Raw genomic sequence first — 57,671 nt, 5'->3', positions numbered from 1 at the left:
CCGCGACGGTCTGCTCCATCGCGACGCCGGTGTCGGCGGCGAAGTTGCGCAGCGCCACGGCTTTCGCGGCGCGGTCGACGATATCGCCGACGACCCGGCCGGTGAGTTTGCCGTCGATCACCTCGAGGGTGTTGGCCTGCACGAAGTCCAGTTCGAGTTCGCGCGCGAGCGGTTCGATGACCTGGCGGAAACCGCCGGAGACCACACCGCAGCGGAAACCGATGCGGCGCAGCGTGCGAATGGTGGTGCGCGCGCCGGGAGTCAGCTCGATGGTGGCGGCGACCTCGTCGATCACCGAGGCGTCCAGCCCTTCGAGGGTGGCGACGCGCTGACGCAGCGATTCGGCGAAGTCGAGCTCACCGCGCATGGCCGCCTCGGTGACCGCGCGGACCTCGTCCTCGACGCCGGCGTGCGCGGCCAGCATCTCGATGACTTCACCCTGGATCAGCGTCGAGTCGACGTCGAACACGATGAGCCGCTTGGAGCGTCGCGCCAGACCCGCGCGCTCCACGGCGACGTCCACGCTCTCCTTGGCGGCAACCTCGGAAAGGCCGGTGCGCAACCGGGTTTCGCTCACGGCGTCGCTGTTGGGCGCGGTGACCAGCAGTTCCAGTCCGGTGACGGGGTAGTCGGCGATGCCGCGGATCGAATCGATGTTGACGCCCTGCTCGGCGAGCTTGCGCGAGATGGCGCTGAAGGCGCGCGCGGTGACCGGTGCGCCGATCACGACGACGGCGTGCGTGGAAAGCGGTGCGCCCGCGACACTGTCGGGTCCGATCTCCACATCCACGTTCATGCCGACCGTCGCCATGGCGTCTTCCAGCTGATCCTGCAGCGCCTCGGGATCGGTGGGACACGACACCAGCACCCCGAGGGTGAGGCGGCCGCGAATCACGACCTGCTCGACGTCCAGCAGGCTGACGGCGTTGTTGGACAGTGCCGCGAGCAGTACCGACGTCACGCCCGGCTTGTCGGGTCCGGTGACCGTGACCAGAACCGTCGTGTCAGACGTGTTCAATCGATGACTCCGTTTCTCGCGGCTTGCCCCCTGACCGGCGGCTCGCTCATTCTGTCAGGTCTGCCCCGGACCACCCGCGCCGCCCGCCGACTCGGTGACGGGCATCACGGCGCCACCGGGAGCGTCACCGTGACGAACGAACGCGGCGCCTGTCCGAAGACAGGCGCCGCGTTGGTCTGATCCGAGCTGTCGGGTTACTTCGCGGACTTCTCGAGCTCGTGCACGTCGTGGGACTTGGTGCCCCAGCCGACATGGGCCTCGGCACGCATGCGCTCGACCATGTGCGGGTAGTGCAGCTCGAACGCCGGACGCTCCGAACGGATGCGCGGCAGCTCGTAGAAGTTGTGCCGCGGCGGCGGGCAGGAGGTCGCCCACTCCAGGGAGTTGCCGTAGCCCCACGGATCGTCCACGGTCACGACCTCGCCGTAGCGGAAGGACTTGAAGACGTTCCAGACGAACGGCAGCATCGACGCGCCCAGGATGAACGCTCCGATGGTGGAGATGGTGTTCAGGGCGGTGAACCCGTCCGAGGGCAGGTAGTCCGCGTAGCGACGCGGCATGCCCTCGTTGCCCAGCCAGTGCTGCACCAGGAACGTGGTGTGGAAGCCGATGAAGGTCGCCCAGAAGTGCCACTTGCCCAGGCGCTCGTCCATCATGCGGCCGGTGATCTTCGGGAACCAGAAGTAGATGCCCGCGAACGTCGCGAACACGATGGTGCCGAACAGCACGTAGTGGAAGTGCGCGACGACGAAGTACGTGTCGGACACGTGGAAGTCGATCGGCGGGGCGGCCAGGATGACGCCCGAGAGACCACCGAAGAGGAAGGTCACCAGGAAGCCGATGGACCACAGCATCGGTGTCTCGAAGGTCAGCTGACCTCGCCACATGGTGCCGATCCAGTTGAAGAACTTCACACCGGTCGGAACAGCGATGAGGAACGTCATGAACGAGAAGTACGGCAGCAGAACAGCACCGGTGGCGTACATGTGGTGCGCCCACACCGCGATGGACAGCGCCGCGATACCCAGCGTCGCGTAGACCAGCGTGGTGTAACCGAAGATCGGCTTACGCGAGAAGACCGGGAAGATCTCCGAGACGATGCCGAAGAACGGCAGCGCGATGATGTACACCTCGGGGTGACCGAAGAACCAGAACAGGTGCTGATAGAGCAGCACACCGCCATTGGCCGGGTCGTAGATGTGACCACCGAGGTGCCGGTCGTACGCCAGGCCGAACAGCGCCGCGGTCAGCAGCGGGAAGGCCAGCAGCACGAGCACCGAGGTGACCGCGATGTTCCAGGTGAAGATCGGCATCCGGAACATGGTCATACCGGGGCAGCGCAGGCAGACCACGGTGGTGAGCATGTTGACGCCACCGAGAATGGTGCCCAGACCCGAGACGGCCAGACCCAGGATCCACAGATCCGCTCCGACGCCCGGGGAGTGCACGATGTCCGAGAGCGGGGTGTACGCGGTCCAGCCGAAGTCGGCCGCGCCGCCGGGGGTGATGAAGCCCGCGGTCGCCATGGTGCCGCCGAACAGGTACAGCCAGTAGCTGAACGCGTTCAGACGGGGGAAGGCGACGTCGGGGGCGCCGATCTGCAGCGGCAGCACGATGTTGGCGAAGCCGAACACGATCGCGGTCGCGTAGAACAGCAGCATGATCGTGCCGTGCATGGTGAACAGCTGGTTGAACTGCTCGGGCGAAAGGAACTGCATGCCCGGCCGCGCCAGCTCGGCGCGCATCAGCAGCGCCATCAAACCACCGACGAGGAAGAAGGAGATGGCGGTCACGAGGTACATGACGCCCAGGACCTTCGGGTCCGTCGTGGTGACCATCTTGTAGATAAACGAACCCTTGGGACCCACACGAGGTGGGTAGGGCCGAGCCGCCTCCACTTGACGGACTGGCTGTGGCTCTACGGCAGTCACAAATCCTCCTGAACAGGTGCCTTCTTGTCGTTCGCACGCGGTGCTTCCGTTGTCCGGTTCGGCGCACGACGAACGACGGGGGGCCTAGCGCTTCAAGGATCGTAAACCGTGCTCCCACAGCGGTCGCGGGCAGCTCCTACTCTGTGTCGTAATTGGGCGTCGGGGTCACCGGCGGTACGCTGCCTGCCATGCCGGTGCGCGAGTCCGCTTCTACCCGAATCACGTTCGCCTCCACCCCCACCCCCGTGCGACGTTTGCGCACCTGGGGCGCGGTTCTCGCCGCTGCCGCGGTCCTACCGGCAGGGTTGCTGACAGGATGCGCCAAGTCCTCCGACGACGCGATGAGCTCGATCGTGCGCACCACGACGAACATCGCCGGGGCGGGCGTGGTGGGGCTGGAACGCGATACCCGTCAAGCCTGCGGCCTGCCGACGTCGGCCGATCCCGCGCCGGGTGCGACACGGTCGGTCGTGTCCGCCGCCGGCACGTCGGAGGTTCCGGCGGATCCCCAGCGGATCGTCGTGGCGTCCACCGCGGCACTGGACGCGGCCTGCGCGCTGGGGCTGTGGGAGCGAGTGGTCGGCGCCGCAACGATTTCCGGGCCGGACGGCAAGGGCCAGACGCAGCCCTCCTACCTGGGAACGGGTATCACCACGATTCCCGCGATCGGTGCGGTGGGCGCGCTGGATCCCGCGAAAATCGCCGCCCTGAAACCGGATGTGATCATCGGCGCGGCCACGGACAAGGCGTCCGCCGACGCGCTGCGCGCGATCGCCCCGACCGTGCTGGTGGGTGACGAGAACGGCTGGCAGGCGCAATTCTCCTCGATCGCCGAGGCGCTGGGCCGCCGCACCGCCGCGGTCTCGGTGCTGCAGGACTACCGCACCGACGCGCGCGAGGCGGGCGCCTCGGTGGCCTCCAATATCTCCCAGGCCTCGGTACTTCGCTTCGACGCCAACGACATTCAGATCCAGGGCGGAAACTCCTTCGCCGGGCTGGTACTCGGGGACGCGGGCGTGCAGCGCCCGCAGCCGCAGCGCGGGGACTCCTTCACGGTGACCTCGAGCCTCGGCACCGAGGCCGAGCGCGACAAGCTCGAGGGCGATCTGGTCTACCTCATGTTCAACGGCGCGGACGGCCGGAAGTTCGGCGAATCGGTGATGCGCGGCAACGACTGGAAGACGATCGGCGCGGTCAGCGACAAGCGCGTGTTCGCGGTCGAGGACACCATCTGGCACGGCTCCGGCGTCACCGCCGCCCGCGCCCTGCTGGACGATATGCGCAAGTCCCTCAACGGATATGTGACGGACTGAGCGCCCGGCCCAGCCCGGGCCGAGACGCACGAAGCCCGGTAACCGAGAATCGGTTGCCGGGCTTCGTTTTTCGGAGTTCTTCGGCTCGGAGTTCTTCGGCGCGGGTGAGTCGAATCTCTCAGCGCGAGACTAGAACTCCCAGTCCTCGTCTTCGGTGTTGACGGCCTTGCCGATGACGTAGCTCGAACCGGAGCCGGAGAAGAAGTCGTGGTTCTCGTCGGCGTTCGGGGACAGCGCCGAGAGGATGGCGGGGTTGACCTCGCACTCGTCCTTCGGGAACAGGCCCTCGTAGCCGAGGTTCATCAGCGCCTTGTTGGCGTTGTAGCGCAGGAACTTCTTGACGTCCTCGGTGAGACCGACCTCGTCGTACAGATCCTGGGTGTACTCGACCTCGTTCTCGTACAGCTCGAACAGCAGCTCGAAGGTGTACGACTTGAGCTCTTCGCGCTCGGCCTCGGAGACGAGCTCGAGACCCTTCTGGTACTTGTACCCGATGTAGTACCCGTGCACGGCCTCGTCGCGAATGATCAGGCGGATCATGTCGGCGGTGTTGGTGAGCTTGGCCCGTGAGGACCAGTGCATCGGCAGGTAGAAGCCGGAGTAGAACAGGAAGCTCTCCAGCAGCGTGGAGGCGACCTTGCGCTTGAGCGGGCTCTCGCCGTTGTAGTACTCGAGCACGATCTCGGCCTTGCGCTGCAGGTTCCGATTCTCCTCGGACCAGCGGAAGGCCTCGTCGATCTCGCGCGAGGAGCACAGCGTGGAGAAGATCTGGCTGTAGCTCTTGGCGTGCACCGACTCCATGAACGCGATGTTGGTGTACACCGCCTCCTCGTGCGGAGTCAGCGAGTCCGGGATGAGACTGACCGCGCCGACGGTGCCCTGGATGGTGTCCAGCAGCGTCAGGCCGGTGAAGACCCGCATGGTCAGCTGCTTCTCACTGGGGGTCAGCGTGGCCCAGGACGGAATGTCGTTGGAGACCGGAACCTTTTCCGGCAACCAGAAGTTGCCGGTGAGCCGATCCCAGACCTCGGCGTCCTTCTCGTCCTGCACGCGGTTCCAGTTGATCGCGGATACGCGGTCGATCACCTTGGTCACCCGTTTGCTGGTATGTGTCTCAGAAGGCATGGCCCAGCCGTTCCATGTTGATGGCCGGTACTCGATCGATCAATTTCACGTCCGCTCACTCACCCTTCAGCTCACCGAGAACCTGCGGAATTCTTCTGCCCTGGACACTACTACTGGGGGGCAGTATCGGGCTGCAGCACAACACCTTGTGTCAATCGTTGGATCGAGCAGCGCTGTGCTGCGGTTATGCCGAAACCGGTCCGGCACACCGTGACCACCACCGGAAAATTACCTCGGTGCAATCTGTCACAGCAGGTCGGGGCCGCTATGGCCGGGTGCACCGAACAAGGTTGCCGATCAGATGCCGAGCACCACTTTCGCGGTCATGAAGTAGATGACCAGCCCGGTGGCGTCCACCAGGGTGGTCACCATCGGCGCGGAGATCACCGCCGGATCGATGCGCAGCTTCTTGGCCAGCAGCGGCATGGTGCCGCCGATGGTGGCCGCCCAGCCGCAGATGATCACCAGCGTGATCCCCACCACCAGAGCGATTTTCGTGCCGACGAAGATCGCGCCGATCACCATGCCGACCACGGCCAGCATTGCCCCGAGCAGCAGGCCGACCCGGCATTCACGCCAGATCACCTTGAACAGATCCGAGACGCGCACCTCACCGACCGCGAGCGCGCGCACGCACGAGGTCGCGGCCTGCGCCCCGGCATTGCCGCCCGCGCCGATCAGCAGCGGAATGAACAGCGCCAGATGCGCGGCCTGCGCCAGCGTGCCCTCGAAGGCGTCGGTGACGGTGACCGTCAGGGTCGCCGCGACCAGCAGCAGCATCAGCCACAGGGCGCGATAGCGCGCGAGTTGGAAGACCCCGGCCGCCATGTAGTGCCCGGCCCACGGGGTGGCGCCGGCCTGGCGAGCCACGTCCTCGGAGTCGGCCGCCTCGATCACCTCGACGGCGTCGTCGATGGTGAGCAGGCCGACCAGGCGGTCCTCACTGTCCACCACCGGCAGGTTGATCAGGTTCGCGCCCTGCATGAGCCGGGCGGCCTTCTCCGCGGAATCGGTCGCGCGCACGAACATCGGCTCGGACTCGACCAGATCGGAGATCATGTTGTCGGGTGAACTGAGCACCAGCTCCCGCAGTTCCACCACGCCGATGAGACGGCGGCCCGCGTCCACCACCGGCAGGGTGTAGACGGTCTCGGCATTGGCGCCCTCGGTGCGCACCACCTGCAACGCCTGCCCGACGGGCAGATTACGCGGCAGCGCAACGACTTCCGGCGTCATGTACAGGCCGACCGAGCCCTCGGGGTAGCCCAGCAGCGCGGCGGTCATGCGGCGTTCGCGCGGGCTCAACCCGGCCAGCACCTTCTTCGCGACCTTGGCGGGGGCCTCGCGCAGCATGCGGGCGCGATCGTCGGGGTCCATCTCCTCGACCAGATCGCGGAAGCTCTGATCGCGCAGTCCGGTCAGGATCTGCTGCTGATCGACGGGTTCGAGCTCCTCGAACACGTCCAGCGCGCGATCCTTGTCCAGCAGCCGGAACGCCATGCCGGCCGAGACCGCGTCCATGCGGCCGAGCTGGTCCGCGATGACGTGCGGCGGATGGTTCTCCAGCCACTCCAGGGTGGCGGCGACGTGATGGCAATCGACGATGTCGCGCAACGAATCCCGGTTGCCCGACAGCACGGCGGGCGCCGGATCGGGCAGTGCGGGAAGCGCGGTGGACCGTACGGATGTGGACGTGCCGGACCGCGTGGTGGCGGATGCGGGCAGCGTCGGAACGACGGGCAGATCGGTCTGCGTCATGACAGGAACCTCAGCCGGGTGGCGAGTCGAGGGTGAACGTGTGGAAACACCGAGTCACACCGCGAGGCACCGCCCCGTTCGCCGCAGACTGAACTACAGGCAGATCGAGGGGACGGCGCCGCGCGGCCTTCGACTAGGGGGCTCGCTACGCATGCGACCCACCTCCTCGAAGCCGTCGTGCACCGAATACATCCACTCGCCGGCGGCGAGCGGGAACGCAGAAATCATCCTTGTGCAGGATACCCTCGTCCGCAAATCGCGGGCGCGTGATGACCGGCGCACCGGCGGGTTGCGCGCGACACACCAGGGCCGGGCCGCGCCCGACCTCGCGAGAGGGCATGGGGAACAACACCTTTCCCGCGTCGGGGTCGATCACCCTGGCCGCAGAAGAACGGATCGGACGTGTTAGCCCACCTCGGTCCCGCGTCGCCCGTGCGGGACGTGCCCGAGCGGGCAGTGCGGAACGCGCCCGAACGGGCACGGCGGGACAGAGCGCCCGGCGCCGATCCGAGCGCGCCCGGCGACGCTGTTCGATCTCCGGTCACCCCGCGACAGCACCCCTCACCAGGCCCGATACACCCGATATGTCCTGTGCGGGCCGCGTTTGTGATCTCTCACAAACGTCCGCCGTCGCCATTGCGCCGCACCCCATCCGGGCCCGAATCGTCCGCTCCAGGATTTCCCATGCGTTAGCGTTGCGTTTCCGGAGAGGCGTATGCCGGGGGTGGAAGGAGTCGCCGATGTCGCTCGACATTCCGTCCCGTCCTGGGCTCACCGTGTCGGGAAGCCCGATGTCCTCGCCGCTGAAGGACGTGCGCACGCTCGCGCAGACCATGGTCGGGCATTTCGTGGAGACCGTCGCGCCCTGCGGCACCCTGCCCAACGACGCCATTCACGGCGACATCACCACCATCACCCGCACCTGCCTGGAACTGGCGGTCGGCATGCTGGACGGGCGCGACATCCCGGAGAAGACCAAGCGGCTCGAGAACGCGGCGGCCCAGTGGGCGCGCGAGGGCATCCCGATCGACACCATCCAGCATTCCATCCACGAGGGCTTCAAGATCGGCTCGGATCTGGTCATGGCCAATGCCATGACGCGCCATCTGCGCGAGCCCGGTCCCGACGGCGAGCCGGCGCTGGTGATCGCGGCCGCCGATTTCGACAGCATCCTGGGCGGGGCCAAACTGGTGGTCGAACTGCTCGACCGGATGACCACCGCCGTCGCCCTGGCCTACGTGCGCGAACTGCGCGCGGTGGTCAGCGAGCACCACACGGCGGTGCACACGCTCACCTCCGCACTCCTGGGCGGGCACAGCACCTCCACCATGGCCCGCGAATGCGGGATCGAGATCGCCGAGTCGTATCACGTTCTGGCGCTGTCGATTCCGTCGCACCCCGAGGAGAACGACCCGACCCTGGACGGAGCCGTGGTGGCGCGCCGCAAGCTGCGGCGGGTGCAGGCCGAACTGGCGATGCGGCACACCGGCAAGGTGCTGTCGCTGCTGAGCGTCGACGGCGGCACCGTGCTCGTTCCCGCCTCGGAGATCGCCGACGAGCAGCTCGACGAGCTGATCGAGCAGCTCTCCTACGCGGCCCGGGTGCCGATCGCGGCGACACTGGTCTCGGCCTCGCCGCGGCAGATCCCCGACGCCGCCGATCAGGCCCACGAACTGCTGGACATCGTGCAGCGACTTCGCCTGGTACGCGGGCTCTTCCGTTTCGACGAACTGGCCCTGGAGTACCAGCTGACCCGCCCCGGCCCCGGCCGCGATCACCTGGGTTCGCTGCTCGATCCCCTCGACGAGCACGCCGAGTTGCAGGAGACCCTGCAGACGCACATCAGCAACAACCTGAACCGGCAGCGCACCGCGCGGTTGCTGCACGTGCACACCAATACCGTGGACTACCGCCTCAAGCGGATCGGGCAGCTCACCGGTTTCGACCCGACCGAGGCCTCGGGCCTGTGGTACCTGCGCTCGGCGCTGGTCGCCCGCACATACCAAGAAGGCTGAGCCGCACCTTCGGACAAGGGGAGTCGAAGGGAGCTCAGCCTCCTGGGGCTCGTGCCCCGGCGGTTCGCACTCAGCAGTTGCTCGGTGCGCTCTCGCCGCGGAGTCGGGCATCGAGCCAGGTCAGCGCCTCCGGAAGGCCGAGGACCGCGGCGGTGAGGTGATCCGGAACCGGTTCCTCGGCGGTCTTCAACTTCACCCCGGCCGCGCAGTACCGCTGATCCACGGCCTTGATCGCGTCGACGGGGACCAGGCCGTCGATCGGCGAATGCCATTCGAACACCGGCATGTTCGGGATGCCGTCGAACAGCTGCAGGCTGTTCTCCTCCACCACCCCGCGAGCCACCGGATCGGTCGACATGATCGTCGTCTTGGCCACGTCCACCGCACCCTGTCCCGCGCCGGCGGCGAGAATGTCGTTGGTGCAGCTGTTGGCCAGCTTGTCGCGGATGGCGAGGCCACGCGCGTTGAGCTGCTCGCTGAGCGGGAAGCGGTCCGGGTACTCGCGTTCGAGCCCGATGCCCGCCGCCATCGCCAGGCCGAAGGCCGGATGCGCGCCGTAGCCCATGGTCTCGAGCATGCTCACCAGGTTCATCGGCACGCCGCCCATGGCCGCACCGGCGATGCGCAGCTCGGGCGCGTAGGTGGCGGCGAGCGCGGCGGCCCATGCGGTCGCCATACCGCCGCCGGAGTAGCCGGTCATGGCGATCGGGCTGTTCGCGACGCGCAGATCAGGCACGTGCTGTGCCGCGCGAATACCGTCGAGGGTGATCTGGCCGCCGAGTTTGGCTGCGCCGTAAGCGGATCGGGGTCCGAGGTGATCCGGCAGCGCCACGCTCCAGCCGCGCTGCAACAGCACGTTCCAGCCGACCATCTCGCGCATCATCAGGTTCGGGTCGGAGGTGTAGAGCACCCGCGAAACCGCGCACTGCGCGCCGAGACCGTTGATGATCTGCTGCAACGAGAGCAACGGCGCGTCGGCCTTGCGATTCTTCGGCGACAGCACGGTGGTGGTCGCCGCGATCGGATGGCCCTCGGAATCGGTGGACCGGAACTTGATCATGGTGATGTCGGTGTCCGGGAATTCGGTCTTCGCCGGCATCGGGCGGGTGGCGAGCACATCGCCGGGCTTGTGATCGGCGATATCGGCCGGTGCGGCGTAGAACGCGTCCGGATCGGGGGTCGGATAGACCGGTTGCGCGAGAGCCGAACCCGGTGCGCCTGCCAGCAGGATCATGCCGACGATCGCCGTCGCCCCGAGGCGCGGGGCGCGTAGTCGTGACAGCGTCGATCCGGTACTCCAGCGAATTCGCGCCGGCTTCCTCATCTGGTCGTGCCCCTTCCACATCTGCCCGCGCACAATTGCGCTGTCGCACAGGCCCTTCGGGCGACAGTAGATGCGGACCGGACATAACACCAGGTCACCGAGCAAGCCTTCCGAAAGGTCACAATCAGGTCGGAACACCCCTGTGGCCCCTGCCCTGGCCATTGCGGTGCGTAACAACGAGAGGCGCGCCGCGGTTGTGAGATCTCCAGGCCCGGACTGGAACGTGTTGCGGTACCGAAAGTTGCACCTACTTTGAGTTACAGGGAAATCTCGGCGCCGTCGGCGACCGTACCCCTCCTCCGCAGCAGGGCATCCAAGGAGTATCACCAATGGCCGGAATCACCGAGGGCACAAGAAGATACAGCGGCGTGGGCGATGCGCTCACCCATCGCGTCACCGTCCACTTCGGCGGCGCCGACGAGGGCGCGGAACTCACCATGGAGTACGCCGCCACCTGGGCCGAGGCGTCCCGGTTCACCATGGAGGCCGTGCACGAGGGCCTGACCGTGACGGTGGACGGACGCATTCGACCCGGAATGCGCCGCCTGCCGCGACTCGGGCTGCGGCCCTAGTCGACTCAGGCTGCGGCCGTGGGTCGACGCAGCCCGCGGCTCTGGGTCGACTCGGCCTGCGCGGCCCTGGATCGACTCGGCCTGCGGCCCTGGGGTTGTGCCGTCCTGAGACTTCCGGACCGCGAAACCCTCAGTGCCACAGGGGTTCCGAACCCCACGAGACTTTCCGCGCCTATCTGGGCGCTGGGCGGCGCCTACCTTCGCTGCCCGAACGCGGCGGAGATCGTCTGCCACGCGGGCCCCAGTTCGGCCGAGAAATCCTCCCAGGCGTGCATTCCGGCGGGCTGGTAGCTCACCGTGTAGGGAATCTTCAGCTCGTCGAGCCGCCGCCCGAAATTCTCGGTGCACAGTCGCGCGCCGGCCTCCAGCGCCACTCCCCCGCCCGCCGTCTCCAGCGCGGCGGCGAGATCCGGTGACTGCGCCAGCGTGACCAGATCCACCGTGTTGGGAATACCCGTCGCGGCCGCGAGGTGAATCACCGTGCCGCGCAGGGCTTCCGCACCCACCAGACTGTCGTGCGCCTGCCACTCGCTCGTGCCCGGCGGGCCCCACAGATTCGCGACATTGCCGCCCCGCGACCCCACGGTGAGGGCGATGGTGGCATTGCCGGTGCTGTCCACGGTCGAATAGCACCCGCTCAGCCCCGCGACCGCGGTGTAGAACCCCGGGTGCCGATGCGCGAGCATCATCGCGCCCTGCGCTCCCATCGACACGCCCGCGATGGCGCGACGGCCGTCACTTTGTAAATACGGCTCGACGACACCGGGCAATTCGCCGGTCAGGAAGGTCTCCCACCGATTCCAGCCGAGATTCGCGTCCGGCCGCTCCCAATCGCTGTACATGCTCCCGGTCCCGCCCGAGGGAAGCACCACGTCGACCGGCTTGTCCGCGAAGAACTGCGCCGCCCCGCCCTTGGTCAGCCAGTCCGAAACCCGTTCGGCGTCAACGCCGTCCAGGAGATACAGCACCGGCCGCGGCCCCTGCCCCGAACCGTGCAGCACATCCACCGCCACCGTCCTGTTCATCGACGCGGACCGTACCGTCACCCGTTCCCACTGCGGTCCGATTCGTTCGGTGCCGACCACCCCCGGCTGCACCGCCATCCGATTCAGCGGCTCCGGCTGATCCGCCGCCGCGCCCACTGGAACGCTTCCCACCAGCGTCAACGCCATAACCGCCCCGACCGCGGCCCGACGTCTCACTGCACGTCACCCGATAGTCGATCCCCGGCAATCTCGATTTGTGCGTTCGGCACGAATACTCCTCACATCGATCCCGGTTCGGGGACCGAACCTAGATGCGAACCCGCCTGTCGCACCCCGTTTCCAGAAATCTCTAAGGCAATTCACCGCATCGCCTCCCTTCCAGCTGTTCCCGATCACAACCTTCTGAAACACCGTGTGTCCGAATGGCCACCGTGTCCGACCACAATGTCCACCGTGCCCGACGACAATGGCCACCGTGCCCGACGACAATGACCGCCGTGCCCGACGACTCCGATGTCCGCACATGCGACTGCCCACCGGGCGGACGCGAGGTCTTCCACCCGGTGGGCAGTCTTGCGGTTGTGAATACGCGACTCTCGTCGCGCGGCAGGTTTCGAATCAAGCCCCACCCGCCACCAATGGGGGAGCGGAGAGCGGGGGAGATCACCTCCAATTTCCTTGTCTCACTACAGTTTCTACGTCGACCGCGCAAATATTTCCGACGTCGAAACCACCCCGAGCCTATCGAGCCGATCCCCGAAACCCCACCCCCACAGCACCTTCTGGACACTTCACAACCCCTGCCCCGCACCCGCCGGTATTCAGCACAGCGCTCCCAATCGGGCTGCGGGCGGATCAATCATCCTGCGGGTGGCGGATATACGAAAAGGGCGCTCCCGGATTTCCGGGAGCGCCCTTTCAGGTCAGCGAATCAGAGCATGCAGCTGACGCAGCCCTCGACTTCGGTTCCCTCCAAAGCCATTTGGCGGATGCGAATGTAGTAGAGGGTCTTGATGCCCTTGCGCCACGCGTAGATCTGCGCCTTGTTGACGTCACGGGTGGAGGCGCTGTCCTTGAAGAACAGGGTCAGCGACAGGCCCTGGTCGACGTGCTGCGTGGCCGCGGCGTAGGTGTCGATGACCTTCTCGTAGCCGATCTCGTAGGCGTCCTGGAAGTACTCGAGGTTCTCGTTCGTCAGGTAGGGGGCCGGGTAGTAGACGCGGCCGATCTTGCCTTCCTTGCGGATCTCGATCTTCGAGGCGACCGGGTGGATCGAACTGGTCGAGTGGTTGATGTAGGAGATGGAACCGGTCGGCGGGACCGCCTGCAGGTTCTGGTTGTAGATGCCGTGCTCCATGACCGACGCCTTGAGCTCACGCCAGTCGTCCTGGGTGGGGATGTGGACGTTCGCGTCGGCGAACAGCTCGCGGATGCGCTCGGTGGCCGGGACCCACTCCTGCTCGGTGTACTTGTCGAAGAACTCGCCGCTGGCGTACTTCGAGTCGGGGAAGCCACCGAAGTAGCTGCCGCGCTCGATGGCGATCCGGTTCGAGGCCCGGATCGCGTGGAACGCCACGGTGTAGAAGTAGATGTTGGTGAAGTCGATGCCCTCGTCGGAGCCGTAGTAGATGTGCTCGCGGGCGAGGTAGCCGTGCAGGTTCATCTGACCCAGGCCGATGGCGTGAGACTCGTTGTTGCCCTGCTCGATCGACGGCACCGAGTAGATGTGGGTCTGGTTCGACACCGCGGTCAGCGCGCGGATCGAGACCTCGATCGTCTTGGCGAAGTCCGGCGAATCCATGGCCTTGGCGATGTTCAGCGAGCCCAGGTTGCAGGAGATGTCCTTGCCGACCTTGGAGTAGGACAGATCGTCGTTGAACTCCGAGGGGGTCGAGACCTGCAGGATCTCCGAGCACAGGTTCGAGTGGGTGATCTTGCCCTTGATCGGGTTCGACCGGTTCACGGTGTCCTCGTACATGATGTACGGGTAGCCGGATTCGAACTGCAGCTCGGCGATGGTCTGGAAGAACTCGCGCGCCTTGATCTTCGACTTGCGGATCCGCTTGTCGTCGACCATCTCGTGGTACTTCTCGGTGATGTTGATGTCCGCGAACGGCACGCCGTAGATGCGCTCCACGTCGTACGGCGAGAACAGGTACATGTCCTCGTTCTTGCGCGCCAGCTCGAAGGTGATGTCCGGGATGACCACGCCCAGCGACAGCGTCTTGATGCGGATCTTCTCGTCCGCGTTCTCCCGCTTGGTGTCCAGGAAGCGGTAGATGTCGGGGTGGTGGGCCTGCAGGTAGACCGCGCCCGCACCCTGACGCGCACCCAGCTGGTTCGCGTAGGAGAAGGAGTCCTCGAGCAGCTTCATGATCGGGATGACACCCGAGGACTGGTTCTCGATCTGCTTGATCGGGGCGCCGGTCTCGCGAATGTTGCTCAGCAGCAGGGCGACACCGCCACCGCGCTTGGACAGCTGCAGCGCGGAGTTGATGGAGCGCCCGATGGACTCCATATTGTCCTCGATGCGCAGCAGGAAGCAGGACACCGGCTCGCCGCGCTGCTTCTTGCCCGAGTTCAGGAAGGTCGGGGTGGCCGGCTGGAAGCGGCCGTCCATGACCTCGTCGACCAGCTCGGACGCCAGGGTCTCGTCACCGGCGGCCAGGGTCAGCGCGACCATGCAGACGCGATCCTCGAAGCGCTCCAGGTAGCGCTTGCCGTCGAACGTCTTGAGCGTGTACGAGGTGTAGTACTTGAACGCGCCCAGGAAGGTGGGGAAGCGGAACTTCTTCGCGTACGCCTGCTTGAACAGCTTCTTGGTGAAGTCGAAGCTGTACTGGTCGAGAACCTCTGTCTCGTAATAGTTTTCCTTGACGAGGTAGTCGAGCTTCTCGCGCAGGTTGTGGAAGAACACGGTGTTCTGGTTGACGTGCTGCAGGAAGTACTGATGCGCGGCCTCGCGGTCCCGGTCGAACTGGATCTCGCCGTTGGGACCGTACAGGTTCAGCATCGCGTTGAGCGCGTGGTAGTCGAGCCCCGTGGTGGCCTCACCACTGACGGGGCGCTCTACACGGGCAGTCTTTCCGACCGGTGCGGTTGTCGTTGCCAAAACAATCCCAATCCCTCTCGGACGCGCTCGACGTCCTCAGCAGTTCCCATGAGTTCGAAGCGATACAGGTACTCGACTCCGCATTTGCGCGAGATGACTTCTCCCGCAAAGCAGTACGTATCGCCGAAGTTGGTGTTGCCGGCCGCGATCACGCCGCGCAGCAGGGCGCGGTTATGCGGATCGTTGAGGAACTTGGCCACCTGACGGGGGACGAATTCCTTGTCGGATCGACTCCCGCCCAGCACGTGCCGACCGCCCCCGTAGGTGGGGACGATCAGCACGTAGGGCTCGTCGACGCGAAGCGAGTCGGCAGTATGAAGCGGAATACGGACGGCGGGGATACCCAGCCGCTCCACGAAGCGATGCGTGTTCTCCGAAGCGCTGGAGAAGTAGACCAAATTCGGTGTCCGCGTGGACAACTCGGTCATTTCCCACTCCTTTCGCCCGGATGGGGGCCGCCGGCGAACCGGCGACTCCGGGCCGTCAGGCGACGGCGACCGCGGTGGCGAGGGCCTTGATCCGGTCCGGGCGGAAGCCGGACCAGTGATCGTCACCGGCGACGACCACGGGGGCCTGCAGGTAACCCAGGGCCATCACGTAGTCGCGGGCCTCGGGGCTCTCGGAGATGTCGATAACGTCGTACTCCACTCCGGCCTTGTCGAGCGCGCGGTAGGTGGCATTGCACTGGACACAAGCGGGCTTGGTGTACACGGTGACGGTCATTGGTTTCCCCTTCTCCTTAGCCTTCGATCCGTATGCAGCGCACGACTGAAACAAGATCCATGTAGCTGGTTCGCTAACCCCTGGAAGCGAGACCTGAGCCCCTGGTCGCGCGGCCCCTGCTCGGGTTCCCGCTGTATGCCCTTCCAGCTTCCAAGACACTACACCTAGTGGCCGACAGAATCATCCAACACGACATGTTGCGACTCACAAACGTGGGATTCACTCGCCACAAGTACCAGGACGCTCGATTCGCAACTCGACACGACTGAGGTGTAGATCACAATTTCGACATACAGCACATTTTCAGCAAACCCACTGTTCTCGCTGATCAACACCCATCACACGAGTCACAGCGGTCTCGCCCGAACAGCCCTTCCGAAGCAGCGAAACGGGCTGCCCCGAATTTCCGGGGCAGCCCATCGGTTCGGCGTGTCGCGTACCCACCCCGGTTCGAGCGTTCAGCCTATGACGAAGCTCGAACCATCGACCGGACCGGGGGCGAGAACCCGGTTCGTCGCGGCGATGCCGTACATCTGCGCGTCGTAGGCCGCGAGCGGTCTGCCGTCGATCTCTATCTCGGTGAAGGCGACCGGCGCGAAGCCGGGCAGGGCCGCGTCCAGATGACCCTCGAGCACGATCTCCGCCGTGCGCGCGGGCGCGGTCGAGGGGACCACCGTGGTGCGAGTCCAGCCTCGCGAACGATTCTGCAGCGTCATCGTGTAGCTCTGACCGTCCCAGCTGACCACCGAATGCATGGTGTCCCCGGCACTCAACGCCACATCGTCATAGCTGTAGGGCGGTTCCGGGTAGCCCTCCCACCACCCGTCGATGTACTGCTCGGTCTGACACATGGCCCCCAGCGCGCCGACCGCGCACAGACCGTCGGTGGCCGCGCCGAGTCCGTTCGCGACCATCCCGCCGCCGTGCATGACCGCACCGGCCAATCGCGGATCGGCGTAGGCGAGATCCGCCGCGACATTCTCGATCTGCAACCCCGGCAGTGCCGCGTAGACCGCCGCGTCACTGGCACAAATGGATTCGACTCCGGTCTGCATGAGCGGCAGCGCCACATTGCCGTCGAAAGTGGTCGCGCCGTTCAGGCCGACCCACGGCACGATGCGCTGCAGCACGCCCGGGTTGAGACACTGGATTTCCGGCTGCACCCAGGTGGCGCTGACCTCACGAAAATCTCCTTTGACCACATATCCGGCCCAATTGCCGAGAAAGAGGCGGGCATTCGATTCCGCGACGGCCTCGGCCGCACTCGCCACCATCGCGACAGTGGACACGGCCATCGTTATGGCCATACAGCATCGAGCCCAGACAGAATTGCCCGTCGATAGCTTCATGAGAAAAAGTTAACTCAAATTGGGCAGATAAAGCGGTAGGCCACGGCCGAAAAGCCGTGACCTTGCGCTTGATTCATTATCGGTTCGACGTTCGAATGTTAGGTAGCAAAATGTTTACTCCAACAATTCGAGCGTCCACACCGTTCCGTCAGGCGTTAGCGGCGGCCTTTGCCGCTTCGTTCAACTGATGCACGGTCGCGGCGAGTTGGGTGAGCGCCTCGGCATCGTCGGCCGGATGCGTCTCACCGAAACGCTGCCCGATTCCGCCGAAGTTCAGCGAGGCGTCGTCGACCACGAGCGCACCCGCGACACCGAACGCCTTCACCGCGTCGCCGTGCGACCACTTGGCGGCATTGGAGCTGATCGACGCACTGACCACGGCCACCGGGCGGGCCTTGAGCGCACCGGCGCCGTAGGGCCGCGAGGCCCAGTCGATGGCGTTCTTCAGCACGGCGGGCAGGGTGCCGTTGTACTCGGGGGTGAAGATCAGCAGACCGTCCGAGGCGCCGACCGCGTCGCGCAGCGCCTGCGCGGCGGCGGGCACAGCGCCCTCGACATCGAGGTCCTCGTTGTAGAAAGGAATATCGCTCAGGCCCTCGTAGATGGCGATGTCCACGCCTTCGGGCGCGGTCCTCACCGCGGCCTCGGCGAGGCGCCGGTTGATCGAGGCGGCGCGAAGGCTTCCAACCAGTGCGAGAAGGCGGGTCTGCGACATGGTCATCACTCCTGGGTACTGATCTGCGGGCGGAACTATCAGTACACTGTAACCGGACCATGGTCCGCTTCCATTCCCGTTTAGGAGTATCCCGCCGTGAACTGCGACACCCCCGCCGACGAGCCCTGTACGGAGCCGCCGGACTCCGAGCCGGGCGGGCCCGACGCCGCGTCGGCGACCGAACCGGTGCCGTGTGGACTCGCGCCTCGACCCGGCGGTCCGGCGGGGATCGCACGCGACGAGGTGAGCGGCGGCCTGCCCATCGGCCCGGCGGCAGTGCAGCACAGCGCGCCCGGAGCCATGCCGGTCGGGACGGGAACGGCGCTGTCCATCGAACCGGTGATCGGGCAGGGGCCCCCGCCGCACTCGCTGTCGCTGCTGCCGACCGGCACCGGCGAGCGCAGCGATGCCGCGCGCAATCGGCAGCTGCTGCTGGACGCGGCCGAGGCACTCGTGCAGGAACAGGGCGCCGACGGCGTCACCATGGACGCGGTCGCCAAGCGTGCGGGGGTCGGCAAGGGAACGGTGTTCCGGCGCTTCGGCAATCGCGCCGGGCTGATGCTGGCCCTGCTCGATCAATCCGATCAGAAGATGCAGGCCGCCTACATGTTCGGGCCGCCGCCGCTGGGTCCGGGCGCGCCCCCGGTCGAGCGGCTGATCGCCTTCGGGCGCGCCCGCTTGGCCGGGGTCGAGCTCGAGGGCGATGTGCGCAAGGCCGCCGACGCGGGCGAGCAGCACTATTCGGGCGCACCGTACAACGTCGCGAAAACCCATGTGTCGCTGCTGCTCCGGCAGTCCGGCACACCGTGTTCGGTGCCGCTGCTGGCGGACACGCTGCTCGCGGCGCTCGATGCCGGGCTGATCCTGCATCAGATGCGCGTGCTGGGCAACAGCCTGGAACAACTCGGCGATCACTGGGAGACCCTCGTACGGCAGGTCACCGATTCGGACGCCGGTTAAAGTGGCCCCATGGGCAACCTGCGCGAAGAGATCATCGCCGAACTGGGCGTGCTGCCGGTCATCGAACCGAAGAACGAAGTGCGGCGGCGCATCGAATTCCTCAAGGACTATCTGCGCGCCACGCCCGCACAGGGTTTCGTGCTCGGCATCAGCGGCGGCCAGGATTCCAGCCTGACCGGGCGGCTGTGCCAGCTCGCGGCCGAGGAACTGCGCGCCGAGGGGCGCGCGGCCAGGTTCGTCGCGGTGCGGCTGCCCTACGGCGTGCAGGCCGATGAACAGGACGCGCAGATCGCGCTGCGCTTCATCGCGCCCGACGAGTCCGTGACGCTGAACGTGAAGCCGAGCGCCGACGCCGCCTCCGAGCAGGCCGCGCTCGCCTTGTCCGGCCTGAGCGACGGCGAACAGGGCGCGCTGCGAGACTTCGTGCGCGGCAACATCAAAGCGCGTGAGCGCATGGTGCTGCAGTACGCCGTCGCGGGCCAGCTCAACATGCTCGTGGTCGGCACCGATCACGCGGCCGAAGCGGTCACCGGCTTCTTCACCAAGTACGGCGACGGCGGTGTGGACATCACCCCGCTCACCGGCCTCACCAAACGCCAGGGCGCGGCCCTGCTGCAGGAACTCGGCGCACCGCCCAGCGTCTGGCAGAAGGTCCCCACCGCCGATCTCGAGGACGACCGCCCGGCGCTCCCCGACGAGGAGGCGTTGGGCCTGAAGTACTCCCAGATAGACGACTACCTCGAGGGCAAGCCCATCTCCCCCGAGGTCGCCGAGAAACTCGAAACCATCCACCGCAACACCCGCCACAAGCGCACGGTCCCGGTGACACCGCTCGACACCTGGTGGCGCTGAGCTGATTCGGACCGGAGTCGCCGCTTCGGACCGGAGTCCTATCCCCCGGCGAACGGGGGCAGCACGTCGATGCGGCCGGGCAGCGGGGTCGAGCCGTCGCGGGTCAATTCGTCACCGACGAGGTAGGCGCAGACCTTCAGCATCGGGTCCAGGTCCGGGCCGTAGGTGGCGGTGAGGGTGGTGCGCAGGTCGGCGATGGTCGAGCCGGAGGGAAAGTCCAGGAGCTCGGAGGACTTGCCCACGGCGTCGGCTATCGCCGCGAAATAGCGGACCTCAACCACCGATTGCTCCCATCGATCGTTCCGGGGGGACGAAATCGGCGGCGTCGATACCGTGTCCTGCCCATTTGTTCCACATTGCGCCACGCCACAGGGTAGCGATATCGGCATCGCTCGCGTCGGATCGCAGGACCGCGCGCACGTCGTATTCCTGATCGCTGAACAGGCAGGATCGAATCCGGCCGTCGGCGGTGAGGCGGGTGCGGTCGCAGTCGCCACAGAATTTGCGCGTCACCGAGGCGATGATGCCGACGGTGGCCGGACCGCCGTCGACCTGCCAGAGCTCGGCGGGCGCGGACGGATCCTCACGTCCGACGGGGGTGAGCGCGAAACGGGTGCCGAGCGCCTCGAGCAATTCGGCGGCGGTGATCATGTTCGTGCGCGCCCACTCGTGATCGGCGTCGAGCGGCATCTCCTCGATGAAGCGCAGCTCGCAGCCCTCCTCGATACACCACCGCAGCAGATCGGCTGCGCCGCCGAGGGTTTCGCGCATCAGCACGGCATTGACCTTGATCGGGGTGAGACCCGCCTGCGAGGCCGCGCGGATTCCGGCGAACACCGAGTCGAGCCGGTCCCGGCGGGTGAGGCGGGCGAAGCCCTCGCGATCGACGGTGTCGAGCGAGACGTTGATGCGGTCGAGTCCCGCCGCGGCGAGTGCGCGGGCGCGATGCGCGAGCCCGACGCCATTGGTGGTCATGGCCAGGGGCGTGTCCGGCAGCTCGGCGCGGCAGCCCGCGACGATCTGCTCGAGATCGCGGCGCATGAGCGGCTCGCCGCCGGTGAAGCGGACCTCGTGCACGCCCAGTTCCCGCACCGCGAGCACCACCAGCCGCACGATCTCGGCCGTGGAGAGCAGCTCGTCGGCCGGAATGGCGGGCAACCCCTCCTCCGGCATGCAGTAGGTGCAGCGCAGCGAACACTTCTCGGTGATCGATACGCGCAGGTCACGGGCGACCCGACCGAATCGGTCCACGAGCTGCGGAGTATCGGGCCGCCCGTCCATCGAGGGCAGCCCGGTGCGCACGGCTGGCATACCCATGGCGACGACGGTCATCCGACCATTATTGCCGCCCTAGTCAAGACCCGCTCCGCACAACGACCCGCGATAGCCGGTGAGCCTGCGCGTATAGGCTCACCGCCATGAGTTCCCGGCACGCTGTGGCTCCCGCCCGCTCCGTCGACGACCACCGGCACGGCATCGAGGATCTGCTGCGGCCCCTGGCCGCCCGCGAGATCGACTCGGTACCCGTGCCGCGGGCTCTCGGCCGACGTCTGGCCCAAGATGTGTTCTCCCCCCTGGATCTGCCGGTCTTCCGCAATTCGGCGATGGACGGGTATGCGGTGCGGGCGGATTCGCTCCGCACCGTCCCGGTGACGCTGCCGCTGGCGGGCGTGATCGCGGCCGGGAACACCGGCGAACTGGTGCTCGCCGAGGGCTCGGCCCTGAAGATCATGACCGGCGCTCCCCTTCCGGCGGGCGCGGACTGCGTGGTCCCGGTGGAGCACACCCGCACCGACGGAGACACCGTCACCATCGAAACCGCCCGTGCCGCCGGCGATTTCGTGCGCGAGCCGGGCAAGGACGTACGCACCGGGCAGCTGCTGGCGGCGGCCGGCACGCTGCTGCTGCCACGCCATATCGCGGCGCTGGCGGCGGTCGGGCTCGCGGAGCTCCCGGTGACCCGGCGGGTTCGCGCCGCGGTGCTGACCACCGGTGACGAGCTGGTGCCCGCGGGAGTTCCGCTGCTGCCGGGCCAGATCTACAACTCCAACGGCATCGCGCTGGCCGCAGCGCTCACCGACAACGGCGTGGACGTGGTGTCCGTCGCCCATTCGACCGACGACCCGGCGGAATTCCGGCAGCGCCTGGCCGAGGCGACCGCCGCCGCGGACGTCGTGTTCACCTCCGGCGGCGTCTCGATGGGTGACTTCGAGGTGGTCAAGGACGTGCTGGCCGAGCTCGGCGGGCGATTCGGCCCGGTCGCGATCCAGCCCGGCGGACCGCAGGGCCTCACCGTCGTCGACGGCGTCCCCGTACTGAGCTTCCCGGGGAACCCGGTCAGCACCCTGGTCTCCTTCGAGGTCTTCGCCCGCCCGATCCTGCGCGACCTCGCCGCCCTGCCCCCGATCCCGACTTCCGAAGTCCCCCTGCTGGATCCGATCCGCTCCCCCGCCGGCCGGCGCCAATTCCTGCGCGGCACCCTCACCCCCGACGGCGTCACCCTCCCCACCGGCTCCGGCTCCCACCTGATCGTCGCCATGGCCCACGCCGACGTCCTGATCGACATCGACCCCGATGTCACGGAGCTTCCCGCCGGAGCGCTGGTCCGCGTACAGCCGCTGTAGCCGAGCCCGGCGACTTCACGGACCCGCTCGGTTTGTGGGAGTGCACGAACTCTGCGGTGGATGGGGGCGGGGTGATGGTGGCATCCGCCGAACGCCGGGTGCGAGGGCGGAATGATCGGCGGAGGGATCGCCTGCTCACAGCCGACGAAGGCGAGATCGTGAGGTCGTCCTACCGCGTGCCCGGGGAGGCCGTGATCCCGGGGGCGTGGCAGGCTTGGGGGTATGAGTGAGTTGTCGCATGTCGACGGGGAAGGCCGCGCCCGGATGGTCGACGTGAGCGCCAAGGCGGATACCGCCCGGGTCGCCGTCGCCACCGGAGAGTTGCGGACGACCCCGGAGGTGGTGCGGCTGGTGCGCGCCGACAACATGCCCAAGGCCGATGTGCTGACCACCGCGCGACTGGCCGGGATCAACGGGGCCAAGAAAACATCGGAGTTGATTCCGCTGTGCCATCAGCTGGCGCTGTCGTCGGTGAAGGTGGAATTCGCCTTCACGCAGGACTCGATCACCATCGAGGCGACGGCGAAGACCAAGGGCCCCACCGGGGTCGAGATGGAGGCGCTCACCGCCGTCGCGGTCGCGGGGCTCACGCTGCACGACATGATCAAGGCGGTGGATCCGGCCGCCACGCTCGACGGGGTGCGGCTGCTCACCAAAGATGGTGGCAAGCACGGGCACTGGGTGCGCGAGACGGTGCTCGCCGAGCGACACGCGGAGAGCGCGACCGCTGAATCGGCGTCCGGTCAGCACGCCCATCACGGCGAGTCGGATCGACACGGGCACACCGATACACCTGGGCACCAGGAACACTCGAAGCCCGGCGCGGACGCACCGATCGGCGACGGACAGGCGGCGGTCGTGCTCGTCGCGTCCACCGGCGCCGCGGCCGGAACCCGAGTCGACACCACCGGCCCTGTCCTCGCGAAATGGCTGGGCACGCAGGGTTTCTCGGTGCGCGGACCGCTGGTCTACGCGGACGCGGAGATCTCGGCGGGCTTCGCCGACGCCCTGACCGGCGCCCCGGCCCTGATCATCAGCACCGGCGGGACCGGAGCCTCGCCCACCGACGCGACCCCGGAGGCGACCCTCGCGGTGCTGGATCGCGAACTCCCCGGCGTCGCCGAGGCCATCCGTCAGCGCGGTACCGCGACGTTCCCGCTCGCCGCGCTGAGCCGAGGCGTCGCGGGCCTGGCCGGGCGCACGGTGATCGTGAACCTGCCCGGCTCCCCCGGCGGAGTAAAAGACGGAATCTCGGTGTTGAATCCACTGCTCGGACATTTGCTGGCCCAGGTGGCCGGAGGAGGCAGCCATGAGTGACGCCGCCCTGCTGGCTCGGATCAGCGATCTACCCCTGGACCCCGACGAGGTCGAGAAGGCGGTCACCGGGCCCGAACACGGCGCGGTCGTGGTGTTCACCGGCAAGGTCCGCGATCACGATGGCGGGCAAGCGGTCTCGGCTCTGGAGTACTCCGCCCACCCCGAGGCGGAGAAATTCCTCCGCAAGATCTGCGCCGAGGTGGCCGCGTCCTCCGGGCTCCCGGTGGCCGCGATCCATCGCATCGGCCCGCTCACCATCGGCGATCTGGCCATCACCGTGGCGGTGGCCGCCCCGCATCGCGCGGACGCTTTCAGCACCTGCGCACTCCTGGTGGACCGCATCAAACATGAGGTCCCGATCTGGAAGCGCCAGCAATTCACCGACGGTCTCTCGGAATGGGTCAACGCCTGCTGAGTTCGTGTGCCGACGCAATGTCGGCGCCGCCGCGTGGGCGCTGTGATCCCTCCGGCGCAGTGCAGTGTCGAGTACCGACTCGTTCTGGGCTTCGCGGCGCGCGAATGACCACGCATTGTGCGAGCCAGGAGTTTCGGGAGTTTCTGCGGTGAATTTCGCGCGAGTTCACCCGGTTCGGTGTGGTCGAAGAGAAGGTCCGGGAGAAAAGCCGTAGCGGTCGCCGAGTTTCCGCCGTGGAAAAGAATCCGCGCCGACGGCGGAAATTTGTCGAGCATGCCTTTCCTCGGCACTCACCCCATTTCACCCACGGGGTTTGTCCGAACGACCAATCGGAGCGGTCGTTTCGCCCGGCGTTTTGTCACCGGAACCAGCGGCCCCGGTGACGCGGGTAGGACACAGTGGGGCGAGAGGTATTTCGACCACGAGAGGCGGCCATGACCGAATCGACCGGCAAGATCGTGCTCGGCCCGCATCAGTACGGCAAGGCCGAGAACCGGGTGGTGCGCATCTACCGTGACACCGACCGGCACGAGATCCGCGACTTGAACGTATCGTCGTGCCTGCGTGGCGCTTTCGACGACGCCTACACCCTCGGCGATCAAGGTGCGGTGCTGCCCACCGATTCGCAGAAGCAGACCATGTTCGTGTACGCCAAGACGCACGGCGACGGCAGCATCGAACAGTACGGGCAGGCCCTGGCCCGGCACTTCGTGGACGAGGTGCGGCCGGTGGACTCGGCGCGCATCGAGATCCAGGAGTACGCGTGGCAGCGGGTGCCGGTGCACGGACAGGAGCACGACCACTCCTGGACCCGGGTCGGCCCGGAGGTGCGGATCGCGGCGATCACGGTGAGCGGCAAGGGTTCCTCGCAACGCGAATGGGTGATCGGCGGCGTGCGGGATCTGGTGATCCTCAAATCCACCGGGTCGGAGTTCGCGGGATTCCTGACCGACGAGTTCACGGTGCTGGAACCGGATTACGACCGCATTCTCGCGACCAGTCTCACCGCCCGCTGGCGTTTCGCGACGGCGCCGCAGGACTGGGACGCCGCGTACGAGGGCATCCGGGGCGTCATGATCGCGACCTTCGCCACGCTGCACTCGAAGGCGTTGCAGCAGACGCTGTTCGAGATGGGCAAGGCGGCGCTGGAGGCGTATCCCTGCCTGGCGGAGGTTCGCCTGTCCGCACCCAACAAACACCATTTCTCCTATGACATCGCCCGATTCGGCGTGGAGAACAACGGTGAGGTGTTCTACGCGGCCGATCGCCCCTACGGCCTCATCCAGGCCGGCGTCCTGCGCGAGGGCGCCCCGGAGGCCGGAACCGCCTGGGATGCGTACACCGGCGTGATGTAGCCGGGCCACCGCTGGGCCGGAGCTACACCACCGCAGGCAGACTCGCGATCGTGCGCACCGCCAGGTACAGATCCAAGCGGTCGTCCAGACGCCCGAGGTCGCGGCCCGTGAGCTCCTCGATCCGCCCGATTCGATAGCGAACGGTATTGAGGTGCACCCGCATTCGATCCGCGGCCTGCCGCCAGGAACCCTCGCAGGCGAGGAAGACTTCGAGGGTTTCCAGTAGCCCGGCCCCGGTCTTGCGGTCGTAGTCCAGGACCGGGCCGAGTACCCGCTCGGCGAACCGGCGCTGCAGACCGCCGGGCACCGCGGTGAAAAGCCCTACCGCCGAGTCGATGTCGGCGATGCGAACGCTCACGGCCGCCGCGTCGTCCCGGGCCGCCGTGGCGGCGGCGGTCGCCGCGGCCACCGCGCCCGAGAGCGGTTCGTCCCGCTGTTGCGCGCCGACTCCGAAGGCCAGCCGGACGCCGTCGAGTGCGGGCGCGAGCCGGCCGATGCGCCGGCGCACGACAGCGGCGATCTCGTCCTGGGTTCCGGTCACGACGCCGATCAGCCGACCCTCGCGATCCATCGCGGTGCTGACGCCGGGGATGGCGTCGTGCACCGCCGCGCGCACCGCCGCCAGGCCCGCCGACATCCGCGACGTGGAGGTCGAGGTGTCCTCGAGCAGCGCGACAGCGGAAGCGTCGCAGTCTCGTTCGAGCGCCATGTGCGCCGGTTGCGGCGGCGCGAGCGGCACGGTTCCGGTGGCGTGGATCTCGCAGACGAGCGCGGCCATCGGCACGCCCGGACGCTCGGGGAAGGGCGCCGCGATCCGATCGGCGAGCTCCCAGTCCAGGCGCAGGCGGTCGATACGGCGCTGCCGGTACAGCTCTGCGACGGCGGCCAGATCGGGACCGAAGGGCTCCGGATCCGGGTCCGCCGGGCGAAACACCAGATACCAGGCGGTGATTCGATCACCCGCGCCGACCTGCAGCACCCGCATCGCACCGGTGGTGACGGCGGGCAGCCGGGGCGCACCGAGCGCGGTGGCCACGATCCGGTCCAGCTCCTGCGACGACAACTCCTCGGTGCCGGTGATGACGGTGCCGGTCGAGGTCACCAACCAGGCCGAGATGTCCTGCTCCGCGGCGATATCGGTGAGCAGTTCGTCCATGGTGCTGCCCGCGGCGACCGAGTCAAGTAGCCGGCGCTGCCGATCGGCCCGCGATCGCACACGCCGCCAGCGCGTGTCGGCGGCCTGCTCGGCGAGATACTCGATGATCCGGCTGAACGGGACGCTCGGCGGCGCGGACAGCAGTGGCAGACCGTGTCTTTCGCACGCTGCCACCACATCCTCGGGCACATGCCCGTGCAGGGCCCGACCGGCGACCACGCCCACCGCGCCCGCGTCGGCGAGCATGCGCACATAGCGTTCGGAGTCCCCGGCCTCGGTGCGCCAGATCAGCCCGGTGCACACCAGCGCGCCCGGCGTCACGAACGGCCGGGGGTCGGGCATATCGGTGGCGCACACCCGTGCCACCGGCCGCTGCAGCTCCGCGTCGTCCCCGTGGAGCAGCCGCATCCGCAGTCGCGGCGCATCCAGAATGTCCCGCACCCGCACGGCGCACCTCCCGTGATCGGCCCGTTGCGCTCACGGTAGGACCGCGGTATTGCCGCGACGTTTCACCCATGCTGCCGAGGGCTCACAGACCGTGCGCGATCCTCTCGGCGCGCGAGTGGCCGGCGGATCCGGGGGACGGGTGGCGCACGTCCCCGCCGGATGCGGCGGCCGGATCGGTAGGGTGTCGCGGGTGAGTCGGCGCATACCTGTTCTGATCGTGGCCGGATTTCTCGGCGCCGGGAAGACGACGCTGCTCAATCGCCTGCTACGGAGCCGGAATGTGCGGATCGGGGTCGTGGTCAACGACTTCGGGGCCGTGAACATCGACGCCATGCTGGTGGCCGGGCAGGTCGACGCCATGGTGTCACTGGGCAACGGCTGCGTGTGCTGCGCGGTGGACATCGACGAACTCGACGGCCTGTTCGACCGTCTCGCGCAGCCCAAGCAGCGCATCGACGTCATCGTGGTGGAGGCCAGCGGACTCGCCGAGCCCCGCAACCTGATTCGCATGGTCGCGGGCAGCGACAATCCGCGCATCCGCTACGGCGGGCTGGTCGAGGTCGTCGATGCCGAGCACTTCGCGCGGAGCCGGGCTCGGCATCCCGAGCTCGCCACGCACCTGCGCATGGCCGATCTGGTCGTGGTGAACAAGGCCGACCGCGTCACCCCCGAGGCTCTCGAAACCCTGCGCACCGAGGTCTCCGAGCTGGCGGGGCAGGTCCCGGTGTATTCGACCAGCCACGGCCGCGTCGATCCCGGTCTGCTGTTCGACATCCCCGCGCTCGAGACCCGCGCACCGCGGGTGGGGGAACAACTCAGCTTCGACGAACTGCTCCTGGCCGAGGGCCACTCCCGGGACGCGGCTCATGATCACGACGACTGCGATCACGACAACGGCGACGGCGACGGCCAGCACTCCTGCGCACCGCATCGCCACCTGCACGACGGCTACGACACCGTCTCGTTCACCAGCACCACCGACCTCAACCCGCGCGAGCTCATCGAATTCCTCGAAGACCCGCCACAGGGACTGTTCCGAACCAAGGGCGTCCTGGCCTTCGCCGTCCCCGAGGACACCCGAAAGTTCGTCCTGCACATGGTCGGCCGCCACATCACCCTCGAGCCCACAGCCTGGGGCCGCCACGAACCCCGCACCAGCTCCCTGGTCATGATCGGCTCCGGCCTCGACACCGACGCCGCGCTGAAACGCCTCGAGGCCACCGCCCACACCGACCCCGTTCCCCTGGACGATCAAGCCCTGCTCCCGATCTGGCGCTACGTCCCCCTCGAAGACCCCGACCCGAGCACCGAGGACTGACGCCGCGCACGGCATCGGGCTCCACGACCGACGGATTCGCTCTGATCGATCGGGCGTGTTGCGGCTGATCCTCGCCTCCGGCCGCGACGAGCCAGGTACCGGATGTCGACTGTTCGCCCGGCGGCCGGACACGGGCGCTGCGGCCGCGGGGCCTTCGCTCCGCGGGGGTCGCAGGATGTCGCTACATCTCGGCGGTCGTCACAACACCAGCGCCGTCTTCGTGACACGCAGGGTCCGGACGGCCCTCGCGACGGCGAGGTGATGACGCACACAGGGCGGTGCCATAGCCTGGCGGCGTGCGCGTGGTCATAGCAAATCGGGGAGAAATCGCGGTTCGGGTTGTTCGGACCGCGCGGGAACGTGGGTACCGGACAGCGGTGCTGCACACGGCCGAGGAGGCGGCGGGGCTGCCGGTCCGGCTGGCGGATGCGGGCGTGCCGCTGCCGGGCGCCGGGGCCGGGGCCTACCTGGATGTGGGGGCCGTGGTCACCGCGGCCCTGACCGCGGGGCCCGGTGCGCTGGTCCATCCGGGATACGGGTTCCTCAGTGAGAGTGGTGAATTCGCGGCGGCCTGCGCGGCGGCGGGACTGGTGTTCGTTGGCCCCTCGCCGGAGGTGCTGCGGGTGTTCGGGGACAAGGTGGCGGCGCGAGCGGCCGCCGAGAAGGCCGGGGTCGCGGTGCTCGCGGCCACCCGGGCCGGAGCCGGGGTGGCCGAGATCGAGGAGTTGCTGGCCGCGCATCCGGGCGGGGTGATGGTGAAGGCCGCGGCGGGCGGCGGCGGACGCGGGATGCGACCGGTGCGCGATCCCGCACTGGTGGCGGAGGTACACGAACGCTGCCGCGCCGAGGCGGCGGCGGGATTCGGGGACGACACCGTGTACGCCGAGGCGCTGGTCACCGAGGCGAGGCACATCGAGGTGCAGGTGATCGCGGACGGGACGAGCGCGGTCACGCTCGGGGATCGCGACTGCAGCGTGCAGCGCCGGAACCAGAAGCTGGTCGAGGTCGCACCCGCCCCGGATCTGGCGTCGGCACTGCGCGATCGGTTGCATCGCGACGCGGTGCGGATCGCCGAATCGGTGGGCTGCCGCGGGGTGATCACGGTGGAGTTCCTGGTCGCCGGCGACGAGGCGTGGTTCCTGGAGGTGAATCCGCGTCTGCAGGTGGAACATACGGTCACCGAGGCGGTGACCGGTGTGGATCTGGTCGCGGTGCAGCTCGATCTGGCGCTGGGTCGCACGCTGGCGGAGCTCGGCCTGCCCGACGGTGGATCGCGCGGCACCGCGGTACAGGTGCGAGTCAACGCGGAGCTGCTCGCCGCCGACGGCGCGGTCTGGCCCAGCACCGGCGTCATCACCGAGTTCGGCGCACCCACCGGGATCGGCGTGCGCGTGGATACCGCGGCCCGGACGGGCATGCGCCACAGCGTGCACTTCGATTCCCTGCTCGCCAAGATCGTCGCCCACGGGCCCACGTATCCCGCTGCGGTACAGCGCTGTTCGGACGCCCTCGCCGAAACCGTGGTCACCGGCGTCGACACCAACATCCCGCTGCTGCGCGCCGTGCTGGACGACCTCGCGACCGCAGGCCCGGTGACCACCGCCTGGTTCGAACAGAACCTGACCGCCCTCCGCGCGAGCGCGGAGGCGTACGTCGTCCCCGCGATGTCAGCGGCCTCGACCGACCCGCTCAGCGGTGCCGTCGAAGCATCCTCACCGAGCGCGAGTCGATCGGCACTCGCCGACCTCACCGGTACCGGCTCCACCGCAACGGTTCTCGAAATCGGCGGCGGCGCCGGCGGCGGTCGGTCGATCGGCGCTGCCGCCACGGAAGCCGAGAGTTTCGCGGCGGCGGACGGCGAGCACGCGTTGCGGTCTCCGATGGGTGCGACGGTGGTGTCGCTCGCCCCGATCGGCGCGGTGATCCCCGCGGGGGCGGAGGTCGCGGTGCTGGAGGCGATGAAGATGCAGCATGTGCTGCGCGCCGGAGAATCGCTCACGGTGCTGCGGCATGCCGTCGCTCCGGGCGATGTGGTGGATCCGCACGATCCGCTGCTCGTCTGGGCCGAGACCGAGCACGACGGACCGGACCTGGAATCGACCGCGGTGGACCTGGATTCGATCCGCGACGACCTGGCCGAAGTGCGCACCCGACACGAGACGACGCGGGATGCCGCGCGCGAGGAGGCCGTCGGCAAGCGGCATCGGATCGGGCGGCGGACGGCTCGGGAGAACATCGCCGATCTGGTGGACGAGGACAGCTTCGTCGAATACGGCGCGCTCGCCATCGCCGCGCAGCGAGCCCGGCGCAGTCTCGAGGACCTGATCGCCAGGACCCCCGCCGACGGTCTCATCGCCGGCGTCGCCACCATCGACGCCGACCGCTTCGGCGCGGAGCGCTCCCGCGCCGTGGTCATGTCCTACGACTACTCCGTGCTCGCGGGAACCCAGGGCGTGCGCAATCACGCCAAGACCGATCGCATGCTGGAACTCGCACGCGAACAACAGCTTCCGGTGGTGTTCTTCACCGAGGGCGGCGGCGGGCGACCCGGTGACACCGACCACGGCGGCATCTCCGGACTGGAGGTCACCACCTTCCGCGCCATGGCCGCCCTGTCCGGCCGGGTACCGCTGATCGGCATCGTGTCGGGCCGCTGTTTCGCCGGAAACGCCGCCCTGCTGGGCATGTGCGATGTCGTGATCGCCACGCCCGACGCCAATATCGGCATGGGCGGGCCCGCCATGATCGAAGGCGGCGGCCTGGGCGTCTACTCCCCCGAGGACATCGGCCCGATCGAGGTGCAGCGTCGCAACGGCGTGGTGCACGTGGTCGCCGCCGACGAGGCGGAGGCCGTCGCCGTCGCCCGCGACTATCTGGCCTATTTCCAAGGGGCCGTGGCGGAGTGGGAAGCTCCCGACCCGCGCCTGTCCCGCCACGTGGTGCCGGAGAACCGGTTGCACGCCTTCGATATCCGGGCCGCGATCGACTCCGTCGCCGATCTCGGTTCCGTCCTCGAACTGCGCCGGGACTGGGGAATCGGCGTCGTCACCGCGCTGATCCGGGTGGAGGGCCGCGCGTTCGGCCTGATCGCCAACGATTGCCATCATCTCGGCGGCGCGATCGACGCTCCCGCCGCCGACAAGCTGAGCGCCTTCCTGCGATTGTGCGGCGCGCACCACCTGCCGATCGTCTCCCTGTGCGACACACCGGGTTTCATGGTCGGCCCGGACGCGGAGAAACACGCCACCGTCACCAAGTTCAGCCGCCTGTTCATCGACGCGGCCGCGCTGGAGGTTCCCTTCGGCACCGTCATCCTGCGCAAGGGCTACGGCCTCGGCGCACAGGCCATGGCCGCCGGATCCTTCCGTGCTCCCCGCTTCGTCATCGCCTGGCCCACCGGCGAAATCGGCGGCATGGGCCTGGAAGGCGCTGTCCGCCTGGGCTTCGCCAAGGAACTGGCGGCCATCGAAGACCCCGTCCACCGCCGGGAAGCCTTCGACGCCCTGGTGGCAGCCGCCTACGCCAGCGGCAGAGCCCTGACCGCGGCCACCGCCCTGGAACTCGACGACGTCATCGATCCCGCCGACACCCGCCGCTGGCTGCGCACCCTGCGCTGAGAGTCCCCCACCGAGCCTGCCGGGTGGCCGCACCTCTGCCTGGTCGCCCGCGGCCCCGATTCCCGGCCCATCGGAATCGGTTCGGCGGCACTGCGATTCGAGTGAACGACCGAGCCCCCGCCGCCACGAGGATTCGCGGCGGCGGGGGCTCGGGCACGGAACTCAGGAGGTCGGCAGCTCCGGGATGCGGGTCGCCCGCGCGTAGACGGTCTCCCCCTCGTTCAGGTGCAGCGCCTCGGCGTCGCCGCGCGTCACCTGCGCGGTGAACACGTCACCCGTCGCCGCATTGCGCAGTTCCACGCGCACTTCGAAGCCCAGGTGCACGACTCGCTCGACGGTCGCGCGGGTGACGCCCGCGGACTGCGCGGTGCCCTCGTGCGCCGCCAGCGCCATGCTCGGATCACGGCCGACGCGAATATCGTGCGGCCGCACCAGATGTCCGTTGAGCTTGGCCACCGCGCCCAGGAACGACATCACGAAGTCGTTCTCGGGCCGGTCGTACACATCGCTCGGCGTGCCGACCTGCTCGATGCGGCCCTTGTTCATCACCGCGATCCGGTCGGCCACGTCCAGCGCCTCCTCCTGGTCGTGGGTGACCAGCACGGTGGTGACGTGGACTTCCTCGTGCAGACGCCGCAGCCAGGTGCGCAGATCCGCGCGCACCTTCGCGTCGAGAGCGCCGAACGGCTCGTCCAGCAGCAACACCTGCGGATCCACCGCCAGCGCGCGGGCCAGGGCCATGCGCTGGCGCTGGCCGCCCGAGAGCTGCGCGGGATAGCGATGCTGGAACCCGTCGAGTCCGACGATCTCGAGCAGGTCGTCGACCTTCTTCTTGATCTCGGGCTTGGGCCGCTTGCGGATCTCGAGTCCGAACGCCACATTGTCGCGCACGGTCATGTGCTTGAACGCCGCGTAATGCTGGAACACGAAACCGATATCGCGTTTCTGCGGCGACACCCGGGTCACATCCTTGCCCGCGATCACCACCACGCCGCTGTCGAGCGATTCGAGCCCGGCGATGGACCGCAGCAGCGTCGACTTGCCCGAACCGGACGGGCCGAGCAGCGCGGTCAGCTCACCGGAGGGAATCTCCAGGCTGACGTCGTCCAGTGCCGCGAAGGTGCCGTAGTGCTTGTTCGCATTGGTCACGGTGATCATTTGGCATTGCCCCGCTTGCGCTCGAGGAGGGTCATCAACAGAAGAACGACGAGGGCGATACCCATCAGCAGCGTCGCCGCGCTGTACGCGCCGAAAGTGTTGTGGTCATTGATGTATCGGCCGTGCACCAGCAGGGTCAGCGTCTGCGACTTGCCCGGCAGCGCCGTGGACACCATGATCACCGCACCGAACTCGCCCAGCGCACGCGCCACGGTGAGCACCACGCCGTAGGTCAGGCCCCACCGGATGGCGGGCAGCGTGATCCGCCAGAACGTCTGCCATCCGGACGCGCCGAGGGTGGCGGCGGCCTGCTCCTGATCGTCGCCGATCTCGTGCAGGACCGGCTCCACCTCGCGCACCACGAACGGCAGCGTCACGAAAATGGTGGCCAGCACCATGCCGGGCAGATTGAAGATGACCTTCAACCCGTGATGCTCCAGCCCGCCGAACCAGCCGCCCGCACCCCACAGCAGAATCAGCGATACACCCACCACGACAGGCGACACCGCGAACGGCAGGTCCACCAGTCCCTGAACCAGGGTGCGGCCGGGGAACTTTCCGCGCACCAGCGCGATCGCGGTGATGACACCGAACACCACATTGAGCGGCACCACGATCACCACGATGATCAGCGAGAGCTGGAACGCCGAGACCGCCGCCGGGGTGGTGATCGAATCGACGAACGCCATGATCCCGCGTTCGAAGGTGCGCCAGATGATGATGCCCAGCGGCAGCACCAGCAGCACGAACAGATAGGCCAGCGCGACCGTGCGCAGCGAAATCCTGGTCAGCCCGGACAGTCTCATCGCGACTCCTGCTCCTTGCGCGCCGCCCGATCGGACAGCAGCCGCAGCACCAGCAGCGACGCGAACGAGATCGCCAGCAGCGCAACCGAAACCGCGGCCGCGTTGATCGGCCGGTCGATCTCGATCTGCTGCTGGATGTACTGCGAGGCCACCTGGGTCTCGCGCGGGATGTTGCCGCCGATCAGCACGACCGAACCGTATTCGCCGATGGCGCGGGCGAATGCGAGGCCGCCGCCGCTGATGATGGCCGGAGCCAGCGTCGGCAGCACGATGCGCCGGAAGGTGGTCCAGTTGTCCGCGCCCAGCGAGGCCGCGGCCTGCTCGACCTCGAGATCCACCTCGATGAGCACCGGCTGCACCGAACGCACCACGAACGGCAGCGTCACGAACGCCAGCGCCACCACCAGGCCCGGCTGGGTGGCGTTGAGATGGATGTTCACCGGACTCTGCGGGCCGTACAGCGCCAGCAGCACGATGCTGGCCACGATGGTCGGCAACGCGAACGGCAGATCGATGAGGGCGTTGACGATGCCCTTGCCCGGGAAATCGTCCCGGACCAGCACCCAGGCGATCAGCGTGCCCATGAACACGTTGACCACCGCGACCACCACGGACACGAGCACGGTCACCCGCAGCGCGTCCAGCGCGGCGGGCGCGGTCACCGCGTCCCAGAAGCCGGACCAGCCGTTCTCGAACGAATGAAACGTCAGGGCCGCGAGCGGCAGCAGCACGATGATGCTGAGCCACAGCACGGTGGTCGCGATGCCGAGCGGTCCCACGGACCCACTGACCCGCAACCAGGACAGGCCGGGGCGGGGTCGCCGGGGTTTGTTTGTCGGCGAAACGCCGGGACCAGAAACGGTCCCGGCGTTCGCGCTGCTGTCACTCACGGTATCGAGTATCGCTTGTGCTCCAGGTCACTCGGCTACTTGGTGGCCTTGTCGTAGATCACCGCGACGCTACCGGTGTCCTTGGTGAACAGATCCTTGTCGACCTTCTTCCAGCCGCCGAGGTCGTCGATCGTCCACAGCTTGGTCGGGGTCGGGAAGTCCTTGGCGTACTCGGCCGCGACCTTCGGGTCGACCGGACGGAATCCGGCCGCGGCCCAAGCCTTCTGGCCGGCCGGGGTGAACAGGAAGTCACGGAAGGCGGTCGCCTTCGGCGCGTTCTTGGCGTTCTTGAGCACCGCGACCGGGTTCTCGATCTTGAAGGTCGTCGGCGGGATGAAGTGCTCGATCTTGTCGCCGTTGCGCTCGGAGAAGATGGCCTCGTTCTCGTAGCTCAGCAGCACATCGCCGGTGCCCTGCAGGAAGGTCTCGGTGGCTTCACGGCCCGAGGCCGGCTGCACCTTGACGTGCTCCTTGGAGATCAGCTGCGACAGGTAGTCCAGACCCGCCTGCGGGTTCTTGCCGCCCTCGCTCTTGGCCGCGTACGGGGCCAGCAGGTTCCACTTGGCCGAACCGGAGGAGAACGGGTTCGGGGTCACCACCTCCACACCCGGCTTGAGCAGGTCGTCCCAGTCCTTGATGCCCTTCGGGTTGCCCTTGCGGACCACGATGGCGACCACGGAGCCGAAGGCGATGCCCTTGTCGGCGCCCGCGTTCCAGCTCGCGTCGACCAGACCGGCATCCACCAGGCGGGTGACGTCGGGCTCGACGGAGAAGTTGACGACGTCGGCCTCGGCGCCGTCCTTCACCTTGCGGGACTGATCGCCCGAGGCGCCGTAGGACTGCTGGATCTGCACGCCCTTACCGGCGTCGGTCTTGTTGAATTCCGGAATCACCTTGTCGAAACCGGGCTTCGGGACCGCGTACGCGTAGAGATTCAGGGTGCCGCCGCTGCCGTCGGCCACAGCACCGCCCTCGGTGGAATCGCTGGCGCCGCCGCTGCACGCGGTGAGCGCAACAGCAGCCACCGCGGTCAGAGCGATGCCGATAGATCGGCGAGACAGACGAGAAGTGCGAGACATCCGAGTGGACCTTTCTAGAGCCCCGCCGGAGGGGACGTCGACCGGCGGAAAATCGATGAGCCGTAGACCCGTCGTGCGGGGACCGACACGACGATGGCGCTCCGGCCCGAAGGCCGCCGGGGGACGAACACAGACTGCGAAAGTGCGCGCGCCAGTCTACTCAGACGGGTGCAGCTGTGCCCGGGCGGCAATCACCGACAGTGAATATCCGCGACCACGAGGTAGCCCACGGCAATCAACGCCAATTCATGGCGGACGCGGGGCACAACACTCGATGACACGGGGAAGAATGTAGCAGAGCTACTCGTCGAACAGGAACCGCGAGCACGCGCAGAATCACTGTGAGCGTGCACACGGGGGGGTCACGGTGCCCGGACCCACCGGCAGAGCCTCGATCAGTCGCCGGCCCCGCTCGTCCGCACCGTGCGCGACCTGGGCCGCGACGTCGGGGCGCGGTCCGCGCGATGGGACAGGAAGTGGGTGGGACGTACTCGACGTTCGGCCGATGGTTCCGGCACCAGGATTTCGGGAACGGGGAGGACCGACCTACTCGTCGTCGGCGACGGGCGGGTTCTCCAGGATGTCGAGGATCCACTCTTCCGTGGCGATCTCCGCGTCCTCCTCATCCGGGCGGATGCGGTTGGACAGGCGGACACCGAGGCCGAGGAGCTGCGCGGCCTTCACCATTTCCAGGGCTTCCTCGGCGCCGCAGAGATGAGTGGCGATCAGACGCGGCTCCTCCTCGAAATCCTCTTCGGAGAGCAATACGTCGAGTTCGAGACCTTCATCGGTTGACATGGTGCAGCACAGTACGCCCCGAATTCGCCCGACAGGTACCGAAAGTCGATCAGCGAGTGAACAACCAGGCGACCAGCACGAGAACGAGCAGGGCGATCAGAGCGAGCTGGACGCGCGAACGCGGCATCAGGCGGCTTCCTTCCGGATGCGACGCGGCTGCGCGGCGGTCGCCGCGACTTCCTGGGCGGCCACTCGGTCACGGCCCAGCGCGTGCAGCATCGTGCGCAGGACTCGATCGAGCACGAAGGCGATGACGAAACAGACCGGCACCATGGCGGCCAGCACCACGGCGAACTGGGGGACGAAGGGCAGGCCGGCAACCCACAACTCGACGCCGTCCCACCATCCTGCGATCCGATGCACGACATCAGCCTATGCCGGTGGACCGCCGGTGGACGATTCGGGCTCTTCGGACCGATCATGAGGGTATGGAGTCTTACGACGAGCCGGAGTCCGAGAACAATCGACCGCTCGGCAGCGAGACCGGGTATCTGGGCGGTGATGCGTCCGGACCCGACACGCTGGCACCGCTGACCGGGCGAATCGATCCACCCCGGGAGGGCATCGACCGCCCCGATGTCGAAATGTCCGGCGGATATCTGCCCACCCCCGCCGGAACCACCCACAAGTCGGTGTTCCCGCCCATCGACGATTACGCCTTCCTGTCCGACTGCGAGACCACCTGTCTCATCGCCCGAAACGGGTCGGTGGAATGGATGTGCGTGCCGCGCCCGGACTCCCCCAGCATCTTCGGGGCAATGCTGGACCGCAGCGCCGGACACTTCCGGATCGGCCCGTACGGACGCAATGTGCCCGCCGCACGGCGCTATCTGCCCGGCGGGCTCATCGTGGAGACCACGTGGCAGACCGAGACCGGCTGGCTCATCGTGCGCGACGCGCTGGTGCTGGGCCCCTGGCACAACAACAGCTCCCGCTCCCGGAGCCACCGCCGCACGCCGATGGACTGGGACGCGGAGCACATGCTGCTGCGCACCGTGAAATGCGTGAACGGCGTGGTCGAGCTGGAGATGAGCTGCGAGCCCGCGTTCGACTACCACCGCGGCGGCGCCGATTGGCAGTACAGCGGCGAAGTGTACGAACAGGCGACCGCCAGCTGTGAGATCGACGGCTGCCCGACACTGACCCTCAGCACCAACCTGCGGATCGGCCTGGAGGGCCGTGAGGCCCGCGCGCGCACCCGGATGAAGGAGGGCGACGAGGTCTTCGTGGCGCTGTCCTGGTCGGATCTGCCGGCTCCGAGCACCTTCGAGGAGGCCGCGGAGAAGATGTGGGCGACCACCGAATCCTGGCGGCAGTGGATCACGCTGGGGCGCTTCCCGGATCACCCGTGGCGCGGGTATCTGCAGCGCAGCGCCCTGACCCTGAAGGGCCTGACCTACGCACCGACCGGGGCGCTGATGGCCGCGGCCACCACCTCACTGCCGGAAACTCCACGCGGGGAACGCAACTGGGACTATCGATACACCTGGGTCCGCGACTCGACCTTCGCGCTGTGGGGGCTGTACACCCTCGGCCTGGACCGTGAGGCCGACGATTTCTTCGCCTTCCTGCACGACGTGACCACCGATGCCGACGGGAAACCCGTTCCGCTGCAGGTGCTCTACGGCATCGGCGGGGAACGCGAGATCACCGAATCCGAGCTACCGCACATGTCCGGGTACGACGGCGCGCAACCGGTGCGCGTCGGCAATGACGCGTACAACCAGGATCAGCACGATATCTGGGGCACCATCCTGGATTCGGTGTACCTGCACGTGAAATCGCGCCAGCAGGTCCCGGAAACGTTGTGGCCCATGCTCGAACGCCAGGTTCAGGCCGCGATCGAGAACTGGCGCAACCCCGATCGCGGCATCTGGGAGGTGCGCGGCGAGCCCAAGCACTTCACCTCGTCGAAGATCATGTGCTGGGTGGCGCTGGACCGCGGCACGAAACTCGCCGAGTGGCACGGCGAATACGACTACGCGAAGAAGTGGCACGACATCGCCGAGGAGATCCGCGCCGATATCCTCGACAACGGCGTCAACTCCGAGGGCGTGTTCACCCAGAGCTACGGCAGCGACACCCTGGACGCCTCACTGCTTCTCGCGGTACTGCTGCGCTTCCTGCCGCCGACCGATCACCGCATCCGCGCCACCGTGCTCGCCATCGCCGACGACCTCACCGAGAACGGCCTGGTGCTGCGCTACCGCACCGACACCACCGACGACGGGCTCGCCGGCGAGGAGGGCTCGTTCACCATCTGCTCGTTCTGGCTGGTGTCGGCGCTGGTCGAGATCGGGGAACTCGCCCGTGCGCGGCAACTCTGCGAGCGCCTGCTCGGCTACGCCAGCCCCCTGAAGCTGTACGCCGAGGAGATCGACTCGCACACCGGGCGGCATCTGGGCAACTTCCCCCAGGCGTTCACCCACCTCGCGCTGATCAATGCCGTCATGCACATCATCCGGGCCGAGGAGTCCCACAACGTGGGGCAGTTCCATCCGGCGCATCCCTCGCGCTGAGAACCGGTGCGGCGGTGCGCTCGTCGAGCGCACCGCCGTCAGCCGACTGTGGCCGCCGTCAGCCGACCATGCCCTCTGTCAGTCGACCATGGCGTCAGCGCGCTCGCGCAGGTCGCGGAGGCGGACCAGGGAGGTCTCGATCTCGGTCAGCCGCTGTTCGCGACGGGTGCCCGAGTGCACGGCGGCGGCCTCCTCGGCCGCGCGCAGGGAGGCGTCGACCGAGCGGAGGGTCTCGGTGGCGATCTCGGTGAAATGGTCTCGGAGCGAACGCTGTACCGCGCGCAGGCGGTAGCGGGACTCCTTGCTGACCTGGAAGATCACATCGTCCATGAGCCGGGACACCGCCACCTTGGCCTCGGCCTGGCGGCGGTTGGTGCGCGCCTTGCGGTCGTCCCACAGGGCGTTCACGCCCAGCAGCACGCCCGCACCGGCGGAGTACCAGTTCACCAGGGACATGCCCAGCAGGCTGGTGGCGAGGCCGACCATCAGCACGCCGCCGTAGGAGCCGCGCAGCGCGGTCAGGACCTGTTGGGTGACACCGAGTTTCGCGCTGTCCAGGTTGTCCAGGGCGGCGACCGGTTCCAGCACCTCGCCGACGTCGCCCGGATTGTCCAGGCGCAGATCGGGACTCGGGATCCCGCGATCGGGGAACTTCGCGGCCACCTGCTCGGACAGTTCCACCGAGCGGTAGTGCGCGATGACGAAGTTCTCCTCCACCGCCTCGCAGATCTTGGCGTCGAGCTCGCCGCCGAACTCCGGCCAGCGCCGCGCCGGATCGCGCTTCATGATGTCGGCCTCGGCATCACGGATCAGGCTGCGCAGCCGGTGGCGCAGGTCGTGCTCGGTGTCGGCCATCAGCTCGCCCGCACCGTCGGCGAGGGTGACCTGCCAGTTGGCCGAGCGCTGGCGCAGCTGCTCGGCCTCCTCACGGGTGCGGCGCAGCTGCTCGGTGATCACGCTGTAGCGGCGCGGATCCCGCAGCGTCTCGCCCTCACTGCGCAGCGCTAGCGCCAAATGGTCTGTGATCAGGCCGATATCGCGCACCGCCGCGTCGGCGGCGACCAGATCGGCGCGGCCCAGCACGTAGGCGCGCAGATGGTCGAGCAATTGCGGCACACCGGATTCCAGGTCCATCCGGTGATCGCCGGAGGCGGTGGCCTGCTCGTGCAGACGCGCGGAGGCCGGGGCGACGGCGAAGGCCAGCCCGGCATCGTCGAGCAGCTGCCGGTCGCGCTGCTGCACCTGCGGCCACTGCGGGTACTGATCGATCTTGTTGAGCACACAGACGACGGTCGGGCACACCTGCTGGATCCGCTGCAGCTGCTCGATCTGCGCCGGCGTGAAGGGCGCGGCCGCGTCCGCGACATAGAGCACGGCGTCCGCGGCCGCCAGCAGCGACCAGGTGGCCGGGGTGTCGGCGGGCGAACCGGGCGCGTCCAGCACCACGAAACCCTCCGCCAGCAGCGGGCTGGGCTGGGTGAACTCGGCGCGGATGACGGTGGCCGCCTCGAGCCCGGACACCGCCTCGAGCGGATCCACCTGCTGGCGCTCCGCCCGCCCGCCGGCGAGCGATTTCACCAGTGTGGCAGTGGATTCCGGCCCGTACTCGGCGATCACCGGCACACTGGCCTGTCCCTCGGTGGCGCTGACCGGCGAGCCGACCAGGCTGTTCACCAGCGTGCTCATCCCACTCTGGGACTCACCGGCCACGACCAGGCGCACGCGCGGATCGGCGATGCGGGCCCGCGAGATGCCGAGCCGGCCGGCCAGATCGGTCCGGCCCGCGGCATGGGTGTGCTCGAGCAGCTCGTCGAGCAGCTCGAGCAGAGGCCCCATCGCATCCGGATTCTTCACAACGGCAAGGCGTTCGGCACCACTCACAGCAGCATCGTGTGATCGAGCACGCCGTGCATCGAGTGGCTACTGTCTCCGAAGGTGCTGTGCGACATCAGATTCGAGGACAGCCCCGAATCGTGCACGGTGAATCCGGCGTCGTGCACGCTCGGACCGCCGTCGTACACCGACAGCAGCGGCTGCAGTCCCGAGTCGTAGGCGATGGGGGTGACGGCGTGATGACTCGAATCGACGGTGTCCGACGCGGGCTTGACCGGCTTGATCCCGGCATCGGGCAGCTTGGGCTGGGTGGTGAGCTGTGGCTGCGTCGGAATCGACTGCGGCACCGTCGGATCGGGCACGTCCAGGGTCGGCTGCTCGTGCGTCGGCACCTCGGGCTTCACGGTCACCGGCGGCGCGGTGGTGTGCGGCGGATTGCTCACCGACGGCGCGTGCGTCGGGCCGTCGTCGGTATCGGACGGCCAGGTGTTGGACGGTCCGCCGTGGCTGTCGGAGTCGTCGCTCGGACGCTGCGGGCGGGTGGTGCCCGCATCAGGATCGCTCGTCACCGGCGGCACCTTGGTGACCGGCGGCTGCGTGGTCGCGACCGGGATCTTGGTCGGACCGGGGTCGGCGGTCGGGATCTTGGTGGGCACGGTGGGCTGGGTGGTGAGCACGGTCCCCGGCTCGACCTTGGTGGGAATGCTGACCGTCGGCGGGGTCTTGCCGGTGGTGTCGGTCAGCAGCGGCTTGGCAGCCATGGATCCCGGATGATCGGGCGAACCCGGGCCGTTCGCGGTGAGCGCGGGCTGACGGCCGAAGTCGAACAGCGTCGGCGCATTGGCGACCGGCGCGGTCAGCGGCGACGGACCGGCGGGCATGGCCAGCAGGTTCGCGATCGGATGATTGGCGACATCGGGCTGGATCGTGGTCTGCAGCGGTGTGGCCACCACCGGCTGGGCGACGGCCACCGGCGCGACGGCCACGGGCGCGACCGCGATCGGCACCACCGGAGCGGCAACCACGATCGGCGCGGGCGGCGCGACCGCCATCGGCGCGATGGGAGCGACCGCCGCCGGAGCGACCGGAGCGCCACCGAAGGACGGCACGCTCGGACCGGCGGGCAGACCGGACGGCCCACTCCCGGCGCCGGCGGACGAACCGGGAACACCCACAGGCGAACCCGGCGCGGTGGCGGCGGGACCGGTTGCGGCGGTCACCGTTCCGGGCGCATGCGCGGCGGGATCCACCCCGCCCGGCTGACCGGCGACGGGTTGACCGGGCGAATTGGGTACCGCGGCACCGGCATTCGGCGCGTGCGGATCGGCCGCGGGCTGGCCGTTGTATCCGGCCGGATTCTGCATGCCCGCGGTGGCGTCCTTGCCGAACTGGACGTACTGGTCGTACACATCGCCGACCGCGACATCGACCTTCATATCCGAGGTGAACCACACGCCGTCGAGACCGGCGTGCATGTCCACATTCCAGCTGGTCTTGACGAAGATTCCGATGCCGTCGTCGCCGACGCCCTCGAACGGGTTGCCCGCACCCATGCCCGCACCGGGGTCGACGATGCCGCCCGTACCGGGCAGATGCATGCCGTTGCTGCCCGGCAGGTTCATGCCCGGCACATTGTTGTGCAGGAAGTTCTGCTGCGCGTCGAAGAAGTTCTGCTGCGCGTCGAACAGCGAGCCGGGCTGCGTTCCGACCGGCAGGCCGAAGTCGCCCGACGGCTGCGCGGGTTCCACGGGCAGGCCCAGACCGGCGGAGGGGTCGTAGCCCTCGTACGGAAGGCCGAGGCCGGAGGTGTCGACGGTGCCCACGCCGATGCCGTGGTAGCCGGCGGTCAGGCTCGGATCGGACGAGGGCTCGGAGCCGAAGAACCCGGGGAACAGGCCGGCATCGGTGCCGTGATGGTCCGGGTGGTTCAGGGGGGCGTTGGCCGCGACGGCCGGGACCTGATGGTTCGGCGCGACCGGACCCGGGGTGATGTCGGGGAAGGTGAGCGTGGGGCTCGGCACGTCCGGCTGCGGATCGTTGACCTCCGACCAGCCGACATTGCGGCTGTCGTGGTTGATCGCCGGGGTTTCGCCGCTGCGGGTGCCGCTGGCAGCGACCAGCGCGCCGCCGGTCACATACGCGCCCGCCCTCGAGACCCGCGCGACACCGTTCGCGATCCGGTATGCGGCGTCGCCCGCGTCGTCACCGGCGGCGGAATCGTCGTCGAAGGGCAGATCACGTGGCATACAAGCTCCCGCTCTCAGGACTTCGGCGGTCCGCCCCTGGCGAACCGCCGCTTGAAACTCGTTTCACACCCTATTTCCGGAAATCCGGTCTGTCACATCCACCAGGTTGGTGGTGGTGCACGTGATGGTGAGACACATAGCTTGTCACCCGACATATCCGGACGGAAGCCCCAGATATTGACTGCGTAACGAACCGCGGGCCAGAACCATCCGCCCGGTCTCGTCCAGCCCCGAAACCCTCTCCCACACCCCGGACCTCGTCAAGAGCCCCGCCACTTCCCATAGACCGCCCGCCCCCACCGCCCGCCGCCACCAGCCCCGAACAGGCGCAGGAGAGTCCACCCGCCCCCGGATAAAGCTCGTGCCCCGCTGCGCAAGCAGCGGGGCACGAGAGTCCGAGAGGCGGAGAACCCCTTACTTCTTCTTGGGATCCTCGGTCGACAACGCGGCCACGAAGGCTTCCTGCGGAACCTCCACGCGGCCGATCGTCTTCATCCGCTTCTTGCCTTCCTTCTGCTTCTCGAGCAGCTTGCGCTTACGCGAGATGTCACCGCCGTAGCACTTGGCGAGCACGTCCTTGCGGATGGCCCGAATGTTCTCGCGCGCAATGACCCTGGAACCGATGGCCGCCTGGATCGGCACCTCGAACTGCTGACGCGGGATGAGCTCGCGCAGCTTGGTGGTCATCTTGTTGCCGTACGCCTGGGCGGCGTCCTTGTGCACGATGGCCGAGAACGCGTCCACCGCCTCACCCTGCAACAGGATGTCCACCTTCACCAGGGCGGCGGCCTGCTCGCCGTTCTCCTCGTAATCGAGCGACGCGTATCCGCGGGTGCGGGACTTGAGCGAGTCGAAGAAGTCGAAGATGATCTCCGCCATCGGCAGCGTGTACCGCATCTCGACGCGGGTCTCGGACAGGTAGTCCATGCCGAGCAGCTCGCCGCGACGGGCCTGACACAGCTCCATGATGGTGCCGATGAATTCGCTCGGCGTGATGATGGTGCAGCGCGTGATCGGCTCGTAGATCTCTTTGAGCTTGCCCTCGGGCCAGAACGACGGGTTGGTGACGACCTGCTCGGCGCCGTCCTCCATGACGACCCGGTAGACCACGTTCGGCGCGGTCGAGATCAGGTCCAGATCGAACTCGCGCTGCAACCGCTCGCGGGTGATCTCCATGTGCAGCAGACCCAGGAAGCCGCAGCGGAAGCCGAACCCCAGCGCGACCGAGGTCTCGGGTACATAGGTGAGCGCGGCATCGTTGAGCTGCAACTTGTCCAGCGCGTCGCGCAGTGCCGGGTAGTCCGAACCGTCGACCGGATAGAGACCGGAGTAGACCATCGGCCGGGGCTCGCGGTAGCCGGTGAGCGCCTGGGTCGCGCCGTCGCGGGCGGAGGTGACCGTGTCACCGACCTTGGACTGGCGCACGTCCTTCACGCCGGTGATCAGATAACCGACCTCGCCGACGCCGAGTCCCTTGGTGGCCTTGGGTTCCGGCGAGACGATGCCGATCTCCAGCATTTCGTGGGTCGCGCCGGTGGACATCATCTTGATCTTCTGACGCGGCAGCAGCTTGCCGTCCACCACGCGTACATAGGTGACGACGCCGCGGTAGGTGTCGTACACCGAATCGAAGATCATGGCGCGCGGCGCCGCGTCCGCGTCGCCGACGGGCGCGGGAACCTGCTTGATGACCTCGTCCAGCAGTTCGGTCACGCCGACGCCGGTCTTGCCGGAGACCCGCAGCACGTCCTCGGGCTCGCAGCCCACGATGTGCGCGATCTCGGCGGCGTAGCGGTCCGGGTCCGCGGCCGGGAGGTCGATCTTGTTGAGCACCGGGATGATCGTCAGATCCTTGTCCAGCGCCAGATAGAGATTGGCGAGGGTCTGCGCCTCGATGCCCTGCGCGGCATCGACCAGCAGCACCGCGCCCTCGCACGCCTCCAGCGCCCGGGAGACCTCGTAGGTGAAGTCCACGTGGCCCGGCGTATCGATCAGGTGCAGGACATAGTCTTCACCGTCGACGGTCCAGGGCAGCCGCACGTTCTGGGCCTTGATGGTGATACCGCGCTCGCGCTCGATATCCATCCGGTCCAGGTACTGGGCGCGCATCGCCCGCTCCTCGACTACTCCAGTGAGTTGCAGCATGCGATCGGCCAGGGTCGATTTCCCGTGGTCGATGTGCGCGATGATGCAGAAGTTCCTGATCCGGGACGGATCGGTGAACGTCGTATCGGCGAAGCTGCTAATCGGAGTCACTCCTCGGCATGGCGAAACAGCGGCATGTCAACCCCGGAGTCTACGGTGCGCCCGGGGCGCTGCTCGCCCCCGGCGCTCCCGAGCGCTCCACCACCCCGGCCGGGCTCCCCGAAACCCGCCGTGACCAGCCTCGCGACACCCTTCGCGAACTGTGCGGCCGCACAGGCGAATCCGGCCCGGATGAGAACCTCGCCCACCGCCGTTAAGCTGCCGGACATGGCCGGCAGGTGGAACGCTCTCGGTAAGCAGTTGGGGATCGTCGCTAAGGAGCAGGGAACACATCTCGTCAAGCAGCAGGCGCCGAAGCTGATCGGGCGGGTGCAGAGCTCGTCGATGTGGGATCGCGCGGTGCGCGCGGTCGCGACCCCGCGCAAGGCCGCGGGTCCGGCGATCCGGCCGACCGCCACGGCCGGGGTGCCGTCCAAGGAACGCGCCCGCATGATCGTCTACAGCCCGCAGCTGGACGGGCGTGCCGATCCGGGCGAAGTCGTATGGACCTGGGTCCCCTACGAAGAGGACGCGAGCAACGGGAAGGACCGGCCGGTGCTGGTCGTGGGCCGTGAGCGCGACACCCTGCTCGGACTGATGCTGTCCTCGAACGAGGACCACGCCCACCACCCGAACTGGGTCGGCATCGGCAGCGGAGCCTGGGACAGCGCGGGCCGCCCCAGCTGGGTGCGCCTCGATCGCGTGCTGGACGTGCCCGAGGGGGGCATCCGCCGCGAGGGCGCGATCCTCCCCCGCAAGACCTTCGACCTGGTCGCCCACCGTCTCTGCGCCGAATACCACTGGCACTGAGCCGGATCCGGGCTCGCCTCCCCTTTTACGCACCGTGCCCCCGGTCCTGCGGGACCGGGGGCACGGGATTCGACAGGGGTATCAGCTCACCATGTTGCGCGAGCGCCCGAACAGCGCCCCGTAGACCAGCGCGCCGAGCACGCCGCCGATCAGCGGGAACACGATGAACACCCATACCTGCGCCAGTGCGCCGTCCTGATACGGCGCGACCGCGAGGCTGCGCGCCGGGTTGACCGAGGTGTTGTCCACCGGGATCGAGATCAGGTGGATGACCGCCAGGGTGATGCCGATCGACAGACCCGCCAGCGGCACGTCCGAGAGCTGATCGGTCGAGGCCAGCACGACGAACACCAGCAGCGCGGTCAGCAGGATCTCGACCGTGATGGTCGCGGCCAGCCCGTAGCCGTTGACGGTGATGCCCGCCAGCTCCAGCGCCGAGGGGCTGTGCGCACCCCAGCCGTTGGCTCCCAGCCCGTCGGCCGCGCGATCATAGGACGGCAGATTCTGCGCGATCGCATAGATCACCGCGCCGCCGGCCAGACCACCGAGGATCTGCACGACCATGTACGCGCCCGCGGCCATCGCGTCGAGCCGCCCGAGCAGGAAATGTCCGACCGTGACCGCCGGATTCACGTGGCAGCCGGAGATCGGCCCGATCGCGTACACCAGGAACATCAGGGTGAAGCCGAAGGCCAGCGCCACACCCAGCGCACCGACCCGGCTGCCGGCCAGCACCGCGGTGCCGACACCGCCGAGCACCAGCACGAAGGTGCCGAAGGCCTCGGCGAACAGTTTCCTGCCCAGCGAGATCGGCTCCAGCTCCGATAGTTCTTCGACGACTTCCTGCGATGTAGGAGACATCAGCCACCTTCCGGATCGTCCCGCATAAGCGGAGAGCACTTGTGCATCTGCTGTTTCGCGTCATGCGAGCCGAGTGATCTCGACAACCACTTCGAGATCGGTCGAGCCGCTACCGCTGAAGATACCTTTGAGAGGCGGCACATCCGCGTAATCACGACCCACTCCGACCGAGACGTGTTGTTCGGTGACGGGAATGTTGTTGGTCGGGTCGTAGCCCCACCAGGCGCCGGTCCAGGCCTCGATCCAGGCGTGCATCTGACCCGCGACGGTGTTGCCGACCTCCGCGGCGGGATCGGGATGCAGGTACCCGGAGACGTAGCGGCTGGGAATTCCCATGCTGCGCAACAGCAGCAGCGTCAGGTGCGCGTAATCCTGGCAGACGCCACGGCGTTCGGCGAACGCCTCCACCGCCGAGGTGTGCACCGAGGTGGTCCCCGCCAGATAGCTCATCTCCTGATGCACCCATTCCGCCCCGCGCACAACAGCTTTCGCCGGTGGCACGCCGCGTGCGAGCTGCCGCGCCACCGGGCCCAGCCGCCGTTCACGCGGCACGTACCCGGTCGGAGTGAGGAGTTCGTCGAAGCGGTCCGCGACCGACTCACCGCGCAGTTCCTCCCAGGACAACTCCTCCGCGGGCCCCGCGAACGGCTCGGTCTCCACCACCGACGCGCTGGTGACCTCCAGTTCGGTGTGCTGGGCATGCAGATCGAAGGCGGTGACCGTGGTCCCCCAGTAGTCGACGTACCGGAAAGACCTGGTCGAGGGCACCGTCTCGACCCGATTGAGGATGACGTTCTGCCTGCTGTCCGCGCGCGGAGTCAACCGCGCCTCGTTGAACGACCGCGTGACCGGCGCGTCGTACACGTACCCCGTGGTGTGCACCACCCGCATCCGCCAGCTCATACTCGTACCCCCCAGCACGCGCGGGGGTCGTCCGTGATCACGCAGGCTGCCGGCCCTGGTCCCCGGCCGTTCATGCCGTCTCCTCCAGCCGCAGTTCGATCCGGCCGTGCAGTCCCGTCCAGGCGACCCAGGATTCGGCGTGGAAATACTGCAGCGCCACGGCTTCTCCGACCTCGTGGCAGGTCTGCTGCAACCAGAGCAGCCGACTGGGTAGATCCTCGAACAGCACCTTCGCGGGGAGGAACTCCAATTCGCTGCGCGCCCGGCCCAATAGTCGATGCGCCTCGTGCCGGGCGGCGAAGCGACTGTTGGGACGCTGATCCAATTCCTGCAGGCACGCCTCGGCCACCCGGAGCGAATGGAACACCGAACGCGGGAAAAGCCGGTCCAGCAGGATGAATTCGGCGATCTGATTGGCGTCCAATACCCCGCGATGGGTGCGCAGATAGGGATCGTGCGCCCCGGCCGAGCGCAGCACCGTCACCCACGCGGGCGAGGAGGTGCGGTCTCCCGCGCGCGAAAGCAGCAGCCGCACAGTCATATCCACTCGTTCGATGGATCGCCCCAGCAGCAGGAACCGGTACCCGTCATCGCGGCTGAGCGTGGAGTCCGACAGTCCGGCGAACATGGCCGCGCGGTCGGTGATGTAGTGACAGAACTGGTGCGGACCCAGCGCCCGCGAGGCTCGCTCGGCCCCGGGCAGCCCGTTGTAGGTGGCGTTGAGGCACTCCCACATCTCGGTGGAGGTGACTTCCCGTGCCCCCCGGGCATTCTCACGCGCCCGGCTGACCGAGTCGATGATGGATCCGCCGTTGTCGGGATCGAAGGCGACCAACTCGGTCACCGACCAGACGTCGAGTTCGTGCTCGGGCGACTCGATCCCCAGGACCCGAAGCAGCACCCGCGAGGTGCGGTCCGGGTCCACCGTGGCGTCCTCGAGCAATTGATGCACCGCGACATCGAGGATGCGCGCCGTGTACTCGGCGCGCTCCACGTAACGGCCGATCCAGAAGAGGGATTCGGCATTCCGCGCCAACATGATGACCACCGCCTAGCTGAGTTACTGCTGTTGTTGGGTGGCCCGCGTCGATGAGGGCTCTCTCGATTGGTCGCGATCGGGGGCGATGTGTTGTTCGCCCACCAGTTGTGTGCCGTCCAGCTCCCGTTGTGCGACCGAGGTTCTCGGGGCCAGCACCCAGGTGTCCTTGCTGCCGCCGCCCTGACTCGAGTTCACCACGAGGGAGCCCTCCGGCAGGGCCACTCGGGTCAAACCGCCCGGCAGCACCCAGATGTCGTCGCCGTCGTTGACCGCGAAAGGTCGCAGATCCACGTGCCGCGGCTGGAGTCCGCCGCCGATCTTGCTCGGCACGGTGGACAGCTGCACCACCGGCTGCCCGATCCAGCCGCGCGGATCGGCGCGGACCTTGCGCCGAATCGCCTCCAGCTCTTTGGCGTTGGCGTCGGGTCCGATGACGATGCCGTATCCGCCGGAGCCCTCCACCGGTTTCACCACGAGTTCGGCGACCCGGTCGAGCACCTCCTCGCATTCGCCTGGCTCCCAGCAGCGGTAGGAGTCGACATTGGGCAGAATCGGCTTCTCGCCCAGGTAGTACTCGATGAACGCGGGCACATAGGTGTAGACGAGCTTGTCGTCGCCGACGCCGTTGCCGACCGCGTTGGCCAGCACCACGGTGCCCGCGCGGGCGGCATTGAGCAGTCCCGCGATGCCGAGCATGGAATCCGGCCGGAACTGCATGGGATCCAGATAGGTGTCGTCGATGCGCCGGTAGATGACGTCCACCTGCCGTTCCCCGGCGGTGGTCCGCATATAGACGACACTGTCGCGGCAGAACAGGTCCCGTCCCTCGACCAGTTCGACGCCCATCTGCCGGGCCAGCAGTGAGTGTTCGAAGTAGGCGGAGTTGTAGACGCCCGGGGTCAGCACCACGACGGTCGGGTCGGCCTCGTTGGGTGCGGCCGCCGCGCGCAGGGCGCGCAGCAGATTGCTCGGGTAGTCCCCGACCGCGCGGACTCGGTGCGAGGCGAACAGGTCCGGGAAGACCCGGGCCATGGTGCGCCGGTTCTCCATTACATAGGAGACGCCGGACGGTGAGCGCAGGTTGTCCTCGAGCACCCGGAAGTCGCCCTGCTCGTCGCGGATCAGATCGATCCCGGCGACGTGGATGCGGACGCCGTTGGGCGGGACCAGGCCGGTGGCTTCCCGATGGAAGTGCGCGCAGGAGGTGACGAGGCGCTTCGGGATGACCCGATCGCGCAGAATCGTCTGATCTCCGTACACATCGGCCAAGAACGCTTCTAGGGCCCTTACACGTTGTGTGATGCCGCGCTCGAGTTTCGACCACTCGGTGGCGGCGATCACGCGGGGAACAAGGTCGAGTGGAAAGGGCCGTTCCTGACCCGAGAGCGAGAAGGTGATGCCCTGATCGGCGAAGGCGCGGGCCAGCGCCTCGGCCCGCGCGGCCAGGTCGCCGGCGTCGATCGTGGACAGGGCGGCGAAGATGCCCTTGTAGGCTGGACGGGTCCTACCTGCGGAATCGAACATTTCGTCAAAGGCCAGGGCGTATTTGCCCGGTCGGTATCCCTCGAAGACTCCCCCTGCGGTGGCATCGGCGAGCACACCGCGGCCGTTCGATACAGGAGCGGCCGCAGCCGTTTTCGATGTCCTCGTTGGACCCTGCGCGGCAGCGGCGGGAGTCATGCAAAAATCGTCCATCACGCAGGAGCAACACGCAGTTGGACCGGGATAAATTTCTGGTTTCGGCCAGGTAGCGGACAGGGCCGATTTCATACCCCGGTGTGTCGCCTGGTAACCTCGATCGTCGGCGTTGCCCTATCGATGTGGTGCGCGCCCGAAGACTTTGTTTTCAAGACTTTGTATCCCGCATACACCCACACGAAGGAACACGAGGAAACAGGCGTGGCCAACATCAAGTCCCAGATGAAGCGGATTCGCACCAACGAGGCCGCGCGTCAGCGTAACCAGTCGGTGAAGTCCTCGCTGCGCACCTCGATCCGCAAGTTCCGTGAGGCCGCTGCCGCGGGCGAGCAGGACAAGGCGCTCGAGCTGCTGCGTTCGGCGAGCAAGAGCCTGGACAAGGCTGCCGCCAAGGGCGTCATCCACATCAACCAGGCCGCGAACAAGAAGTCGGCGCTGTCGCTGGCCTTCAACAAGCTCGGCTGATTTTCCCGGTCTCATTACCGGACAGAATGCTTCGAACAGCCGCCGTGGCCACGACGACCACGGCGGCTTTTGTCGTTCCCGTCACGGCGCACTTGCCCGAGCGGGCGGTTCGCAGCAGGATGGCTGCGATCCTCCGGCAATCGGATACAAACCCGTTGGGAGTTCTTTTGGCACCGCTACGTCGTAAGAAGTCGTCCTGGAGCCGCGGCGCGCTTGCCGCCGGTGCGGTCGCGCTCACGCTGACCACCGGTCTCGGCACCGCCGCCGCCCGCCCGATCGGCCCGTTCGAGGTCGGTGGCGCGATCGAGGTCGCGTACGACCGTGCGGGTGGACCCGACTTCTTCGGCGACCCGCTGAGCCCGGAAATGGATGCCGCGGGCGGTGGCAAGAAGCAGGACTTCGTCAACAACGCCTCGATCTACTGGACTCCGGCGACCGACGCGCACGCCATCGGCGGTGCGATCCGGGAGAAGTGGCGGGGTCTGAACTCCGAATCCGGTGCGCTCAAGTACCCGGCCACCGATGAGGGCGCGACCGCCAAACCCGGCCGCTTCCAGCACTTCCAGGGCGGGTCCATCTACTGGTCCCTCGGCACCGCCGCGCACATGATCAGCGGCACGATTCGCGACAAGTACGGTGCGGTCGGCTGGGAGAGCAGCCCGCTGGGCTTCCCCATCTCCGATGAGGGCAAGGCGTCCAAGGACAACGGCCGCTACACCCTCTTCGAAGGCGGCGCCATCTACACCTCGTCCAAGGGCGGCACCCGCGTCGTGTGGGGCGCGATCCGCGACGAGTGGGTGCGCAACGGCTCGGAGAACGGCCGCTACGGCTACCCGACCGGCGACGAATACGACTACCAGGGCGGCAAAGCCCAAGACTTCGAGGGCGGCAAGATCACCTGGAAGCCTTGAGGTCATGAATCTTTCGAGCCCGCTCCGTGTTTCTGGAGCGGGCTCGTTCGTGTCCGGGGCAGGTGTTGCTCAGGCGCAGGCTCGTTCGTGTGTGGCAGATACTGCTCAGCACGGCTGACTTCATGTGCGGCAGGTACTAGCTCAGCGCGAGTGACTCAGGTGCGACAGGTCCTGCTCAGCTCGGCTGGCGCAGGTCGAGGATGCGCGAAAGTGCGTGTTCGAGGGCGTAATTGGTGTCGGCCGCTCCGCCTTTGACATCGGCGTTCAGCGCGGCGACGACCTGCAGGGCCTCGCCGATGGTGGCGCCGGTCCAGCCGCGACTCTGGCCCTGGGCCTTCTTGACCTTCCAGGGCGGCATGCCGAGGTCGCCCGCCATCTTGAACGGGTCGCCGCGTCCGGCCGAGCCGACGCGCGCGATGGTGTGCACCGAGTCCGCGAGGGCATCGGCGAGCAGGACCGCGGGGACACCGCGGTCGGTGGCCCAGCGCAGCGCTTCCATGGCGGCGGCGCGATCACCCGAAACCGCCAGGTCCGCGACATCGAACCCGGAGACCTCCGCCTTGCCGGAGTAGTAGCGGTGCACGGCGGCGACGTCGATCTTGCCGCCGGTGTCGGCCGCCAACTGTGAACAGGCCGCGGCCAATTCGCGCAGGTCGGACCCGACCGACTCGATGAGTGCCTGCACCACGTCCCCCGATACGCGCAGGTTGACGGCGCGGAACTCGTTGCGCACGAACTCGACCCGTTCCCCGGCCTTGCCGACCTTGGCGCACTCGTGCACTACGGCGCCCAGCTTCTGTAGCGCCGGCACCATGGCCTTGGCTCGCCCGCCGCCGGTGTGCAGCAGCACCAGCACCACGCCCTCCGGGGGTGAAGCCGCGGCGTCGAGCAGTACGTTCACCGCGTCCTTGCCCGCCTCGGCCGCCGACTCGAGCACGATCACACGTTCCTCGGCGAACAGCGAGGGGCTCAACAACTCGGCAAGCTCCGCCGTACTGGCATCCCCCGCCCGCAGCCGATCCACCGGCATCGAATCCGAACCGTTCGATCCCTCCCGGGCCTGCGCGGTAATGGCCGACACCGCCCGCTCGATCAGCAATTCCTCTTCGCCGAGCACGAGATGCAGGGGTGCGGGTCGTTGGCTCACGCAGCCGATCCTACGAGCCCGCCCCGACAACCCCGCCACCAGTCACGCTCCCGCCCGTCCGTGTTCCGCACTCCAGTCGTCAACCGCACTCCATCGTCAGCTGCACTCCATCGTCACCCGCCGACTCCCGGCGGTCCCGCTGCCTCCCGAGCCGTCTGCGGTGCCAGCGCCGCGATCAATACACCGCACAGCACCGCCGCGACAAGCCCCGAGCGCACGCCGCTCGGCAGGGTGACGGACGCACCCAGTGCGGCCGAGTGCGATGCGACGTTCAGCAGCCACCACAGCAGCGGGGTGGTGCAGTACAGCACCAATTCCGCCGGGGGCGACCACACCGGTGACAGCACCGCACCGACCGCGCCGAGGACGGTGATCGGTGCGACGACCGGCTCCACCAGAATGTTGACCAGGATCGCCATCAGGCTCAGGTGTCCCGTCATGGCGATCACCACCGGCGTGGTGACCACGAACGCCGCCGCCGACACCGCGGCCGCATCAGCGGGCGCTCGCCACCAGCCATGTGCGCGAAGCCGATCCGACCAGCCCGGCGCGAGCACGATCAATCCCGCCGTCGCCAGTACCGACAGCGCGAACCCCAGATCCACCGCCAACTCGGGCGACCACGCGATCAACCCGATGATGGCCGTACACAACGCGGGTAGCGCCTGTTTCCGCCGCCCGGCGCACAGGGCCAGCAATGCCACCGCCCCCATCACCGCCGCACGCAACACACTCGGCGAGGGCCGCGCCACGACTACGAACATCACCAGCACCACTCCCGCCACCACCGCTCCCACCCGTGGATCCACCGTCAGCGCGCGCATCGAAAGCAGCACCGCCCCAAGCAGAATCGTGATGTTCGCGCCACTGACCGCCGTCAAATGCGCCAGATCCACCTCCCGAAAATCCTCCCGCACCTGCTCGGGCAACCGGGACGTATCCCCGATCACCAACCCCGGCAACAACCCCGCCGCATCCTCCGGCAGTGCCCGCCCCGCGGCGCCGGCGAAGCTCCCGCGTACTTTCCCGGCCACCCGCTGCCACCACCCGGCCTCGCCCACCACGGTCGGCGCCCCGTTCACCCGCAACACAGCGACCGTAAGGTCCGCCCGCCAAGCCCGATCCACCCGCCCCCGAGCCTCCACCCGTTCCCCCGGCAGCACCCCGCGCCACCCGGCCTCCGGTGCCATCAACACCACCGCTCCCCCGCCCCGGACAACCTCACTCCCATCCCGAAACTCCACCAGTTCCCCGCGAACGATCACCTTCTTGCCGCCGAACCCTCTCCCCCGCACCGCCTTCGGATCATCCCGAACGACCACCACCGCCGACACCCACTCGCCCGCCCGCACTCCCCGCAACGGATGCCCCTCCACTTCCTTCTCCCGCCAGCTCCCCGCGCCCGCGAACCCGGCCCCCGCCAACACCGCAGCCACAACGACCCACCCGACACCCCACCGCCTCCCGCCCGCAGCACCCCTTCCCCGCGCCTCGCCTCCTTCGCCGACCCGAAACGCACGGCTCGCCAACACTTCGAGGTCCTCTTCTCCTACTTCGGAGGTCTCCTGTCGCTCGAAGCTCTGCCGCTGCGCCACGCTCTCCCGCCTCCTGAAACCCTCTCTCTGCGTCACGCCCTCCCGTCTCCCGAAGCCCTCCCGCTGCGTCACGATCTTCTGACGCCCAGAGCCCTCCGGATGCGCCGCGCTCTCCTGACGTCCCGAGCCCCACACAGACAATTGTCGAGCCCGCTCCCGAACCATCCACGCCCACAACCCGATCCCCCCGGCAGCCCCCACCACCGCAACCCACATTCCCACCCGCCACCCGCCGATCAGCGCCAGAATCGTTCCACCCCAACAACACACCGCCGCCGGCACCAACCGCGCATCCAACACCTCCCCCAGCGCGACAAACCCCCGCTCCTCACTCACTCGGATCTCCCGCTGCCGCCCCACACCCACCGCCCCGTCACCGCGCTTCCCCTGCTGCCCCACTCCCACCGGAGCATCACCGCGCTTCCCCTGCTACCCACGCCCACCGCAACATCACCGCACCCACCTGGCTTTCCGGATCGCTCGATGGCACGTGTCTGCGAGCCGCCGCGAGGCACGGCGTCCATCCACCGGCGCGGCAACTCGCACAACCGACTCGCACCAGGCGCTTTCCGTGCTCGGGTCGCCACACTCATTCGGCGACGCGCAGTGGCCACGACATGGAGAAACCGTGGGCCCTGCGTCGTCACGGCCGATAGCGATGGCCGACAACACCGCTCGACCGGAGGTAGCCTCGAGTGACACCGGGCGACGCCCGGCGACAGGCCTGACGAGCCACCGCATCGCCCGCACCGCGTGCCCGCGGACGGTATCGGCGAGCCGCTGCCGCCCGGCCCCGACCGGCTCGACCACCCAGAGAATCGACTCGCGCGCGGGGCGCTCCTCCGGGCTCGGCGCACGATCGGATTCCGGTCGGACCGCAGAATTCTCATGGCGTGTGTGCCGGGCCTTGCTGAGATCGACCCTCGGCGTGGGCGCCTCCGGTCGAGCCGAGTTCCGGTGCCGCCCGATGTGTGGCAGCCGGTGAGTCCCCGGGTATTCGGTGGTGACCGAACGGGTGTCATCCGGAGCGATGACCGGAGGCACGGCGCGCGACCGATGGCGGCTCATATCGTCACCACCGCGCGCAGTTTGGCGAGCCGGGACGGGCCGATCCCGTCGATCTCGGTGAGTTGGTCTATCGAGGTGAAGCGACCGTGCCGAGTTCGCCAGCCGAGAATGGCGCGAGCGGTGATAGGACCTACGCCGGGGATGGTGTCGAGGTCGGCTTCGGTGGCGGTATTGAGGTTGACCTTGGTAGGTGGACCCGCAGAGCGGGTGGGATCGCCGGCCGTGGCGGACGTGGGCGGCTTGGTTCCGTTGGTGAGCGTGCTGCCCGTCTGCTGCGTCGTGGATCGTGGTGTGGAGGTGGTGCGGCCGATCACCAACTGGTCGCCGTCGCACAGGGGTTGGGCCAGGTTCAAGCCGGAAAGGTCTGCCTCGGGGCGAGGAGTGGCGGCCCTGAGCGCATCGGCGATTCGGGCTCCGCTCGGGAAGCGACGAAGGCCGCCGTGCTCCACCAGGCCGACGACGCTGATGACCAGTTCGCCGGATGCGTTGGCGTCCGGGGCGTTCGAGGTATCCGCCGAACCCACCGACGCCGAGGGCAGCCCCTTGCCGACCGGCGGCGCGTCCTTGGCAGGCTGTGAGGCCTGCGCGTTCGAAGACCGCGGCGACCCACTGGGCTTCGGCGCGGACGTCCGCGTGCCACCGGATGTGCCCTCTCCAGCCGCCTCCGGGTCAGTCACGGAGCTGTCACTCAGGGTCGCGATCGGTGGAACCGGCTGCACCACCGGCCTTTCCCGGAACGACACCAGCAGCGCCAGCAGGATCGCGACCACACCGATTCCGGCGAGAATCACGGTGCCGCGCGGCCCCGGATCCCACCGGGTGCCCCGGAAGCGTTCGGGTACCAACCGCTCGTGCCACAACGACATGCTCCCCGAGGGCTCGGAAAGCCATGCGGGCGCCGATGATCCGCCCCGTTCGCCGGGGTGAGCCGCATCGGTGACGTCATCCCAGCCGTCGGCAGCGCAACCGCTCCGAGCGCGCGGGCGTTGCTCGCCGCCGCACGGCCCATCGGAATCTCGCTCGTCCGGCCCGATGGCGGACCGTTCGATGGACTCCTCGTCCCAACGCGCCGTATGCGGCGGGGAAGGCCGGAATTCCGGTGGCGTCCCCGCTGGATCGGGTGGGTCGAGTGCGCCCAGGCGACGCCGGACCTGTGTGCGTTCGTCGGTTCGTGGCATGGGCTCAAACTAGGCCGACGCCTGCGCATCTCCAGGACTCCGACCTGGGCATTCATCAAACCTGTGGATACCGAAACCTATTGTGGACAGCCACATTTCCGTTCGATATCCGCAGCTCACAGCACCGGCCGCACGCGAAGCCACCGCCTGGGGAGCGCGGCGGCGACAACCGGGAAGAAATGTCGGCACCGCTGAGCGGTACGACGCGACAGTTCGACCGGATCAGCCGCAGCCCCCGGGAACAACCAGCGCGCCGACCGCCCCCATACCCAGATGCACCCCGAGCGTCGGCCCGAACTCCGCGACGATCAATTCCCGGATCCCCGGAACCAGATCCCGCAACTGACCCGCGACGGTGTTCGCGGCATCCTCCGCACCCAGATGCTGCACGGCGATGGCCGCCCCGTCCTCGCCCGCCGCA

General features: G+C 67.9%; 48 protein-coding genes (2 of these 48 running past the window's edge). 16 read left to right on the top strand and 32 right to left on the bottom strand.

The genetic code is table 11. From position 1 onward, the window contains the following. Window positions 1-1,018 carry the 5' portion of a phosphoserine phosphatase SerB gene (gene serB / locus NJ1_RS12790; RefSeq protein ID WP_067692385.1) on the bottom strand. 212 nt of this gene lie to the left of the window's left edge, so the window shows 1,018 of its 1,230 coding nt (coding positions 1-1,018); its start codon is at window positions 1,016-1,018; the stop codon falls past the left edge of the window. 194 nt (window positions 1,019-1,212) lie between these two features. After that, window positions 1,213-2,949 carry an aa3-type cytochrome oxidase subunit I gene (ctaD, locus tag NJ1_RS12785; protein WP_084478084.1) on the bottom strand — a complete coding sequence of 579 codons (1,737 nt, stop codon included), beginning with the start codon at window positions 2,947-2,949 and terminating at the stop codon, window positions 1,213-1,215. Window positions 2,950-3,137: 188 nt separating this feature from the next. On the opposite strand from ctaD, the gene NJ1_RS12780 reads away from it, so the two are divergent. Beyond that, entirely contained in the window at window positions 3,138-4,262 is a 1,125-nt protein-coding gene (locus tag NJ1_RS12780) for an ABC transporter substrate-binding protein (protein WP_084478082.1), read from the top strand. Between the two features lie 129 nt (window positions 4,263-4,391). Here the strand turns inward: NJ1_RS12780 and nrdF are convergent, their stop codons facing one another. Beyond that, window positions 4,392-5,387 carry a class 1b ribonucleoside-diphosphate reductase subunit beta gene (gene nrdF, locus NJ1_RS12775; RefSeq protein WP_067692382.1) on the bottom strand — a complete coding sequence of 332 codons (996 nt, stop codon included), beginning with the start codon at window positions 5,385-5,387 and terminating at the stop codon, window positions 4,392-4,394. 297 nt (window positions 5,388-5,684) lie between these two features. Beyond that, window positions 5,685-7,145, bottom strand: a complete 1,461-nt coding sequence (gene mgtE / locus NJ1_RS12770) for a magnesium transporter (RefSeq protein ID WP_084478080.1) — start codon at window positions 7,143-7,145, stop codon at window positions 5,685-5,687. 740 nt (window positions 7,146-7,885) lie between these two features. Here mgtE and NJ1_RS12765 point away from each other — a divergent pair. After that, window positions 7,886-9,160 carry a PucR family transcriptional regulator gene (locus NJ1_RS12765; RefSeq protein ID WP_067692380.1) on the top strand — a complete coding sequence of 425 codons (1,275 nt, stop codon included), beginning with the start codon at window positions 7,886-7,888 and terminating at the stop codon, window positions 9,158-9,160. Between the two features lie 70 nt (window positions 9,161-9,230). Here NJ1_RS12765 and NJ1_RS12760 read toward each other — a convergent pair whose 3' ends face one another. Beyond that, on the bottom strand, window positions 9,231-10,394 hold the full coding sequence (locus NJ1_RS12760) for a lipase family protein (protein WP_067692378.1): 1,164 nt from the start codon (window positions 10,392-10,394) through the stop codon (window positions 9,231-9,233). 419 nt (window positions 10,395-10,813) lie between these two features. Between NJ1_RS12760 and NJ1_RS12755 the strand changes: the two genes are divergently transcribed. Continuing rightward, entirely contained in the window at window positions 10,814-11,056 is a 243-nt protein-coding gene (locus NJ1_RS12755) for a hypothetical protein (RefSeq protein ID WP_067692376.1), read from the top strand. A gap of 194 nt (window positions 11,057-11,250) precedes the next feature. On the opposite strand, the gene NJ1_RS12750 is transcribed toward NJ1_RS12755, so the two are convergent. From NJ1_RS12750 to NJ1_RS12725, 6 genes are all read right to left on the bottom strand, one after another. Next, a complete protein-coding gene (locus NJ1_RS12750; protein WP_245717357.1) occupies window positions 11,251-12,213 on the bottom strand; it encodes an alpha/beta hydrolase in 963 nt (320 codons plus the stop codon). Between the two features lie 760 nt (window positions 12,214-12,973). Continuing rightward, the gene (gene nrdE / locus NJ1_RS12745; protein WP_067692372.1) at window positions 12,974-15,154 is read right to left on the bottom strand and encodes a class 1b ribonucleoside-diphosphate reductase subunit alpha; all 2,181 of its coding nucleotides are present in this window, start codon (window positions 15,152-15,154) and stop codon (window positions 12,974-12,976) included. Continuing rightward, the gene (nrdI, locus tag NJ1_RS12740; RefSeq protein ID WP_067692369.1) at window positions 15,112-15,582 is read right to left on the bottom strand and encodes a class Ib ribonucleoside-diphosphate reductase assembly flavoprotein NrdI; all 471 of its coding nucleotides are present in this window, start codon (window positions 15,580-15,582) and stop codon (window positions 15,112-15,114) included. Before nrdI ends, nrdE begins: the two co-directional genes overlap by 43 nt. Window positions 15,583-15,637: 55 nt before the next feature. Then, window positions 15,638-15,877 carry a redoxin NrdH gene (locus NJ1_RS12735; protein ID WP_067692366.1) on the bottom strand — a complete coding sequence of 80 codons (240 nt, stop codon included), beginning with the start codon at window positions 15,875-15,877 and terminating at the stop codon, window positions 15,638-15,640. Between the two features lie 458 nt (window positions 15,878-16,335). Next, window positions 16,336-17,172, bottom strand: a complete 837-nt coding sequence (locus NJ1_RS12730) for a G1 family glutamic endopeptidase (protein WP_067692363.1) — start codon at window positions 17,170-17,172, stop codon at window positions 16,336-16,338. 202 nt (window positions 17,173-17,374) lie between these two features. Further along, complete coding sequence (locus NJ1_RS12725) at window positions 17,375-17,941, bottom strand: NAD(P)H-dependent oxidoreductase (protein WP_067692918.1); 567 nt, start codon at window positions 17,939-17,941, stop codon at window positions 17,375-17,377. A gap of 300 nt (window positions 17,942-18,241) precedes the next feature. Between NJ1_RS12725 and NJ1_RS12720 the strand changes: the two genes are divergently transcribed. Both NJ1_RS12720 and nadE read left to right on the top strand, forming a co-directional pair. Further along, the gene (locus NJ1_RS12720) at window positions 18,242-18,901 is read left to right on the top strand and encodes a TetR/AcrR family transcriptional regulator (protein WP_084478137.1); all 660 of its coding nucleotides are present in this window, start codon (window positions 18,242-18,244) and stop codon (window positions 18,899-18,901) included. 9 nt (window positions 18,902-18,910) lie between these two features. Beyond that, a complete protein-coding gene (gene nadE, locus NJ1_RS12715; RefSeq protein ID WP_067692360.1) occupies window positions 18,911-19,753 on the top strand; it encodes an NAD(+) synthase in 843 nt (280 codons plus the stop codon). 38 nt (window positions 19,754-19,791) lie between these two features. Here the strand turns inward: nadE and NJ1_RS12710 are convergent, their stop codons facing one another. Both NJ1_RS12710 and moaA read right to left on the bottom strand, forming a co-directional pair. Further along, the gene (locus tag NJ1_RS12710) at window positions 19,792-20,034 is read right to left on the bottom strand and encodes a MoaD/ThiS family protein (protein ID WP_067692357.1); all 243 of its coding nucleotides are present in this window, start codon (window positions 20,032-20,034) and stop codon (window positions 19,792-19,794) included. Then, a complete protein-coding gene (gene moaA, locus NJ1_RS12705) occupies window positions 20,027-21,085 on the bottom strand; it encodes a GTP 3',8-cyclase MoaA (RefSeq protein WP_067692354.1) in 1,059 nt (352 codons plus the stop codon). Before moaA ends, NJ1_RS12710 begins: the two co-directional genes overlap by 8 nt. Window positions 21,086-21,171: 86 nt before the next feature. Here moaA and NJ1_RS12700 point away from each other — a divergent pair, with 86 nt between their 5' ends. From NJ1_RS12700 to pucL, 4 genes are all read left to right on the top strand, one after another. Continuing rightward, a complete protein-coding gene (locus tag NJ1_RS12700; RefSeq protein ID WP_067692351.1) occupies window positions 21,172-22,377 on the top strand; it encodes a molybdopterin molybdotransferase MoeA in 1,206 nt (401 codons plus the stop codon). 222 nt (window positions 22,378-22,599) lie between these two features. After that, window positions 22,600-23,694: a bifunctional molybdenum cofactor biosynthesis protein MoaC/MoaB gene (moaCB, locus tag NJ1_RS12695; RefSeq protein ID WP_067692348.1), complete on the top strand. Its 1,095-nt coding sequence runs from the start codon at window positions 22,600-22,602 to the stop codon at window positions 23,692-23,694. Continuing rightward, window positions 23,687-24,109, top strand: coding sequence for a molybdenum cofactor biosynthesis protein MoaE (locus NJ1_RS12690; protein WP_067692345.1), 423 nt, complete (start codon window positions 23,687-23,689; stop codon window positions 24,107-24,109). Before moaCB ends, NJ1_RS12690 begins: the two co-directional genes overlap by 8 nt. Window positions 24,110-24,543: 434 nt before the next feature. Further along, on the top strand, window positions 24,544-25,464 hold the full coding sequence (gene pucL, locus NJ1_RS12685) for a factor-independent urate hydroxylase (protein WP_067692342.1): 921 nt from the start codon (window positions 24,544-24,546) through the stop codon (window positions 25,462-25,464). A 22-nt stretch (window positions 25,465-25,486) separates the two neighbouring features. On the opposite strand, the gene NJ1_RS12680 is transcribed toward pucL, so the two are convergent. Next, the gene (locus tag NJ1_RS12680) at window positions 25,487-27,061 is read right to left on the bottom strand and encodes a PucR family transcriptional regulator (RefSeq protein WP_245717356.1); all 1,575 of its coding nucleotides are present in this window, start codon (window positions 27,059-27,061) and stop codon (window positions 25,487-25,489) included. Window positions 27,062-27,257: 196 nt separating this feature from the next. Here NJ1_RS12680 and NJ1_RS12675 point away from each other — a divergent pair, with 196 nt between their 5' ends. Then, window positions 27,258-28,385, top strand: coding sequence for a CobW family GTP-binding protein (locus NJ1_RS12675; RefSeq protein WP_067692912.1), 1,128 nt, complete (start codon window positions 27,258-27,260; stop codon window positions 28,383-28,385). A gap of 296 nt (window positions 28,386-28,681) precedes the next feature. Next, complete coding sequence (locus NJ1_RS12670) at window positions 28,682-32,002, top strand: acetyl-CoA carboxylase family protein (RefSeq protein WP_067692336.1); 3,321 nt, start codon at window positions 28,682-28,684, stop codon at window positions 32,000-32,002. Window positions 32,003-32,164: 162 nt separating this feature from the next. Here the strand turns inward: NJ1_RS12670 and NJ1_RS12665 are convergent, their stop codons facing one another. From NJ1_RS12665 to NJ1_RS12640, 7 genes are all read right to left on the bottom strand, one after another. Beyond that, on the bottom strand, window positions 32,165-33,160 hold the full coding sequence (locus tag NJ1_RS12665) for a sulfate/molybdate ABC transporter ATP-binding protein (protein WP_067692333.1): 996 nt from the start codon (window positions 33,158-33,160) through the stop codon (window positions 32,165-32,167). Next, window positions 33,157-33,966, bottom strand: coding sequence for a sulfate ABC transporter permease subunit CysW (gene cysW / locus NJ1_RS12660; RefSeq protein WP_067692330.1), 810 nt, complete (start codon window positions 33,964-33,966; stop codon window positions 33,157-33,159). Before cysW ends, NJ1_RS12665 begins: the two co-directional genes overlap by 4 nt. Continuing rightward, complete coding sequence (gene cysT / locus NJ1_RS12655; RefSeq protein WP_218025186.1) at window positions 33,963-34,868, bottom strand: sulfate ABC transporter permease subunit CysT; 906 nt, start codon at window positions 34,866-34,868, stop codon at window positions 33,963-33,965. The genes cysW and cysT overlap by 4 nt, the downstream gene beginning before the upstream one ends. A gap of 23 nt (window positions 34,869-34,891) precedes the next feature. Next, window positions 34,892-35,935, bottom strand: coding sequence for a sulfate ABC transporter substrate-binding protein (locus tag NJ1_RS12650; RefSeq protein WP_067692324.1), 1,044 nt, complete (start codon window positions 35,933-35,935; stop codon window positions 34,892-34,894). Window positions 35,936-36,126: 191 nt separating this feature from the next. Next, a complete protein-coding gene (locus NJ1_RS40965) occupies window positions 36,127-36,201 on the bottom strand; it encodes an Ms4533A family Cys-rich leader peptide (protein ID WP_369690857.1) in 75 nt (24 codons plus the stop codon). A 280-nt stretch (window positions 36,202-36,481) separates the two neighbouring features. Further along, window positions 36,482-36,733, bottom strand: coding sequence for a hypothetical protein (locus NJ1_RS12645; RefSeq protein WP_067692321.1), 252 nt, complete (start codon window positions 36,731-36,733; stop codon window positions 36,482-36,484). Between the two features lie 126 nt (window positions 36,734-36,859). Next, window positions 36,860-37,096 carry a hypothetical protein gene (locus NJ1_RS12640; protein ID WP_067692319.1) on the bottom strand — a complete coding sequence of 79 codons (237 nt, stop codon included), beginning with the start codon at window positions 37,094-37,096 and terminating at the stop codon, window positions 36,860-36,862. Window positions 37,097-37,317: 221 nt separating this feature from the next. On the opposite strand from NJ1_RS12640, the gene NJ1_RS12635 reads away from it, so the two are divergent. After that, window positions 37,318-39,252 carry a glycoside hydrolase family 15 protein gene (locus NJ1_RS12635; protein WP_084478135.1) on the top strand — a complete coding sequence of 645 codons (1,935 nt, stop codon included), beginning with the start codon at window positions 37,318-37,320 and terminating at the stop codon, window positions 39,250-39,252. Between the two features lie 78 nt (window positions 39,253-39,330). On the opposite strand, the gene NJ1_RS12630 is transcribed toward NJ1_RS12635, so the two are convergent. The 3 genes from NJ1_RS12630 to lepA all read right to left on the bottom strand — a co-directional run bounded on the left by NJ1_RS12630 (window position 39,331) and on the right by lepA (window position 45,587). Continuing rightward, window positions 39,331-41,133 carry a P-loop NTPase family protein gene (locus NJ1_RS12630; RefSeq protein WP_245717355.1) on the bottom strand — a complete coding sequence of 601 codons (1,803 nt, stop codon included), beginning with the start codon at window positions 41,131-41,133 and terminating at the stop codon, window positions 39,331-39,333. Further along, window positions 41,130-43,331, bottom strand: coding sequence for a hypothetical protein (locus tag NJ1_RS12625; RefSeq protein ID WP_067692317.1), 2,202 nt, complete (start codon window positions 43,329-43,331; stop codon window positions 41,130-41,132). The genes NJ1_RS12630 and NJ1_RS12625 overlap by 4 nt, the downstream gene beginning before the upstream one ends. Window positions 43,332-43,745: 414 nt before the next feature. Beyond that, window positions 43,746-45,587 carry a translation elongation factor 4 gene (gene lepA, locus NJ1_RS12620; RefSeq protein WP_067692314.1) on the bottom strand — a complete coding sequence of 614 codons (1,842 nt, stop codon included), beginning with the start codon at window positions 45,585-45,587 and terminating at the stop codon, window positions 43,746-43,748. A gap of 8 nt (window positions 45,588-45,595) precedes the next feature. Here lepA and NJ1_RS38975 point away from each other — a divergent pair, with 8 nt between their 5' ends. Together NJ1_RS38975 and NJ1_RS12610 are read left to right on the top strand one after the other, a co-directional pair. Beyond that, window positions 45,596-45,793 (top strand): hypothetical protein, encoded by a 198-nt coding sequence (locus NJ1_RS38975; RefSeq protein WP_157573923.1) that lies wholly within the window; start codon window positions 45,596-45,598, stop codon window positions 45,791-45,793. Between the two features lie 10 nt (window positions 45,794-45,803). Then, on the top strand, window positions 45,804-46,385 hold the full coding sequence (locus NJ1_RS12610; RefSeq protein ID WP_067692308.1) for a type II toxin-antitoxin system PemK/MazF family toxin: 582 nt from the start codon (window positions 45,804-45,806) through the stop codon (window positions 46,383-46,385). 81 nt (window positions 46,386-46,466) lie between these two features. Here the strand turns inward: NJ1_RS12610 and NJ1_RS12605 are convergent, their stop codons facing one another. The 4 genes from NJ1_RS12605 to NJ1_RS12590 form a co-directional block, all read right to left on the bottom strand. After that, window positions 46,467-47,246 carry an aquaporin gene (locus NJ1_RS12605; RefSeq protein ID WP_067692305.1) on the bottom strand — a complete coding sequence of 260 codons (780 nt, stop codon included), beginning with the start codon at window positions 47,244-47,246 and terminating at the stop codon, window positions 46,467-46,469. A gap of 60 nt (window positions 47,247-47,306) precedes the next feature. Next, window positions 47,307-48,149, bottom strand: coding sequence for a transglutaminase family protein (locus tag NJ1_RS12600; protein ID WP_084478076.1), 843 nt, complete (start codon window positions 48,147-48,149; stop codon window positions 47,307-47,309). A gap of 70 nt (window positions 48,150-48,219) precedes the next feature. Then, window positions 48,220-49,188, bottom strand: a complete 969-nt coding sequence (locus tag NJ1_RS12595) for an alpha-E domain-containing protein (RefSeq protein ID WP_067692899.1) — start codon at window positions 49,186-49,188, stop codon at window positions 48,220-48,222. A gap of 21 nt (window positions 49,189-49,209) precedes the next feature. Beyond that, window positions 49,210-50,868, bottom strand: a complete 1,659-nt coding sequence (locus NJ1_RS12590; protein ID WP_084478133.1) for a circularly permuted type 2 ATP-grasp protein — start codon at window positions 50,866-50,868, stop codon at window positions 49,210-49,212. 219 nt (window positions 50,869-51,087) lie between these two features. On the opposite strand from NJ1_RS12590, the gene rpsT reads away from it, so the two are divergent. Continuing rightward, complete coding sequence (gene rpsT, locus NJ1_RS12585; RefSeq protein ID WP_067692896.1) at window positions 51,088-51,351, top strand: 30S ribosomal protein S20; 264 nt, start codon at window positions 51,088-51,090, stop codon at window positions 51,349-51,351. A gap of 167 nt (window positions 51,352-51,518) precedes the next feature. Continuing rightward, complete coding sequence (locus tag NJ1_RS12580; protein ID WP_067692296.1) at window positions 51,519-52,262, top strand: LGFP repeat-containing protein; 744 nt, start codon at window positions 51,519-51,521, stop codon at window positions 52,260-52,262. Between the two features lie 175 nt (window positions 52,263-52,437). Here NJ1_RS12580 and holA read toward each other — a convergent pair whose 3' ends face one another. From holA to NJ1_RS12560, 4 genes are all read right to left on the bottom strand, one after another. Continuing rightward, window positions 52,438-53,409 (bottom strand): DNA polymerase III subunit delta, encoded by a 972-nt coding sequence (holA, locus tag NJ1_RS12575; protein WP_067692293.1) that lies wholly within the window; start codon window positions 53,407-53,409, stop codon window positions 52,438-52,440. A 113-nt stretch (window positions 53,410-53,522) separates the two neighbouring features. Further along, window positions 53,523-54,845: a ComEC/Rec2 family competence protein gene (locus tag NJ1_RS12570; RefSeq protein WP_157573922.1), complete on the bottom strand. Its 1,323-nt coding sequence runs from the start codon at window positions 54,843-54,845 to the stop codon at window positions 53,523-53,525. A 1,223-nt stretch (window positions 54,846-56,068) separates the two neighbouring features. Continuing rightward, window positions 56,069-57,250: a ComEA family DNA-binding protein gene (locus NJ1_RS12565; RefSeq protein WP_218025179.1), complete on the bottom strand. Its 1,182-nt coding sequence runs from the start codon at window positions 57,248-57,250 to the stop codon at window positions 56,069-56,071. A 222-nt stretch (window positions 57,251-57,472) separates the two neighbouring features. Next, window positions 57,473-57,671 carry the 3' portion of a DegV family protein gene (locus tag NJ1_RS12560; RefSeq protein WP_067692287.1) on the bottom strand. It continues 644 nt past the right edge of the window, so 199 of the gene's 843 nt are visible here — the last part of the coding sequence; the start codon falls outside the window, past its right edge — the gene reads right to left on this strand; its stop codon occupies window positions 57,473-57,475.

Source organism: Nocardia jejuensis NBRC 103114 (genome assembly GCF_001613145.1).
GTDB classification, from domain to species: Bacteria; Actinomycetota; Actinomycetes; order Mycobacteriales; family Mycobacteriaceae; genus Nocardia; species Nocardia jejuensis.
The sequence above is the reverse complement of the archived record's forward strand: the minus strand, read 5'-3'. Positions and strand labels throughout refer to the sequence as shown.

Bases quoted from the DNA above. Each gene is read 5' to 3' on its own strand.
- NJ1_RS12690 (WP_067692345.1), top strand. From the start codon at position 23,687: ATGAGTGACGCCGCCCTGCTGGCTCGGATCAGCGATCTACCCCTGGAC.
- NJ1_RS12635 (WP_084478135.1), top strand. From the start codon at position 37,318: ATGTCCGGCGGATATCTGCCCACCCCCGCCGGAACCACCCACAAGTCG.
- NJ1_RS12610 (WP_067692308.1), top strand. From the start codon at position 45,804: ATGGCCGGCAGGTGGAACGCTCTCGGTAAGCAGTTGGGGATCGTCGCT.
- nrdI (WP_067692369.1), bottom strand. From the start codon at position 15,582: ATGACCGAGTTGTCCACGCGGACACCGAATTTGGTCTACTTCTCCAGC.
- NJ1_RS12730 (WP_067692363.1), bottom strand. From the start codon at position 17,172: ATGGCCGTGTCCACTGTCGCGATGGTGGCGAGTGCGGCCGAGGCCGTC.
- pucL (WP_067692342.1), top strand. From the start codon at position 24,544: ATGACCGAATCGACCGGCAAGATCGTGCTCGGCCCGCATCAGTACGGC.
- NJ1_RS12720 (WP_084478137.1), top strand. From the start codon at position 18,242: ATGCCGGTCGGGACGGGAACGGCGCTGTCCATCGAACCGGTGATCGGG.
- NJ1_RS12780 (WP_084478082.1), top strand. From the start codon at position 3,138: ATGCCGGTGCGCGAGTCCGCTTCTACCCGAATCACGTTCGCCTCCACC.
- NJ1_RS12625 (WP_067692317.1), bottom strand. From the start codon at position 43,331: ATGCCACGTGATCTGCCCTTCGACGACGATTCCGCCGCCGGTGACGAC.
- nrdF (WP_067692382.1), bottom strand. From the start codon at position 5,387: ATGCCTTCTGAGACACATACCAGCAAACGGGTGACCAAGGTGATCGAC.
- NJ1_RS12590 (WP_084478133.1), bottom strand. From the start codon at position 50,868: ATGACTCCCGCCGCTGCCGCGCAGGGTCCAACGAGGACATCGAAAACG.
- NJ1_RS12595 (WP_067692899.1), bottom strand. From the start codon at position 49,188: ATGTTGGCGCGGAATGCCGAATCCCTCTTCTGGATCGGCCGTTACGTG.
- NJ1_RS12650 (WP_067692324.1), bottom strand. From the start codon at position 35,935: ATGTCTCGCACTTCTCGTCTGTCTCGCCGATCTATCGGCATCGCTCTG.
- NJ1_RS12600 (WP_084478076.1), bottom strand. From the start codon at position 48,149: ATGAGCTGGCGGATGCGGGTGGTGCACACCACGGGGTACGTGTACGAC.
- nadE (WP_067692360.1), top strand. From the start codon at position 18,911: ATGGGCAACCTGCGCGAAGAGATCATCGCCGAACTGGGCGTGCTGCCG.
- NJ1_RS12700 (WP_067692351.1), top strand. From the start codon at position 21,172: ATGAGTTCCCGGCACGCTGTGGCTCCCGCCCGCTCCGTCGACGACCAC.
- NJ1_RS12760 (WP_067692378.1), bottom strand. From the start codon at position 10,394: ATGATCCTGCTGGCAGGCGCACCGGGTTCGGCTCTCGCGCAACCGGTC.
- NJ1_RS38975 (WP_157573923.1), top strand. From the start codon at position 45,596: ATGGCGAAACAGCGGCATGTCAACCCCGGAGTCTACGGTGCGCCCGGG.
- cysW (WP_067692330.1), bottom strand. From the start codon at position 33,966: ATGAGACTGTCCGGGCTGACCAGGATTTCGCTGCGCACGGTCGCGCTG.
- mgtE (WP_084478080.1), bottom strand. From the start codon at position 7,145: ATGACGCAGACCGATCTGCCCGTCGTTCCGACGCTGCCCGCATCCGCC.
- NJ1_RS12735 (WP_067692366.1), bottom strand. From the start codon at position 15,877: ATGACCGTCACCGTGTACACCAAGCCCGCTTGTGTCCAGTGCAATGCC.
- NJ1_RS12565 (WP_218025179.1), bottom strand. From the start codon at position 57,250: ATGCCACGAACCGACGAACGCACACAGGTCCGGCGTCGCCTGGGCGCA.
- moaA (WP_067692354.1), bottom strand. From the start codon at position 21,085: ATGACCGTCGTCGCCATGGGTATGCCAGCCGTGCGCACCGGGCTGCCC.
- NJ1_RS12725 (WP_067692918.1), bottom strand. From the start codon at position 17,941: ATGTCGCAGACCCGCCTTCTCGCACTGGTTGGAAGCCTTCGCGCCGCC.
- NJ1_RS12755 (WP_067692376.1), top strand. From the start codon at position 10,814: ATGGCCGGAATCACCGAGGGCACAAGAAGATACAGCGGCGTGGGCGAT.
- moaCB (WP_067692348.1), top strand. From the start codon at position 22,600: ATGAGTGAGTTGTCGCATGTCGACGGGGAAGGCCGCGCCCGGATGGTC.
- NJ1_RS12765 (WP_067692380.1), top strand. From the start codon at position 7,886: ATGTCGCTCGACATTCCGTCCCGTCCTGGGCTCACCGTGTCGGGAAGC.
- NJ1_RS12665 (WP_067692333.1), bottom strand. From the start codon at position 33,160: ATGATCACCGTGACCAATGCGAACAAGCACTACGGCACCTTCGCGGCA.
- NJ1_RS12605 (WP_067692305.1), bottom strand. From the start codon at position 47,246: ATGTCTCCTACATCGCAGGAAGTCGTCGAAGAACTATCGGAGCTGGAG.
- NJ1_RS12645 (WP_067692321.1), bottom strand. From the start codon at position 36,733: ATGTCAACCGATGAAGGTCTCGAACTCGACGTATTGCTCTCCGAAGAG.